General features: G+C 68.7%; 63 protein-coding genes and 1 pseudogene. 36 read left to right on the top strand and 28 right to left on the bottom strand.

Going from position 1 to position 55494, the window contains the following annotated elements; genetic code table 11:
• Nucleotides 1-294: 294 nt before the first annotated feature.
• Both ABZ098_RS43595 and ABZ098_RS43590 read right to left on the bottom strand, forming a co-directional pair.
• A pseudogene (locus ABZ098_RS43595) lies at nt 295-633 on the bottom strand (Tn3 family transposase); the annotation flags it as partial.
• Between the two features lie 3 nt (nt 634-636).
• Nucleotides 637-1437, bottom strand: a complete 801-nt coding sequence (locus ABZ098_RS43590; RefSeq protein WP_356600399.1) for a hypothetical protein — start codon at nt 1435-1437, stop codon at nt 637-639.
• A 439-nt stretch (nt 1438-1876) separates the two neighbouring features.
• Between ABZ098_RS43590 and ABZ098_RS43585 the strand changes: the two genes are divergently transcribed.
• Nucleotides 1877-3343: a HEPN domain-containing protein gene (locus tag ABZ098_RS43585; protein ID WP_356600397.1), complete on the top strand. Its 1467-nt coding sequence runs from the start codon at nt 1877-1879 to the stop codon at nt 3341-3343.
• A 38-nt stretch (nt 3344-3381) separates the two neighbouring features.
• Here ABZ098_RS43585 and ABZ098_RS43580 read toward each other — a convergent pair whose 3' ends face one another.
• The 11 genes from ABZ098_RS43580 to ABZ098_RS43530 all read right to left on the bottom strand — a co-directional run bounded on the left by ABZ098_RS43580 (nt 3382) and on the right by ABZ098_RS43530 (nt 13610).
• Complete coding sequence (locus ABZ098_RS43580; RefSeq protein WP_356600395.1) at nt 3382-3654, bottom strand: hypothetical protein; 273 nt, start codon at nt 3652-3654, stop codon at nt 3382-3384.
• Nucleotides 3654-3893: a hypothetical protein gene (locus tag ABZ098_RS43575; RefSeq protein ID WP_356600394.1), complete on the bottom strand. Its 240-nt coding sequence runs from the start codon at nt 3891-3893 to the stop codon at nt 3654-3656. The genes ABZ098_RS43580 and ABZ098_RS43575 overlap by 1 nt, the downstream gene beginning before the upstream one ends.
• A 116-nt stretch (nt 3894-4009) precedes the next feature.
• Nucleotides 4010-5089 carry a hypothetical protein gene (locus tag ABZ098_RS43570; protein ID WP_356600392.1) on the bottom strand — a complete coding sequence of 360 codons (1080 nt, stop codon included), beginning with the start codon at nt 5087-5089 and terminating at the stop codon, nt 4010-4012.
• A gap of 351 nt (nt 5090-5440) precedes the next feature.
• Nucleotides 5441-6013, bottom strand: a complete 573-nt coding sequence (locus ABZ098_RS43565; RefSeq protein ID WP_356600390.1) for a transcriptional regulator — start codon at nt 6011-6013, stop codon at nt 5441-5443.
• A gap of 100 nt (nt 6014-6113) precedes the next feature.
• Nucleotides 6114-7673: a helix-turn-helix transcriptional regulator gene (locus tag ABZ098_RS43560; protein ID WP_356600388.1), complete on the bottom strand. Its 1560-nt coding sequence runs from the start codon at nt 7671-7673 to the stop codon at nt 6114-6116.
• Nucleotides 7670-8704, bottom strand: a complete 1035-nt coding sequence (locus tag ABZ098_RS43555; RefSeq protein ID WP_356600386.1) for a hypothetical protein — start codon at nt 8702-8704, stop codon at nt 7670-7672. The genes ABZ098_RS43560 and ABZ098_RS43555 overlap by 4 nt, the downstream gene beginning before the upstream one ends.
• A 485-nt stretch (nt 8705-9189) precedes the next feature.
• Nucleotides 9190-9468 (bottom strand): helix-turn-helix domain-containing protein, encoded by a 279-nt coding sequence (locus ABZ098_RS43550; RefSeq protein ID WP_356600384.1) that lies wholly within the window; start codon nt 9466-9468, stop codon nt 9190-9192.
• Between the two features lie 81 nt (nt 9469-9549).
• Nucleotides 9550-10011 carry a DUF296 domain-containing protein gene (locus ABZ098_RS43545; RefSeq protein WP_356600382.1) on the bottom strand — a complete coding sequence of 154 codons (462 nt, stop codon included), beginning with the start codon at nt 10009-10011 and terminating at the stop codon, nt 9550-9552.
• Nucleotides 10012-10038: 27 nt separating this feature from the next.
• Entirely contained in the window at nt 10039-11022 is a 984-nt protein-coding gene (locus ABZ098_RS43540) for an asparaginase (RefSeq protein WP_356600380.1), read from the bottom strand.
• A 41-nt stretch (nt 11023-11063) separates the two neighbouring features.
• On the bottom strand, nt 11064-12770 hold the full coding sequence (locus ABZ098_RS43535; protein WP_356600378.1) for a helix-turn-helix transcriptional regulator: 1707 nt from the start codon (nt 12768-12770) through the stop codon (nt 11064-11066).
• A gap of 501 nt (nt 12771-13271) precedes the next feature.
• Complete coding sequence (locus tag ABZ098_RS43530; protein WP_356600376.1) at nt 13272-13610, bottom strand: GntR family transcriptional regulator; 339 nt, start codon at nt 13608-13610, stop codon at nt 13272-13274.
• Between the two features lie 327 nt (nt 13611-13937).
• On the opposite strand from ABZ098_RS43530, the gene ABZ098_RS43525 reads away from it, so the two are divergent.
• The 28 genes from ABZ098_RS43525 to ABZ098_RS43390 all read left to right on the top strand — a co-directional run bounded on the left by ABZ098_RS43525 (nt 13938) and on the right by ABZ098_RS43390 (nt 37196).
• Nucleotides 13938-14717 carry a hypothetical protein gene (locus ABZ098_RS43525; RefSeq protein WP_356600374.1) on the top strand — a complete coding sequence of 260 codons (780 nt, stop codon included), beginning with the start codon at nt 13938-13940 and terminating at the stop codon, nt 14715-14717.
• Between the two features lie 133 nt (nt 14718-14850).
• Nucleotides 14851-14985, top strand: a complete 135-nt coding sequence (locus tag ABZ098_RS43520) for a hypothetical protein (protein WP_356600372.1) — start codon at nt 14851-14853, stop codon at nt 14983-14985.
• Between the two features lie 180 nt (nt 14986-15165).
• Nucleotides 15166-15597 (top strand): hypothetical protein, encoded by a 432-nt coding sequence (locus ABZ098_RS43515; protein ID WP_356600370.1) that lies wholly within the window; start codon nt 15166-15168, stop codon nt 15595-15597.
• A gap of 309 nt (nt 15598-15906) precedes the next feature.
• Nucleotides 15907-16104: a DUF5999 family protein gene (locus ABZ098_RS43510; protein WP_356600411.1), complete on the top strand. Its 198-nt coding sequence runs from the start codon at nt 15907-15909 to the stop codon at nt 16102-16104.
• Nucleotides 16105-16234: 130 nt separating this feature from the next.
• A complete protein-coding gene (locus ABZ098_RS43505) occupies nt 16235-17110 on the top strand; it encodes a hypothetical protein (RefSeq protein WP_356600368.1) in 876 nt (291 codons plus the stop codon).
• Nucleotides 17111-17124: 14 nt separating this feature from the next.
• Complete coding sequence (locus tag ABZ098_RS43500) at nt 17125-18285, top strand: hypothetical protein (RefSeq protein WP_356600366.1); 1161 nt, start codon at nt 17125-17127, stop codon at nt 18283-18285.
• Between the two features lie 215 nt (nt 18286-18500).
• On the top strand, nt 18501-20141 hold the full coding sequence (locus tag ABZ098_RS43495; RefSeq protein WP_356600364.1) for an FtsK/SpoIIIE domain-containing protein: 1641 nt from the start codon (nt 18501-18503) through the stop codon (nt 20139-20141).
• A gap of 192 nt (nt 20142-20333) precedes the next feature.
• Entirely contained in the window at nt 20334-21326 is a 993-nt protein-coding gene (locus ABZ098_RS43490) for a bifunctional lytic transglycosylase/C40 family peptidase (RefSeq protein ID WP_356600362.1), read from the top strand.
• Nucleotides 21327-21329: 3 nt separating this feature from the next.
• On the top strand, nt 21330-21605 hold the full coding sequence (locus ABZ098_RS43485; protein WP_356600360.1) for a hypothetical protein: 276 nt from the start codon (nt 21330-21332) through the stop codon (nt 21603-21605).
• A gap of 6 nt (nt 21606-21611) precedes the next feature.
• Entirely contained in the window at nt 21612-22904 is a 1293-nt protein-coding gene (locus ABZ098_RS43480; RefSeq protein ID WP_356600358.1) for a hypothetical protein, read from the top strand.
• A gap of 87 nt (nt 22905-22991) precedes the next feature.
• Complete coding sequence (locus tag ABZ098_RS43475) at nt 22992-24065, top strand: hypothetical protein (protein WP_356600356.1); 1074 nt, start codon at nt 22992-22994, stop codon at nt 24063-24065.
• Nucleotides 24062-26239 carry a hypothetical protein gene (locus ABZ098_RS43470; RefSeq protein ID WP_356600354.1) on the top strand — a complete coding sequence of 726 codons (2178 nt, stop codon included), beginning with the start codon at nt 24062-24064 and terminating at the stop codon, nt 26237-26239. The genes ABZ098_RS43475 and ABZ098_RS43470 overlap by 4 nt, the downstream gene beginning before the upstream one ends.
• Before the next feature lie 144 nt (nt 26240-26383).
• On the top strand, nt 26384-26614 hold the full coding sequence (locus ABZ098_RS43465; RefSeq protein ID WP_356600352.1) for a hypothetical protein: 231 nt from the start codon (nt 26384-26386) through the stop codon (nt 26612-26614).
• Nucleotides 26615-26801: 187 nt separating this feature from the next.
• Nucleotides 26802-27233 carry an RRQRL motif-containing zinc-binding protein gene (locus tag ABZ098_RS43460; RefSeq protein WP_356600350.1) on the top strand — a complete coding sequence of 144 codons (432 nt, stop codon included), beginning with the start codon at nt 26802-26804 and terminating at the stop codon, nt 27231-27233.
• Between the two features lie 125 nt (nt 27234-27358).
• The gene (locus ABZ098_RS43455; RefSeq protein WP_356600348.1) at nt 27359-27826 is read left to right on the top strand and encodes a hypothetical protein; all 468 of its coding nucleotides are present in this window, start codon (nt 27359-27361) and stop codon (nt 27824-27826) included.
• On the top strand, nt 27823-28794 hold the full coding sequence (locus tag ABZ098_RS43450; protein WP_356600346.1) for an ATP-binding protein: 972 nt from the start codon (nt 27823-27825) through the stop codon (nt 28792-28794). Before ABZ098_RS43455 ends, ABZ098_RS43450 begins: the two co-directional genes overlap by 4 nt.
• Nucleotides 28795-28833: 39 nt before the next feature.
• Nucleotides 28834-29298 (top strand): Pycsar system effector family protein, encoded by a 465-nt coding sequence (locus tag ABZ098_RS43445; RefSeq protein WP_356600344.1) that lies wholly within the window; start codon nt 28834-28836, stop codon nt 29296-29298.
• A gap of 102 nt (nt 29299-29400) precedes the next feature.
• Nucleotides 29401-29913 carry a hypothetical protein gene (locus ABZ098_RS43440; protein ID WP_356600342.1) on the top strand — a complete coding sequence of 171 codons (513 nt, stop codon included), beginning with the start codon at nt 29401-29403 and terminating at the stop codon, nt 29911-29913.
• Nucleotides 29914-30130: 217 nt separating this feature from the next.
• On the top strand, nt 30131-30799 hold the full coding sequence (locus ABZ098_RS43435) for a GGDEF domain-containing protein (RefSeq protein ID WP_356600340.1): 669 nt from the start codon (nt 30131-30133) through the stop codon (nt 30797-30799).
• Nucleotides 30796-31263 carry a hypothetical protein gene (locus ABZ098_RS43430; protein WP_356600338.1) on the top strand — a complete coding sequence of 156 codons (468 nt, stop codon included), beginning with the start codon at nt 30796-30798 and terminating at the stop codon, nt 31261-31263. The genes ABZ098_RS43435 and ABZ098_RS43430 overlap by 4 nt, the downstream gene beginning before the upstream one ends.
• On the top strand, nt 31260-31781 hold the full coding sequence (locus ABZ098_RS43425; protein ID WP_356600336.1) for a WhiB family transcriptional regulator: 522 nt from the start codon (nt 31260-31262) through the stop codon (nt 31779-31781). Before ABZ098_RS43430 ends, ABZ098_RS43425 begins: the two co-directional genes overlap by 4 nt.
• Nucleotides 31782-31892: 111 nt before the next feature.
• Entirely contained in the window at nt 31893-33020 is a 1128-nt protein-coding gene (dnaN, locus tag ABZ098_RS43420; RefSeq protein ID WP_356600334.1) for a DNA polymerase III subunit beta, read from the top strand.
• Nucleotides 33021-33153: 133 nt separating this feature from the next.
• Nucleotides 33154-34035, top strand: coding sequence for a hypothetical protein (locus ABZ098_RS43415; protein WP_356600332.1), 882 nt, complete (start codon nt 33154-33156; stop codon nt 34033-34035).
• A gap of 15 nt (nt 34036-34050) precedes the next feature.
• A complete protein-coding gene (locus ABZ098_RS43410; protein ID WP_356600330.1) occupies nt 34051-34455 on the top strand; it encodes a hypothetical protein in 405 nt (134 codons plus the stop codon).
• A 114-nt stretch (nt 34456-34569) separates the two neighbouring features.
• The gene (locus ABZ098_RS43405; protein WP_356600328.1) at nt 34570-34938 is read left to right on the top strand and encodes a hypothetical protein; all 369 of its coding nucleotides are present in this window, start codon (nt 34570-34572) and stop codon (nt 34936-34938) included.
• Complete coding sequence (locus ABZ098_RS43400) at nt 34931-35995, top strand: phage Gp37/Gp68 family protein (RefSeq protein WP_356600326.1); 1065 nt, start codon at nt 34931-34933, stop codon at nt 35993-35995. The genes ABZ098_RS43405 and ABZ098_RS43400 overlap by 8 nt, the downstream gene beginning before the upstream one ends.
• A complete protein-coding gene (locus ABZ098_RS43395; RefSeq protein ID WP_356600324.1) occupies nt 35992-36675 on the top strand; it encodes a hypothetical protein in 684 nt (227 codons plus the stop codon). Before ABZ098_RS43400 ends, ABZ098_RS43395 begins: the two co-directional genes overlap by 4 nt.
• On the top strand, nt 36672-37196 hold the full coding sequence (locus ABZ098_RS43390; RefSeq protein ID WP_356600322.1) for a hypothetical protein: 525 nt from the start codon (nt 36672-36674) through the stop codon (nt 37194-37196). Before ABZ098_RS43395 ends, ABZ098_RS43390 begins: the two co-directional genes overlap by 4 nt.
• A gap of 134 nt (nt 37197-37330) precedes the next feature.
• On the opposite strand, the gene ABZ098_RS43385 is transcribed toward ABZ098_RS43390, so the two are convergent.
• Nucleotides 37331-38233, bottom strand: coding sequence for a hypothetical protein (locus ABZ098_RS43385; RefSeq protein ID WP_356600320.1), 903 nt, complete (start codon nt 38231-38233; stop codon nt 37331-37333).
• Nucleotides 38230-39030, bottom strand: a complete 801-nt coding sequence (locus tag ABZ098_RS43380; protein WP_356600318.1) for a ParA family protein — start codon at nt 39028-39030, stop codon at nt 38230-38232. The genes ABZ098_RS43385 and ABZ098_RS43380 overlap by 4 nt, the downstream gene beginning before the upstream one ends.
• 555 nt (nt 39031-39585) lie before the next feature.
• On the opposite strand from ABZ098_RS43380, the gene ABZ098_RS43375 reads away from it, so the two are divergent.
• On the top strand, nt 39586-39888 hold the full coding sequence (locus ABZ098_RS43375; protein WP_356600316.1) for a hypothetical protein: 303 nt from the start codon (nt 39586-39588) through the stop codon (nt 39886-39888).
• A 19-nt stretch (nt 39889-39907) separates the two neighbouring features.
• Here the strand turns inward: ABZ098_RS43375 and ABZ098_RS43370 are convergent, their stop codons facing one another.
• The 5 genes from ABZ098_RS43370 to ABZ098_RS43350 form a co-directional block, all read right to left on the bottom strand.
• Nucleotides 39908-40765 (bottom strand): hypothetical protein, encoded by an 858-nt coding sequence (locus ABZ098_RS43370; RefSeq protein WP_356600314.1) that lies wholly within the window; start codon nt 40763-40765, stop codon nt 39908-39910.
• Between the two features lie 146 nt (nt 40766-40911).
• Nucleotides 40912-41133, bottom strand: a complete 222-nt coding sequence (locus ABZ098_RS43365; RefSeq protein WP_356600312.1) for a DUF6207 family protein — start codon at nt 41131-41133, stop codon at nt 40912-40914.
• 208 nt (nt 41134-41341) lie between these two features.
• The gene (locus ABZ098_RS43360; RefSeq protein ID WP_356600310.1) at nt 41342-42289 is read right to left on the bottom strand and encodes an ATP-dependent DNA ligase; all 948 of its coding nucleotides are present in this window, start codon (nt 42287-42289) and stop codon (nt 41342-41344) included.
• 369 nt (nt 42290-42658) lie between these two features.
• Nucleotides 42659-42874, bottom strand: a complete 216-nt coding sequence (locus tag ABZ098_RS43355; RefSeq protein ID WP_356600308.1) for a hypothetical protein — start codon at nt 42872-42874, stop codon at nt 42659-42661.
• 80 nt (nt 42875-42954) lie between these two features.
• Nucleotides 42955-43332: an STAS domain-containing protein gene (locus tag ABZ098_RS43350; RefSeq protein WP_356600306.1), complete on the bottom strand. Its 378-nt coding sequence runs from the start codon at nt 43330-43332 to the stop codon at nt 42955-42957.
• A gap of 136 nt (nt 43333-43468) precedes the next feature.
• Between ABZ098_RS43350 and ABZ098_RS43345 the strand changes: the two genes are divergently transcribed.
• Entirely contained in the window at nt 43469-43948 is a 480-nt protein-coding gene (locus ABZ098_RS43345) for an ATP-binding protein (RefSeq protein WP_356600304.1), read from the top strand.
• Between the two features lie 20 nt (nt 43949-43968).
• Here the strand turns inward: ABZ098_RS43345 and ABZ098_RS43340 are convergent, their stop codons facing one another.
• Nucleotides 43969-44253 carry an ANTAR domain-containing protein gene (locus ABZ098_RS43340; RefSeq protein WP_356600302.1) on the bottom strand — a complete coding sequence of 95 codons (285 nt, stop codon included), beginning with the start codon at nt 44251-44253 and terminating at the stop codon, nt 43969-43971.
• Nucleotides 44254-44595: 342 nt separating this feature from the next.
• Here ABZ098_RS43340 and ABZ098_RS43335 point away from each other — a divergent pair, with 342 nt between their 5' ends.
• Genes ABZ098_RS43335 through ABZ098_RS43325 form a run of 3 tightly spaced genes read left to right on the top strand, consistent with a single transcriptional unit; the run spans nt 44596 to nt 46126 of the window.
• A complete protein-coding gene (locus tag ABZ098_RS43335) occupies nt 44596-44952 on the top strand; it encodes an STAS domain-containing protein (RefSeq protein WP_356600300.1) in 357 nt (118 codons plus the stop codon).
• Nucleotides 44952-45884: an anti-sigma factor RsbA family regulatory protein gene (locus ABZ098_RS43330; RefSeq protein WP_356600298.1), complete on the top strand. Its 933-nt coding sequence runs from the start codon at nt 44952-44954 to the stop codon at nt 45882-45884. Before ABZ098_RS43335 ends, ABZ098_RS43330 begins: the two co-directional genes overlap by 1 nt.
• A gap of 26 nt (nt 45885-45910) precedes the next feature.
• Entirely contained in the window at nt 45911-46126 is a 216-nt protein-coding gene (locus tag ABZ098_RS43325) for a hypothetical protein (RefSeq protein WP_356600296.1), read from the top strand.
• Between the two features lie 299 nt (nt 46127-46425).
• Here the strand turns inward: ABZ098_RS43325 and ABZ098_RS43320 are convergent, their stop codons facing one another.
• On the bottom strand, nt 46426-46626 hold the full coding sequence (locus ABZ098_RS43320; RefSeq protein ID WP_356600295.1) for a hypothetical protein: 201 nt from the start codon (nt 46624-46626) through the stop codon (nt 46426-46428).
• Nucleotides 46627-46986: 360 nt separating this feature from the next.
• On the opposite strand from ABZ098_RS43320, the gene ABZ098_RS43315 reads away from it, so the two are divergent.
• Nucleotides 46987-47517: a DUF6233 domain-containing protein gene (locus ABZ098_RS43315; RefSeq protein WP_356600409.1), complete on the top strand. Its 531-nt coding sequence runs from the start codon at nt 46987-46989 to the stop codon at nt 47515-47517.
• Nucleotides 47518-47772: 255 nt separating this feature from the next.
• Here the strand turns inward: ABZ098_RS43315 and ABZ098_RS43310 are convergent, their stop codons facing one another.
• The 4 genes from ABZ098_RS43310 to ABZ098_RS43295 all read right to left on the bottom strand — a co-directional run bounded on the left by ABZ098_RS43310 (nt 47773) and on the right by ABZ098_RS43295 (nt 50991).
• Nucleotides 47773-48666, bottom strand: coding sequence for a replication-relaxation family protein (locus ABZ098_RS43310; RefSeq protein ID WP_356600293.1), 894 nt, complete (start codon nt 48664-48666; stop codon nt 47773-47775).
• Between the two features lie 631 nt (nt 48667-49297).
• Nucleotides 49298-49612 carry a hypothetical protein gene (locus tag ABZ098_RS43305; RefSeq protein WP_356600291.1) on the bottom strand — a complete coding sequence of 105 codons (315 nt, stop codon included), beginning with the start codon at nt 49610-49612 and terminating at the stop codon, nt 49298-49300.
• A 486-nt stretch (nt 49613-50098) separates the two neighbouring features.
• The gene (locus ABZ098_RS43300; RefSeq protein WP_356600289.1) at nt 50099-50650 is read right to left on the bottom strand and encodes a sigma-70 family RNA polymerase sigma factor; all 552 of its coding nucleotides are present in this window, start codon (nt 50648-50650) and stop codon (nt 50099-50101) included.
• 35 nt (nt 50651-50685) lie between these two features.
• Nucleotides 50686-50991, bottom strand: coding sequence for a hypothetical protein (locus tag ABZ098_RS43295; RefSeq protein WP_356600287.1), 306 nt, complete (start codon nt 50989-50991; stop codon nt 50686-50688).
• 422 nt (nt 50992-51413) lie between these two features.
• Here ABZ098_RS43295 and ABZ098_RS43290 point away from each other — a divergent pair, with 422 nt between their 5' ends.
• A complete protein-coding gene (locus ABZ098_RS43290; RefSeq protein WP_356600285.1) occupies nt 51414-51653 on the top strand; it encodes a hypothetical protein in 240 nt (79 codons plus the stop codon).
• Nucleotides 51654-51893: 240 nt separating this feature from the next.
• On the opposite strand, the gene ABZ098_RS43285 is transcribed toward ABZ098_RS43290, so the two are convergent.
• Together ABZ098_RS43285 and ABZ098_RS43280 are read right to left on the bottom strand one after the other, a co-directional pair.
• Nucleotides 51894-52433, bottom strand: a complete 540-nt coding sequence (locus tag ABZ098_RS43285; RefSeq protein ID WP_356600407.1) for a hypothetical protein — start codon at nt 52431-52433, stop codon at nt 51894-51896.
• A complete protein-coding gene (locus ABZ098_RS43280; RefSeq protein WP_356600405.1) occupies nt 52433-54943 on the bottom strand; it encodes a Helicase associated domain protein in 2511 nt (836 codons plus the stop codon). Before ABZ098_RS43280 ends, ABZ098_RS43285 begins: the two co-directional genes overlap by 1 nt.
• Nucleotides 54944-55494 lie beyond the last annotated feature (551 nt).

Genomic DNA, 55494 nt, shown 5'->3' with positions numbered 1-55494 from the left:
CCAGTCAGAGCCTCTGGCTTACTGCATGAACCGGCTGTGCGGCGATCTGAGGGGCGAACAAGCATCGCTCACCCAAGGGTCACCTCTGGGGCGTGAACGTCGACTACGGGGGCGTACAGGGGCGTTGGCGAGGATGTAGTCGGGTCTTGCGGAGGCAAGCCGCGTACAGCGCTTCTGGCCTTCGGCAGCTCCGCAGGCTCCAAGAGCTGCCGGGAACCTGTTCGGCTCCGGAGCCAACTGCTAGCTCATCAACGCAACAGGTCGTATGCCAAATGAGTCCCACCTGAGGAGCACGGCGAGCTTGTGGCAGGACTCCTGGACGGTGAGCTGCCGGTTCATCTGTCGGCGGTAGGTGTCGCCAACTGGGACCACGCGCAGCAGGTGGAGGGTCTTGGCAATCCGCCCGTACTCGGCGGACGCGGTGCCGAGCGGGGTGGGGCGCCCCTCGCGGCCGAACATCCGCAGCAGGTCGTAGGCGCGGACCTGCCAGGTCACCAGCGAGCCGGCCACCCGCAGCAGGTCCGGCCAGTGGGTGATCACCTTGGTCAGGTTCACCCGGCTGCGGGCCAGGGCCTCCAGTGGCCCGTAACCGCCAGTGGCGACGCAAGGCATCTCCGCGCGCCAGAATCGCTCAAGTCAAATGGCTTCTCCGTTCTCGGTCTGCGCTTCCAACGTCGCTTTGATAAGTGCCATGTAGATCTCCTGCATCTGCTGCGTGCGTTGCCAGGCGTCCTCAAAGTCGATGAGTTCCTGCTCTGTGAGCCGGTGGACGGCTGTGTCTGGTTGAAGCCTGCTGGTCAGCCGCCGGAGAGCCAAGTGGAGCCGCCGCGCGTGCTCGAAGATCTCCCAGAATCCGGCGTCAGCGTCCATTCCCTGTCCGGCGGAGAAGCCCTTGCGTGCGACCGGAAACTGGTGAGGGCTGACGTGCAGGGCCTGGCTGTGCGCCTTATAGTCCACTGACTCGGCTGTCGTAGCGAAGGGCGGAACTCCAGCAGCATGGAGCCGCTTGCGGACCACGACTGGCATGAACCTGCTCATGCGCGTCTTATCATCGCAGGTGAGCCACTCCTCGATGTGGCCCGGGCTGATGGCGAAGTCCAAGAGTAGGTTTTCGATCTCCATCACATCGCGCATGGCGTCAGCCGCCACCGCCATGTATCCCGAGAGAGTGGCCTCCGCGGCGGTTTCAAAGTCGGCAACACTGCGGGAAATCAGGAACGTGAGCTGAGACAGCTGGGGATTCGTCTTGAACGCCTCGGCGACGCTGTCAAGGTGGCGAAGTAGTTCGTCCAGGCCCTTGAACCGAGCACCTGTCAGCAGGGAAGCCGCGTGCTGTGCTCGCCGCTTCTCCGCCCGGTGCAGAGCCGAGGCAAGACGAGGCCGCTCGCCTGCGAGTCGGGCCAGGGCGGACTCGTATGAGAGATCGTCTGAACTCATGAGGCATCATCTCCATCGCCGCCGGGGCCGTCGAGTGGCTACGCCGGCCTCCACCCTGAGCGCGTACGGGCGGCTCCGGGGCCACGTCCTGGAAGATCTCCCACAGCCCATCCGACACCAGCCGCCATGCCCTGAGTAACGAGCTACCGCCAATCAAGACGACGTCTAAAAGGCAAGCTCAGTGAAGGCCGACGAAGTCGGCACCTCCGAGGATGACCCTGACCACGATGCTGCCAAACGAAGCCCACTGGAGCCAGCGGGTCAGGGGCGGCGGAGGACACGGCGAATGCGAGTGCCGCCAGGACAGTGGTGGCCAGCCCATCGACGGCCAGGCCCTCGATGTGCAGAAACCGCATACACGGGGCGTCACATCCGGCAGCATCAGTGGGGAAGATCGGAAGCTACCTACCTGAACCCAAATCGAAATGAGGGCCGCGCCATGTCCGACAAGCAGAAGCTACCTCTAAACTTGATTTACGAACCCGAGACATATCTGTGCTCATGGCTCGTTCCCAACGAAGCCGGAGACGAGAGAGAAATACCGGGCGATTTGACACTGCGCCCCTTGCACCGTCCGACCGGTCAGATCTACGGCGACGTGCCGCTGCAGCACACTGAACACTCCCCGGGCGTCATTTCAACTTCCTTCCCTCAAGAGATCAATTTTCCTATCCTGCACGGGAGATTGGCCAACGGCGGTTCGGTCATTCTCCTTGACGCGCACATCCAACTCTGGGACAAGGTCGGACTTATTACCGGTGCGGCTGCTCTGTTGGGTAAGCCTGCATTTTTCGGTCTTGCGGACATATCGGGAGCACCCGCCGTAGCAGCACCCCCGGACGTCACCTCGGCGACCTTTCAGATCACCGCCCTAGACGCAGCCCTAGGTGTTGCCCCGATCAAAAACGTCTCCCACCCTAACCATCCGGACGGTGAGCAAGATCGATGGGCAGCAACGGTCAACGCCAACGCCGCAGGCACGTGGTCAACCGAGGACGCTGAACTCACCGTGAGCTACTACCAGCGCATGCGAGCGCTGGACCCATGCGAGTTCAACCTGGCATTCAGCCCAGTAGCTACCGTGAAACTTTCTGATCCCAAGCCGCTTGAGGTCACCCTCAACCAGTACATCGAGCCACTGCGCAAGATCCTCTCAATCGCTACCGGTAAGCCCCAAGAGCTTTCCTACCTTCATGTGGAGCTCGAAGGCCGAGAAAACAAGTACCAGGTATTCGGCACCGGCATCACGCAATCTCCCTTTGCCAGTTCCACCACGGCCATTAAGGCCCACAACAGCGTCATACGAGCGCTTCCTGACGGGCTCTCCCTCTTGGACCTGGTCACGCAATGGTCCCGGTACGCCGCCGAACACCACCCCCTGGTGGAAACATACGGAGCAATGCTTCATGCACGGGACCAACACCCCCGCTCCCGCTACCTCTTGCTCATTCAAGCCATGGAAGGGTTGTATGGATACGAGAACAAGGCAAGCGATGAGCAACGGCAGGCCACACATACTGTCAACTACAAGGTGGCTCTGGCCCAAGCAAAGAATGACCTAGATGCTGAGACTTTTAAATTCGTCAAGAAATATCTGTCGAAGAAGCCGTCCGTGAGCCTCGACACAGCCCTGGATGCCCTGTTGACGGGGCTGCCCGTCAACCTCATGGACCAGCTGAGCGCGACAGATCTCGTCAAGGAAGTACAGGCTGCGGACACCACTGACCTCACCACCGCGGGGGCCCTGCGAGTAGTTCGCAACAACCTCGCTCACGGAAATCGTGGCTACGATCCCTACCGTCTACACGAGGTCGTGCGCCTCTTGGAGTTCATCGTCCGCGGACATGCCCTGCGCATCCTGGGATGCCCCGAGCCCGTGATCAGCCGTGTCTCACCCGCAGAGTGACTGCTCGTTCCCCGTCGTTCAAACCCGGGGCAGAACGGCTATACCTCGATGTAGGCGACGACGACGACCGTGCGCAGGGCGGTGACGAAGTAGAGGATGCGGACGTGCTCGACGTCGTCGGTGTACTGACGTAGCTGGGGGCCGGCGGTGGTGCCGGGGATGAGGATGCCAGCGTCGGGGTCGACAGAGAGGACGACCAGGGCGCGGTCCAAGGCGTGGATGTCCGCCTCGCTGCTGATGTTCTCCAACTGTTTGGCGGCCGCGTCGGAGAAAGCGATGCGGGCGCGTCGCGGGCCGTGCTGGGCAGGCATCAGGCGACGGCCGGCCGCTGGCTGGTGAGGCGGGCGAGGTGGGCCTCGCGCAGGTCCTCCCACGGGGTGCAGTCGTCCACGGCTGGCAGCCCGTTCTCAGCGAGGTCCTCAAGGACGGCGGCGAGCTGGTCGGCGCTCTCGCGTGTGCGGGCCGCGTACGCGCGGATGGCGTCAGCGGCCGCGGGTTCCAACGGTTGCCGGGAGACGGCGGCGGCTTCGGGGGCCGGCTGTTCGCTCATCAAGGCCTCCACGAGTACTCAACTGGGGTGCACCACCACGGTATAACTGCGTCCGGCGATGGGGGACCGTCCGGCGGAAACCCGTCCACAGGTCAGCCCTGCGGGGTCGGGGCCCTCTACGCCGCAGGGAGCTCGTAGGGGGACTGCGGGTCTGCGGAGAGTCCCCCAATGGTCAGTCCGAGCATGAGTGCCCCTTCGATCGCCGCCAGTACGGCTATGAGCTGTTCTCGCTCTTCCGGCGTTCCGCTGTCCGCGTGCTTCAGTTTTTGCAGCTTGGTGCGCGCTGAGACAAGCACGAGGGCGACGACATCGTGAAAGACTGAAAGTTCATATTGGTTGGGCTCGACGGGCATTACAGAGCCTCCCCCGTAGACAAAGCAGAGCGCTTCGGCTCGCTTTGTCGGCGCCCTCTGGCCGTCCTTGATGTACGTGAGGCCTTCTTCTTCGGGAAGGTTTCCGTCGACCCATCGCAGTACCTCCGCAGGCGGGAAAGCCTCGCGCATGACTCTGTCAAGCAGTTCGATAAGGGAGTTCGCGGCCTGTGACACGCCGTCAGCGGAGTACGTGAGGGCGTCGCGCGCGCCTCGGATCTTCCTTACCAGGGGCGAGTTAGCTCTCTCCAGGCGTCTCGTTGAGGCCTCCGTCACGAGGGTGCGGAACTGAGCGGCAAGGGCCTCCGGACCGTCTGGAGCCCAGGCGGCCAGGTCTGAGCTTGTCGCGGCCGTGCCTTCCATCGGAAGCTCCGGCAGTAGCTTCTCGCCAAGAAAGTCATCGAGGCTGACAATGAGCTGTACCGCGTTGAAGGCCAAGGCGTCGGTCCTCTTGGCTACCTTCATCTGCTCTTTCGACATGAGGCTGAGAGCGTCTCCCCATGCGACGGCGAACGGCATAAGGGCGCGGACACCGCGTCGAATTGCCAAGGTAACGACGGCTCCGTCTTCCTTAACCGCGTCGATAAGCTGTCGATACCGTGCAGCACCCAGGAGACGCTCCACGAAACTCTTGTAATTCTCGCTACTGAGCCGGTCTATCCAGTTCTTTACTTCCTCTTCCTTGAACTCTTCGCTGAAGGTTCTGAAGAATTCTTCGAATACCTCAACGTCGAAGCTCGCGAAGCAGTCTTCAAGCTTTTCCTGCCACGGTCGGGGGTCAGTCGAGTCGGTGAGGCTTTTGCAGATGGACACAATGATGTCCAAGGCGAGTACGGCAGACGCGTCGATACGCAGCGCTCCCAGAAGGGAGGGCTCCAAGCCGTGGGTGAACGTGGCGACGCTGGACTGGCCTTTGCTTATGGTTATACGGCCTTGCATTGTGCCTCGCCTCGATTCCCCAAGTACACGCACTCGTGGGTAAAGGTACCGAGGCTGAGGCGTCTCCCCCACACATTTTCCGGGACGCCAACAGGCTCAGTCACTTCTGGTGCCGCAGACGTTAGCGGTAGGCACTGACAACGCCTCCTCCCCCGAGCGGCTTGACCGCACTGGCCTCCCCGCGAGGTGCGTCCGCTCCGCACCTCGCGGTCAGCCGCAATCCGCCAAACGCCAAGGTCAGGCAGCGAACCCGACATTGGTGACGTATTCGTACTGGCCCCACTGAGAGCCAAGGTCGACGACCATGTCGACCCAGGCGTCATCCAGCTCCTGGTCGTCGCCTGCCGCCCACGCGGCAACGATCCGGTCCCAGCGGCGCACGTTGAGCGCGCGGAACTCCACCGGCCGCTGGCGGGGCCGTGAGACCTGGGACTGGTTGAGGGGATGGATCTCCACGCGGGTGCCGCGGCCGTCGCGGTTGAGGCGGGCAGCCAGGTAGCGGGCGACGTTCTCACGGCGCACGGTGCGGTAGGCCCGCTCGATCGCCTCCAGGTTCTTCCTCGAGGGGGTGCGGGTGCCAGCCGTCCAGGCGCGCAGGGTGCGGTCGGTGACGGTCAGTCCGGCCGCGCGGGCAGCTGTGCGGGCGTGAGGGGTTCGGGTGAGGTAGTGCAGGCGGGCCAGCAGGCCTCGCCGGGCGGTGACGGGGGTGGCGATGTAGCCGGCGAGGGCGTCCAGCTGGCGTGCGACGGCTTCGTGGCCCTTGATGCCGCGGGCGCCGTATTTGCCGAACTCGATGTTCCGCTCAGGCATTGTCTCTTCCGGTCCTCGGGTTGTGGATCACCATACGGGGGTTGCGGGGGCCGATCTCCCGCCTCGGTGTAATTGCCGCCGGGACAGTCGACCGGCGCTCTCAGGGGCACTGAGGGGCTTCCTGGACCGGTTCATGGTCGTCGCTGGGGGCGGGGCCGGTGCCGACGGTGTAGACGTCCTTGACCTTCACCTCGGTGACGCCGCGGCCTTCGGAAAACACCGCGCGCCAGTCACCGGTGAGGTGCAGTTCGTCGGTGCCCATCGCGCGGACGACCATCAGGCCCTCGTCGTAGGCCCGGTGCGCTTTCCACCAGAGGTTCACGAAGGCCTGGGAGCGGATGAGGTGCATCCAGTCGGCGCGGTACAGCTCCCGGTTGTAGTTCGACTCCCCCATCGTGGAGACGAACTTGGAGTACATGGCCTTCACGTACTCCAGCGTCACTTCGTCGTCCTCGGTGATCGCCCGGTCGCGGGCGTCCTTGAGAGCGATGCGGAACTTCTCCAGCAGGCTCTCGGTGGCACCGGAGGTCCAGGACTCGTGGATCTCCGGTGGCTCGCACAGGCCGTACTTCGGGCCCGACAGGCGCAGCAGCAGGCGCAGGGTCGGCTCGGTCACCCACAGCGGGCCGGGCTCGTCCCGGTTGCCGAGCGGGTTGGGCAGCACCGCATCGTGCTCCCACACCGGCGGGGTGATCAAGTGGACGCCGGCGCGGCGCCGGTCGTGGTGATCGCCGGTTGAGTGCTCCAGCTGCCCGAGCGGCAGATGCGTCTTGAGCGCGGACAAGTAGGCGCCGTTGATGTCGAGGGCCGTGACCTCGTGTACGCCGGCAGGCAGCTGAGGGCGGGTCCATTTGGGGCGGGCCTCCCAGATCTGGTCGGCGCCGCGGGCGGTCTGCTTGCGCAGGATGTCGGGCAGCCACGGGTGGGCGACGACGTCGTAGCGGCCGCCCTTGCGGGTGTGGTCCAGCAGCGCCATCGCGTCCGGGATCGCCCGCTTGATCAGCGCCGCGGTCGCCGCCTCCACATCGCCGGCGTGTTCGTCGAGCGCGGCCGCGACCGCGGAGCCGATCAGGTCCGGGGTGTCGGAGGCCGCCTGCACCCGGCGGCCGACCGGCACCACCTTGACGCCGGAGGCCGCCCGGCTCTGCCGTGCGGCGGGCGCCGGCTGCCGCGACTCCTTGCGGGGCGCCGACTGCTGTGGCTGCGCGGTCCCGGCTGTGCCGCACTCGGCAGGGTCCAGGTGCTGCGGGAACCCTTCGACCTGGTGCCGGGCCGGCTGCCCGCACAGCACACACGGCTCAGGCTCAGGCAGCACATCGCCGCCGGCGTCATCCGTGGCGACGGCCTCATCCGCTTCCGCCAAGCCGTCGTCTCCCGGGCCGGGGGCGCCGGCGGACACGTCCGCGGCCGCGGAGGCATCCAGCTTGGTGCGCGCTCCCTCGAGGAAGTACGCGTACTTCTCCCGCACCTCACCGCCCGGCTCCCGGCCCGATTCCCAGCCCCCCACCGTGGACGCACCAACGCCCAACACCTGCGCGAGCTGTGCGCGCGAGAGGTGCAGTCCCTCGCGCAACCGACGCCGTTCCTCGACAGGCGGCAGCGGAACCTGCTCCGACGACGCGGACGCCAGCAGAGCGTCAATGGCCTGGAAATCGCTCATCGTGAAGCCCCTGCGCCGACTCGGTCAGGGTGACAGTCCGGGCACTTCTCCCCGCTGCCCATTTCTCCCAGGGTCCGGAACCGCGGGTTGAGGCGGGCCGCCGGAGAGCCGGGGCCGCACTTGGTGCACCACTCAGGCAGGCCGGATCGGCGGGACTTCGTGGCGGTCTGGGTAAGAGGTGCCGTGGACATCTCCGCATGCCGAGCCAGGTCGGACCAACCACGTGCCGCCATCTCCCGGGCCCGGTCGCACAGCCAAGCCTCCGGCAGACCCTGAGCCAGCAGCTCGACGGCCTGACGATCCAGCTTGGCCTTGGTCCCGTTCAGTACAGGTCGCCCCAGGGCTTCCGCGTACGCCGCCACGATCCGGCCTCCCGCTGCTGCGTTCTTGTTTGAACCTTCGCGTTGTAGTGGCAGCCCCGCTTCAGAGGGGTGCGGGTTGTGTTCCTCAGGCGGAGCTTCGATCTCTCTCTCTCCGTCCGGCGAGACGTCCATCCGGTCGTCAGCGTTCGCTGCGACCAGAGAGAGAGAAGAGGGAGAAGGAGAAGGAAGGAGAAGGGGGTCGGATTCCGACCCTGCATCCCCGTCGGATTCCGACGGGGGGGGGCCGGAATCCGACGGGGGGGAGCCGGATTCCGACCGGGGGGAGGGGTCGGAATCCGACGGGGGGGCTGACCTGGGAGTTTTCTTCGGCACGTTGAAGGTCAGCTCTTCCACGAGGGTCGGCCCGTAGTCGGTGCGCGCACGCTTCATGGTCGCCAGAAGGTCCAGGTTCACCCGGTACAGGTCCGCGATCCGAGCCCCGTTCTTCGGGCTGTACCGCTCGCTCGACGCCAGCAGGCCGCGCTGAATCAGCCGCTGCTTGTTCGACTTCGCGGCCGTCATCTTCATGTGCGACTCGTCCGCCAGCTGCTGCATGGACGCGATCACGTACCCCTTGGCGTCCGTGTGGTTGCAGCACGCCAGCAGAAACGCGCCCTCACCCACGGTCAATCCCTCAGCCTGGAAGACCAGGTTCATGTGCTGGATCACCCCGCCACCTCCAGCACCCTGAAGGCAGCGGCGGCTGGGACGGTTTGGACAGCAACGCTGCGGCAAGGCGAGGCAGCGGAGCCGGGCGCATCAGGAGACAGGCAAGAACAGCGGAGTCTCTCCGCGTGCGCTGCCGGATGCGCGAGTGTGCCGGATACACCGGCAAGATCTGTGGTCCGCGGTGTTGGCGGACGGTGGAGCGGGCGGTGCAACTGGGTCATCTCCCCAGGTAGGGGAGCCGCGACCAGCAGGTGTGACCTAGCAAGACCCCGGAGTAGTGGCGTTGCGCTGTCTGGAGCGCATACTCTGGGTATAGGTGACCACGCGGGCCTTTGGCCCACGGGCATCACCCGGCAGACGAGGTCACCTCGCTGCTCACGACTCAGGCTTCTCAGGGCTGGTGAGTCGATTCGCTAGGAAGCGGTCCTGTTGTGGCGACAGGGCCGCTTCGGCGTTTCTACGGGGATCGGGCAGTTTCGTACACGTCAGCATGCCTCCGTCAGCTCGGAGCCTGAGGCGGCCTCAGGGTGCTTCTCGGCCCACCCTTTGAGCAGGCGCAAGTAGGCGGCGCGGTGCTTGGGGCGTGGCATGGAGTGGCCGTTCTCCCAGCGGAGGAAGGCCATCCGGTGCACACCGAAGGCGTCGGCGACCTCTTCCTGCGTCAGGCCAGATGCCTTGCGGAGTCGGGCCCGAACCTCAGGCGGAGGAAGAACATCAGCAGGACGGCTGAGTAGCGCGTCCACCGCCTCGAACAGATCGGTCATCGCTCCCCCTTCCATGTGTGATCCGAAACTGTACATGGATTGCTGCGCCTGGTGGTGCATTTGAGATCGTGCCAGTGGCACTCACTCACCGAAGGTCAGTAGGGGCACGTCGTAGAGGTCGGGGTTCTTGGGTCGTGTCATCACGGGCGACGTAACTTCGACTACGAGCATTTCGACAAGGAACTGCACTTGGGCGCTGAGTAGATGGCTCGTGTGCCCGGTGGCCGATCGGGCCTTCTCCCCCAACGAGGTGTGGATGTGCGGCAAAACCGTGTCCGTCTCAGCGTCGTACGCAAGCGTTCCGCACCCCATCGCTTCCACCCCGGTGAGATGGACCTTGCTCCACACGGGAGCTTCGGGGTTCTCCAGCTTCTCGCAGGCGCCGACAATCTCGGCTTCGGCGAAGCCTGCGATGAACATGGGGATGTAGCCGTGCCGCACGCCGTTCTGACGGCAGAAAGCGGCGAGCGTGGGAAAGAAGTCGTCACCGTGGTCGAAGTTCACGGCGAAGGTCCGGCCGGTTGTCAGTTCGTAGCTGCGCAAGATGGGGTCCCGGGGCTGTTGGGGTAGTTACGAGAGGGTGCTGAAGACCTGGACGATCTCGTCGTTGTCAGCGCCAGTCATCAAGAGCAGCTGAAGCAGAATGCGTGCCTTGACCGGGTCCAGAGTGCTGCCGGAGATCAGCCCGCGGGCGAGTAGGTCCGACTCGGAGCCGGGGAAGCCATAGGTCTGCCGGAGCACAGGACCGGATCCGGTGCGGGTGGCCAGGATGACCGGCATGCGCTTGGCGAGGTCGGTGAGGGCGTCCACGCAGGCCATCGGGACGTGGCCGGCCCCGAATGCGGCGACGACCAGGCCGTCGACGTGGTCACCGAGGGCCTGGAGGAGCGTTCCGTCTTCTCCGATCCCGACCGTGAAGATGGTGGTGCGGACGCCGGGAGCGGCGATGTCCCGGGGAACGATCGTCGGGGCCGCGTTGGGGCGGGCCAGGATCCGTACGCGGTCTTCCGCGACGTAGCCGATCGGCCCGGGGTACGAGGTGAAGGCAGTCGGGCGCGTTGAGTGGGTCTTGCGGACCCAGCGGGCAGCGTGGATCTCCTCCCCGAACACCACCACACAGCCCGTGCCCCGGGCTTCCGTGCTGGCCGCGGTGCGGATCGCGGCCAGCACGTTCGCGGGGCCGTCCGCTCCCGCCATGCTCGCGTTCCGCATGGCGCCCGTGACCACGATCGGCATGTCGCCCGTGGTAACTAGGTCCAGCAGGTACGCGGTCTCCTCGATCGTGTCCGTTCCCTGGGTGACGACCACGCCGTCGACCGCAAGCGTCTCGATTGTCGCGGTGAGCTCGAACAGGTCGGAGAAGGACAGCGAGGCGCCGGGCAGGCGGCGGAAGTCACGTACCTCCACATCGATGCCGGTGTCGGCGAGCCCCGGTACCGCGGCGACGAGGTCGTCGGCCGACAGCGTCGGCGTCGCGCCGCCGACGGTCTGTGCAGTCATCGCGATCGTGCCGCCGAGCGAGATCACTGCGACGCGCCGGACGTTGTCGGCCATGGCCTCTTTCTCCTTCATGAATAGGCAGTTAGTGGTGCGGGTCAGTGATCGGCCGGAAGAGATGCCACGTACGCGCAGGCAGCGTCGATGCCAGCCGCGGAGACCAGCCGACTGCGGGACTGGATTAACCCGGACGATCCGTACCGGGCGAGTTGGCCGCACCGCTGGATCAACCAGGACCACGGCAGATCGAGGTACTGCGCCAGAGCACGCAGCCGTCCGGCAGCCGTCGGCGCTGCGGTGAGCGAGTCCGCGTCGACGTCGCGCGCCGCGATCGTGAACTCGCGGACGACCGAGGACCGAGAGGTCACGTCGACATGCCACATGCCGTCCCCACGGACCCAGTTCGCGATCACCGCCTCTTTGTCGGGCGCGACCACGAACCCCTCAACGGACTCGTACGCGGGATCGGACGTGAACTGCGCGTGGATCCCTAGCGACTCCATCAGCGCTACGGCCAGGAACAGCAGGATCCGCTCGTACCTTGGAGACGAACGGACGACCTCCTCCGGGATGCAGAACGCCCGGGTGCTTGCGCTGCCGAGCGCCTTCGTGGTCTCCCGCAGATACGGGAATTTGTGATCGAAGATCAGCCAGGCGCTGGCCTCCTCACCTCGCTGTTCCCGCGTCCAGAACGCTGGCAGCTCCGGGAGCTCCGGCAGCGCCTTCAGGATGTGGCGCGCGCAGAAGTCCGAGCCCAGCCACATGTGGGCCACCCCGTTCAGTCCGGGCGCGGCCTCCCGGCTGACCGCGGAGGAGGACAGCCGCTCATACGCCTTGAGATCGCTGCGCGTCTCGGAAAGCGCCTGGTCATCAGCCTGGAGTGCGTCGTCGTAGTTGCTGACGGCCCACAGGATGCCGTAGGTGAGATCGTCCAGTTCGTATGCGGCGGGCGCGGCGACCTCGTACACGCCGCCGTTCCGCGCAAGCTTGCCGCGGGCCGCGCGCCCGTCAAGGGCGTAAAACGTAGAAGTGCCCTCGGTACTGACTGCCCCGACCAGAAGGCTCCGGTGCGGCCGGGACAGGAACTCCTCCGCGCGCCGCTGGTCAGGGATGGACACGACCACACGGCTCCCCTCAAGGCGCGCGGGGTGGACCTGGAGGGAGAGCTGGGAACCGAGCATCGAACGGCCTCCCGGCAGCAGGGCCTGCCAATCGACCCCGAAGTCTGGGACAGGCCGGGACAGCCGAAGCCCCGACCAGCTCTCGGAGGCAGTTCTCGCGAACCCGAAGGGATCTTCTGCCGGACTGACCACCGTGGCCGCCGGCGCGGGAAGACCAGCCATCGCTGCCGCGCCGATCCCCACACCGGCGCGCAACAGCGCGCGTCGATCGAGTGCCACGAGCACCACCGTTCCATCGTCGAGTCGTCGGGGGACGAAGATCCCCTCACCGTTCGACGCTGCCGCCTGGGACAGGGCTGTGGCCAGGTCTGCCGATGTATCGGATACATGGAGCACTGGATCGGATACATGTCCGGCCCCGGTGACACCTCGGTCGATCTCCTGCCACAGCTCGATCAGGAACCCGCCAGCACCAACCGCCTGGTCGATGAGCTCAACTTCACTCCGCTCCTTTGGCGGCCGGTCGCCGTTCTCCCATCGCTGCACCTTGGAGTGCGAAACGAACGTCTTGGCGGCGAGATCTCGCATGGACATGCCGCGCGCCTCGCGCAGTTCCCGAATCATGTAACCAAGGCGATGCTGGGGCGACTGATCCGGCGTCAGCACATTCGGCCGCTGCCCCATTCCGGGCCCCCTCCATGTATCCAAGTCCCTGTATCCGCCGGACGGATACAGGCCAACCGTAGAAGCTGCTGAAGATCACGCCTACACCTGTAGTGGCGACTCCACCAGGCGGAGTTCCCAACTGCCACTTCAGGAGGGCGAGATGACTGAGATTCGGCATGCCCACAGCGCGACGCACACTGTCGCTGACGCACATGGTCGCCACGTCGACTTCACGCTCACAGGGGCGACGCCGACACACTGCTCCCCCTGCGCGAGACCGGTCATAGGGGCCCGGTCTCGTGGCCGACCTGGCGCAGTGGTGATACGACTTGCCGCGATCTTGGCGGCTGGCCTGGTCGTATCGGTGCTGTTGGTAGTCATTCGCGACATCGCCATCACAGTGGCCAACACCGGCCTGACTGGGCTGGTCGTGAAGGCCTTGCTGACGTCCTCCAACAGGAGGGATCGGTGAGCGTCGTGCTTGATGCAACCCAGTCCACCCCTCTTTGTGATGCGCAGTCAGCTGCTCTTGCCGTCGCCGGCCTCAAGCCGATCCAGCCGCGCAGCCAATTCCGCAACCTGCTCCTCCAGGCGTTTGATCGCTTGGGAGGTCGGATCGGCGACGGCGTCGATGGCCGACTCGCGGATGAAGGATCCGCGCCCTTGGTGGGAGTAGATGACGCCATCGGCGCGGAGCTCGGTGAGTGCTCGCTGCACCGTACCGGGAGCCACGCCGTAGTGGTCCGCGAGCTCTCGGGTGCTGGGCAGCTTGTCATTCCCCTTCAAACGGCCAAGTCTGACCTGGTCTTTCACGTCCTGCACGATGCGTTGGTAGGGCTGCAAGTCCTCGGCCGTCATGAGCCACATCGTAGAGCTCCCTCATCAATCTAGATAGGTTCACCAGCTTAGTTGACACAGTGTGGTTCCGTGCTGCACTGTGTCAACCAAGCTAAGTAAGTCGGTGAGGTCGTGACCGCCCTTCCAGGCCCACAACGCCTCCCGATCAACTTCATATGTCTGGCTGACCGCTGCTTTCAGGCGCGGCCGGGGTGACGAGTTCGACGCGGTCCCTCGGAGCACAGCCAGATGAGCCACCCGCAGCTATTGCGCTGCCCGCCGGTCAGGACCGAGCTCCGCCCGTCTCCTGGCCGAAGGAGAGCGCAATCGCAACCCCAGGGAGAACCGATGCGTCACAACGGCCGTCCCGCCATCAAGGCGAGCACGATGCGCCCCGAGAACCTCAACCTCCGTGATGGCGAGCCCCGCATGGTGGTCTGCCCCAAGTGCAACACCTGGCGCCGCCTGATCCGATCGATGATCCGCCCGCACCGTGACGGAGTTGACCAGCCGAGGTCCGAAGATCGTCGCTACCGCGACGACATCACCGTGGCCCGGCCATCGAACGGCCGCCGCTGCGATGGCAGCGGGCAGCGCATCGACATCGACCTCACTCCCGAGCAGTGGTCCCAGCGGCTCCTTGCCGCGGAGAGCACGGCCTCTAGCCGACGCACCACTCGCCCGGTCCGTAAGCCGCGCCCGCAGGCCGCGCCTGCGACGGGCCAGATGCCCCCCGCCACCCGCGGCCCGCGCGAGCTGCTTGCCGAGCACCTCCAGGACGACTGTGCCCAGTGCCGTTCCGGACACTGCGTCACCGTGATCGAGCTGCGCCAGCGGATCCGCCGCATCATCCAGACCGAGGTCCCCGCCCTGTACGGGCAGCTGCGTACGGCATTTCAGCAGCACCGCACCACTTGCTCGCCGTGCAAGGCGAACAGGCCGTGCGAGACGGGCCACCGTCTCGCCGCCCGGATCTCAGGGCTCGCCCAAGACCGGATGCGAAGCGCTCACCCGGATCTGTACCGCAGGACCCGCCGCGTGGAGACGGTCCAACTCACCCGCGACGGCTTCGTCGTACGGCCTGCGGCCAACGGCCAGCGCCGACAGGACGTCCAGCCGCAGAACTGACTGCCCACTCTTTCCCATTCCGGCACCCGCAGCCCTGCGCTGCCCGTCGGTGACCGACCCGCTTCACCGCGGTGCCGACGGCCGACGGAGTGCGCAGGACGCACTCCCCACCAATCAGACCAGGAGGACCCGGATGACCGAGTACGAGAAGCAGCAGGCCGAACTGGCGGAGATGCACGAGGCGTACGAGGCAATGGACCAGGCCGAATACGCGGAGTTCATGGACGAGATGGACGCCCGCGACGCCGCACGCGGCACCCAGGCCTGACCCGCAGCCCTGCGCTGCCCGTCGTCTACCGCCCCCGCTTCACCACGGGGCTGGTGGCCGGCGGAGTGCGCAGGACGCACTTCCCGCCGTTTTCCGGCGGGCCACGCATGCGACGAACCCCCAGGGATTGCAGCCCTGGGGGTTCTTGTCGCAGGTCACCCGGTGAAAGGAACGACCTGCATGCCCAGCATCATGACACTTCAGCCCGCCCTGGACACCAAGCCTCAGCTGCCGATCCGTCCCGCCCCGCACGAGCGGGACGGCCGGCAGGCCAGCCCGTCCGGCGGCCGCCCCCACCCCCAGCAGCACGTCGTGCTGCCCGACCCGGCGACGATCCAGGCGCTGCGCCGCGTCGTCGACGACCAGATCGGGCCCCGCGGGGTCGGGGCGATCTACCAGAACAGCGACGGCGCCTTCGAGGTCATCGCCGTCACCCGCGACCCGGCCAGGGCCCGCGGCCTGCTCAACCGGCGCTGCGCGCAGTGGGCGCTGATCGTCAAGGACGTCACCCGCGCCGGGAGCGAGCCCTTCGCGATCGGCTCCGTGTGGACCGACTCGGACTACCTGGTCCGCGAGGCCGACACCGTGCGCCGCACGGAGGCCCTCGCATGAGGCGCCGGCGCCTCGCACGGTTACGCCACCACCTGTGCCGCAACAGCGGCCAATGCAGCTCCTGCGGCGGCTGGTTCGACAACTGGCCCGGTGGCGTCTGCGGAGCCTGCCGGGCCAACGGCCACTGAATGAGCCATCACCCCAGCCCGACATCGCCACCTCTGTCGGCTGCCTGACCCGCCCGGCCCGGCCCCGCCCCCGTCGGCGGCTGGTCCGGGCGTGGTCCAGGGGAGCCGCGCAGCCGCGCATCCCGCTTCTCACCGCCTGGAGGTCTTGATGCACACGTCGACCCGTCGCCAGCCGCGCTCCCTGTGCCGGCACATCCCGGCCTGCCCGACCGCCGACAGCGCGGACGCGGAAGCCGCGGTCGTGGTGGCCGCGCACCCGGAGCAGGGCTGGAGTCTGCTGTGCAACGGCGTTTTGCTCTTCGACGACACCGGTGAACTCCTGCCGGACGGCAGGGCTGTTGCCCCGCACCGTCCCGTCCCCGCGCTCGCCCTGGTGTGAGCGCACCGTCTGTCGGTTGCCTGACCCGCCCGGCCCGGCCTCGCCCGTTGGCGGCCGGTCCGGGCGGTGTCCAGGGGAGCCGCGCAGCCGCGCCGCCCCACCCCGTTCCGTCTGATCACGGAGGACTTCCGTGTCCCAGCTCATTCCGTTACGCGCGCTCCTGGACGATTCCGGGCTGCTGCGCAAGGAGCCGGCCGCCCTGCCGCAGCAGAACGCGAACGTGCCGGCCCAGCCCTGCCAAGGAGAAGCCATGGCCCTCGGTCACACCGTCACCCTCACGGCCACCGAGATGGACACGATCATCACCCGTCTCCAGCCCCACTTCCCGCCCTACCTGCTCAAGATCGAGCCGGGCCCGTACGGCGGGCTCCGGTTCACGTTCGCGCCGTTCACCGGCCGCGAGCCGAAGCCGGTCCAGCCGCAGTCGTTCTGGGACGACCCGCAGTTGACGTACGTGCCGCAGAGCAAGAACCCCACCGAGCACCGGCTGAGGCGCTGCGCCGGGCAGATCCTGGACGACCTGTACGAAGAGGCGGCAGAGCAGTGGAAGGACGCCGCCTACGTCGCCGACCTGAAGGCCGTCGTCGGTGACGCCCCGGACCGATGGCGGGCCTACGAGCGGGAATTGAAGGCCTTGGAGTCGGCCTACGCCTACCTGCGCACCGGCGAGGCCGCCACGGAGTGGCTGGCCGCGCTCTCCCGACTGGTCGACGCGCAGGACCGCACCCGTACCGCGGCCGCCAGGTTCGACGACCGGGCTGTAGAGATCGCCCGCATGCACGAGAAGCACCTGTACGCCGACCTCGGTCACGTCGCCGCGCTCACCCAGGCCGGCTATCCCGAGGCCAAGGACTGGCACATCGCTTCGGCCGACGTCTACGGAAGCGGCTACTACAGCTCCTTTAGCACCGACGTCCCGCTCACGGAGCAGGTGCGGCGGCTGATCGAACAGCAGGACAACCACATCACCAAGGTCGGCCGCCTGATGGGCGCGGCCACCGCCTGAGAAAGGAGTCGAGCATGAAGCACCTCAACCCGTTCAAGTGGCCGCGGCCGTCCCGGCGCGGCGCGGTAATCAGCGTCCTCGGGATCGTCACCCTCGGGGTGGCCATCCTGTCGATGTTCGTCAGCTACACCATCCTGCAGCCCGCGTTCGGCGGCTGGGCTGTGCCGACCGTGGGCGCCCTGGACGCCCTGTGGGTCGTCATGCAGGCCACGGAGATCCTCTCCGGCAACAACCGGGCCCGCGCCCGCCGCGTCCAGTACGCCGGCCTCGCCCTGACCGCCATCAACGCGGCCATCCCCACCGCCGACCTGATCCTCACCTCCCACGGCCAGTTCGACCTGGCCGTCATCCTCACCCCGGTCGCGATCGTCGCGACCAAGGGTGCCTGGTGGGTTGCGTTGCCCTCGCTAGGTCGCAAGGTGTCGGCCGACACCCAGACGCGGATCGACGTCAAGCGCCAGCAGGTCGCCGACCGCCTGGAGGAAATGGAAGCCGAGGCCGCGGACCGGATCGAGCTGCTGGAGTTGGCCACCACGCTGGAGAAGCGGGTCGCCGAAGCCGAGACCAAGTACCGCAAGGCGCAGCTCAAGATCCAGCAGACCATGACCGAGGACCTGCACACGCAGGCCGTGTCCACCGCCACGACGGTCTCGGAGAAGGCGCTGCCCGCCTCGGTCGCGGCGATCCGGTTGCCCGAACTCGACACGTGGACGCCGACCGCGCCCGCACTGCCCGTCACGGCCGACCGTGACACCTCCCGCGCGGATCACCCGGCCCTGCCCGGAGGCCGTGACGTCTCCGGCACGGACGCCCGTGACCGTCACGCAGGTCAGGGCGATTCCGGCAACGACCGGCACGCCGACCGGCACGGCGGGCATGACGCGGACCGTGACGCCGTCACGCTCGCGCAGCTCGCGACCGTCGCGGGCGTGCCGACCCCTCAGCCCGGCGAGCCGCTGACCGATGCCCAGTTGGACGTCGTGCTGCGGCACCTGCGCTACCGCGAGGACCCGCCCCCGTCCTACCGCAAGGCGGGCGAGGCCTACCGCAAGGCCGGCTTCGTCGGCAGTGAGGAGCGGGTGCGGCGCGCCTGGGGCGCGCTGCTGGCGAAGGAGGAAGACGACCCCAGCGAGAACGAGAACGAGAGCGAGGAAGAGGAGGACGCGGACGTCTGAACCGTGCGTCCGGCACCACCAGTGAGGGCCAGTCCGCCTGCGCGGGCTGGCCCTTGCTGCGACTGCCGGAACCCCAAGCACCACCGCAGTCGACCGCGGTGCAGACCCGGCGAGCAGACCCGGCGAGCGGCACGTCCGCAGACCCGGCGAGTAGATCCGGCGCGCACCGCACAGACCCATCACCCCGCATGCCTGCGATCACGAAAGGAGGGGATGTGGGAAGCGGAAAGTCCCAGAAATCCCAGGTCAGCGAGGACATCTACGGGCAGATGGCGGGCGCGATCGGCGGCTTGGCCGTCGTGTTCGGTGTCCTCGCTGCCATCAAGGACAAGCTCGGTCTGTCGTGGCCGGTCACCGTCGTGCTGGTTGTCGGAGTCCTGGTCGGGCTGGGCTATGCGGCCTGGCAGTTGCGTACCCGTTTTAAGCGGTGGCTGGCGAGCGAGTTGAAGCCCGCGACCGCCTTGAAGCAGGAGGCCCCGGCTACCGCGGTGATCGGGGGCGACCAGGCAGCCGCGCAGGCTGCCGTGGCGCACCCCCAGTTGACCGGGGCGCTCATCAAGGCCGGAGCGATCAGCAAGGACGAGATCGTCCGGGCGGATGAGGTCCGTATCGAGCCGCTGCCCGGTATCGGCGTCTTCTACGACTTCCTCGTTCCTGAGGGGAAGACGTACGCGCACGTCGAACGGCGGCTGGGAGAAGTGGCCGGCATGTTCGGCAAGACCCGGCTGCACACCAAGATGGAGCGCAGCCGGGACAACGAGCGCCGGGTTCGCCTGCTGGTGCTCGATGAGCCGCCGTTCACTCACCCGTTCACCCCGCCGGCCCGGCACCAGATCGAGGCCTTCGCCGGGGTGCCCTTCGGCCACGACGTCACTGGCCAACTGACCGGTGCGCGGACCTTCAACAAGGCATCGTTGCTGGTCGCGGGCATGACGCAGACCGGCAAGACCACCCTGATCAACGGTCTGATCACCTGTCTGCTGATCGCCTACGGCGAGTTCGACCTGTACCTGCTCGACGGCAAGTTCTGCGGGCTGACGCAATTCGAGAAAGTCGCCGTCCGGTACGAGGCGTCCGACAACCCGGACGTCTATGAGGACATGGTCGACACACTGAACGCCCGGGCCGACCGACGGTATGAGCGCCTCCAGGAGGCGAAAAGGAATCGGCAGGAAGAACCGCAGTTCAAGCCGGTGTTTTTCATTGTCGATGAAGCGGCGGACTTCTTCGCTCACGACGGGACGAACGCCGGTAAGGACAACGCTGCACGGATCGCTGAAAAGTCACGGTCCCTGGTCTCCAAGTGTCTGGAGTCCGGGATCTCCGTGGTGATGCTCACTCAGCGTCCGGCTCAGAATGCGATTCCGGTCATGGTGAGGGACCAGTTCCTTTACCGGCTGTGCCTCTACGTGGCATCGGAGGGAACCGCGAAGGTCGCCCTCGGTGACACGTACTTCGAAACGATCGCCCCGATCAATCCGGCACTGCTCGATCCCGACATCAAGGGACAAGGCGTGCTGTTCGCACACGGGACATCCACGCTCATCCGGGGATTCAACTTTGCGGATGAATTCATGTGGGAGATCGTCGACGAAGTACACGATCGCCAGCAGAAGGTGATCGAAACCGGACCGTCGTCTCCGCTCAAGCAGGCAATCGAGCTGATGCGGAATGAGGGTGTCGAGTTCATGTACACGGCCGACCTGGCCCCCCTGCTGGGGATCACGGAAACCCGGCCTGGAGAGCGTGGAAAGCAGCTCTCCAAACTGCTCGGGGTCGCCCCCGGGAAGGACGACAAGGGGGTGCGGGGCTACTACCTCGCCGACCTCATTGCCGCCGCCAAGTCCGGGTCCTGAGCCCCTGCATGCACCCGCCGGAGCACCCGCCAGAAGTCCGCCGTGCACCCGCCGACCGGCGGCTTTTACCCGCCGGACCGGCGGGTGCACGGCACGTGTCCGGCGGACTCCTGGCGGACTCCGGGCGGGTGCCGAAATCGATCCTGATCAGCGAAAACGATCAAAGCAGTCTGAAGGGAGGGAGGAAGCCCCTTGCGTGCCTCTGCAGCCGTCACGATCGGTGTAGGCGCCACCGCGGCCGTCGCCGTGGCCGCGTGCCTGCAAGCGGTCGGCGACGATCCCGCGGGATCACTGCTGAGCCTGTCCGTGCCCAGCCAGTACAAAACCCTGATCCAGGCGGCGGGAAACACCTGCCCGGCGGTCACGCCGAACCTGCTCGCCGCGCTTCTCACCCAGGAATCCAATTTCAATCCGAAAGCAAGATCCCAGGTCGGAGCGGAAGGCATCGCACAATTCATGCCGTCCACATGGGAAGCGCACGGAATCGACGGGAACGGCGACGGCAAACGCGACGTCACCGACCCCGCCGACGCGATCCCGTCGGCCGCCAAGTACCTGTGCGCGATCGCCAAAGACGTCAAGGATGTGCCCGGTGACCAGCAGTCCAACATGCTGGCCGCCTACAACGCGGGAAGCGGCGCCGTCCGCAAATACGGCGGCATTCCCCCGTACAAAGAGACACAGAATTACGTCAAATCGATTCAAGCGCTCGCCGACCAGCAATCCGGCGGGACCGTCTCGCCCGCACAGCAGGCCGCCACCGTCATCAACGCCGCATACGCGATGGTCGGCAAGCCCTATTCGTGGGGCGGCGGGAACGCGAACGGACCCAGCACCGGAATCTGCTGCTCACCCGCCGGAAAGTCCGGCGCGAGCATCACCGGGTTCGACTGCTCCGGGCTCACCCTCTACGCCTACGCGAAGGCCGGGATTTCCCTGCCCCGCACGGCAGCCCAGCAGTACGCGGCCTCGGAGCCGGTCAAGCCGGAAGACGCCCGCCCCGGCGATCTCGTCTTCTACGGAAAAGCAGCCGCAGGTATTCACCACGTAGGCATTTATGTCGGCGGCGGATACATGCTCAACGCCCCCCGCCCCGGCACGAAGGTCCGCCTCGATCGCCTCGACGCGCTGACCGACCTGTACGGCCTCGCCCGCCCCACCCCGCAGCATCACAAGGAGATCTGACCCATGAACAAGCACTTCTTCCTCGCCAAGCCCGTCGACATGTCCACCGGCTTCAAGGACTTCTTCGACACGATCGGCCTGACCGGCGCCGGCCTGGTCACCAAGGGCATCGCCGCCGTCATCGCGGTGATCGCGCTGCTCATGCTGATGCACACGCCCAACGACCCCAAGGGCGCCCTGCGCAAGGGGTCGATGGCGGTCGGCACGCTGTTCGTCGCGGTCGTCCTGGCCATCTACGGCGACACCCTCTTCAGCACCGTCACCCAGGCCAAGGGCTGATCCCGCATGGCGGACCACGACAACAACGACAACTGCAGTCTGCTCACCGGCCAGGCCTACGAGATCTGCGAATCGGAGCCCACGGACGACAACCCGTGCAGCCTGGTCGCCAAGCCCATGCGGGCACTGTGCGAAAAGGACCACGGCATCAGTCCTGGCGGAGGCACCGGCGGGGGCAACAGCCTCACCGACGGGGCCGCCGACAACGTCCAGAAGAGCGCAGAGAGCCTCCTGAAGAAGATCAACGGGTTGGTTGCGCCGAAAGACTCGTGGGCGCCGAAGAGCGCGGACAGCGCCCTGTACGAGCCGTTCCTGTGGCTCGGTCAGCACCTGGCCGTCGCCATCTTCGTCTGTGTGGTCGTCGTGTGCGGCCTGACCGCCTGGCAGGGCGCTCCGCGCCTGCGCCAGATGGGCGCCTCGACCGGATGGACCCTGGCGGCCGTCGCCGGCATGGCGACGGTCCCGGGGGCGGTGATGATGCTGAACAGGGCCGTGAGCGCAGCGTTCACGGCCGCGTTCAGCAGCAACGAGTCGACCCTGTTCAAGGTCATCGTGGAAGACATTCAGAACGGGGCGGACACCGACGTGCCGTTGGTGCGGCTGCTGCTGATCTCCGCCCTGGTGGTGGCGCTCATCCCTGCCGGGCTGGTCTTCCTCACCCGCAATATCGGCATCCTCGCGTTCGTGTGCATGGCCCCGCTCGTGCTGGCCTCGCTGGCACGAGGGGGCGACACGACGGCCGTGAAGACGTGGGCGATGCGCCTGCTTGGGCTGATGTTCTGCCCGTTCGCCCTGCTGCTGGTCTCTCCGTTCGTCGCCCTCGCCCACGGCTCGCTCGTGGTCGACACCGTCCTCTTGCTCGCCGCGGACGCCCTGATGCTGCGCATGATCTTCCACGGGATCCCGTACTTCGGGCCTCGGATCGCGCGCGGCGCCCGGACCTTCGTGGAACGGCGCACCGACAACCGGCTGGCCCACGCGGTCGTCCGGGCCGGTGCCCCGGACATCTACGAGCGGGAGAACGCCCGTCGCCCGCGCCGCATCATCGACACCCCAGGCCGGGCCGCGCACCAGGACCGCGGGGTCCTGCTCGCCGCGTACGGCGTGAAGCAGCAGCGGCGGCCGGGACGGCTGACCACCCAGTCCGCCGTCAGTGAGGCGAACCGGGACGCCGACCGCCGCAGCCGGGTGCGCGCTGCCTACGGCCTCCCCAGCCAGCAGCGAAACCGGGCGGCCAACGGCCAGACTCCAGCCACTCCCCCGCCGTCGGCGCCCCGTCGGCGGCGGCCCACCCCGTAACGAGTCCAGCCGGGCCCGGCCCCTCCCCGCATCGCTGGGGAGGGGCCGGGCCCGGCGCGTCCCCTCAGACTTCCGGAGGTTGTTCCGATGTACTCCCTGACACCCGGCTACCGCATCCCTGCTCTCCAGCGCGGACTGAGCCCGGCGGAGACTCTGCTGACCCGGGTGAACGCCGGTGTCGGGAGCGCCATCCTCGCGTCCGCGATGATCTCGCCGCCCCCGGTGTGGACGTTCGGCGCGGTCGGCGCCGCCGCGGCCGCGCTCAACCTCGCGCCCGGCCCGCGCTCGATGGCCCGGTGGGCGACCGTCGGCTACCGGCACCTGCGCGAGCGCACCGTGCCCGCCTCCATGACCAATCAGCCCGGCGCCACGGCGACCTGGGCCCTTTACCCGGGCCACGGCACCATGCAGGACGACCAGCGCCGCACCGCTTTTCACGAGGCGTTTTCCAAGGCACTGACGTTCGCGGGCGGGCAGGCCCGCCAGGCGGGCGTCCAGGTGCACGTCACCCACCACGCCGCGGTCGGCGAGTTCACCGACCACACCCAGACCCTCTCCGTCCACGTCCCCAAAGGGCTGGTCGGCCAGCCCGACCGGATCCTGGCCACGCTGGAGGGCGAGTTCGCCCGCCTCGGCTCCCTCACCCCCTTCGCCCCCGAGCCGCTGTGCGCCGTGGTCGACCGCGGCTCCGGCTGGGTCGGCCTGGAGGACGGCCGCTACGCGGCCACCGCCCGGGTCACCGGCTGGCCGGAAGAGACCGGCGGCGACCTGATGGGCAAGCTCCTGCTCGACGACCAGACGGAGCGTTCCTTCGCCGTGCTGTACCGGCCGCTGCCGGTGGCAGCGTCGCGGCGCTCTGCGAAGTGGCAGCAGGCCGCGAGTGAGGCGTTCACGGCCGACAAGGTCAAGCAGGACGCCCACGCCATCGCCAGCGGCACCCGGCACGGCGCCCTCGTGCAGGGCGCCACCCTCGTCGACCTCGACGGCTACCTCACCGTGTGGGGAGACAGCCCCGAAGCCGTCACCGACGCCCGCTGGCACGCCTCCCTCGCCGCCGACCGGCACCGCATCCGTCTCGACTGGTTGCCCGGCCAGCAGCACCGCGCCCACGTGATGACCACCCCGCACGGAGCATCCACCCGGAAAGGGGCGATCCTGTGATCCGCCTGCCCTCCAACCACGCCGCGATCACCGCACCCCTCATCGCCTCCAACACCGCGTTTCCCGGCATCCCGATCGGCCGCTCCCTGCTGGACGGCCGCGCCTTCCACCTCTCCCCTGTCCTGGCCGACGCCGCGATCCTGCCGTCCACGAACTCGCTCGCGCTGGGAGGCCTCGGCTCCGGCAAGTCCACGACGGCCAAGACCCGGGCTCGCCGCGAGATCCTCGACAACGGCCACCAGTACGTCGTCGTCGACTCCTTCGGCGAGGACGCGAGCGGCGAGTGGGCGCCGCTGACCCGCTCGCTTGAGGGCCGGGTCATCGAGGCCGGCTCCTTCACCCTCAACCCGTGCAGCGAGCTGTTCCCGCGCGAGGTCCGCGAGCAGTTGGTGCGCTCGCTGATCGCCGCTGTGGAGCCGGGCGCCCTGACCCACCAGGCCGCCCACGCCCTTCAGCACGCCCTCGCCCACCCGAAGGCGACGTCGCTGAACGGTCTGGTGGACGCGCTGGTGGCGCCGGAGGACGGCCGCTGGCCGGCCGCCAAGCTGGCCGATTGGGGCGAGGGCGCGGCGATCGCCCTGTCCCGCTACACGGAAGGCTCCCTGACCGGCCTGTTCGACGGCCAGGACGCCAGCCTGCCGGAAACCGACCTGCCGATCCTGTCCTTCGACTTCAGCAAGCTGGACCGCAACTCCCCGGCGATCCCGTCGCTGATGGCTGCGATCTCCTGCTGGGTTGAGCACGTGTGGCTGCGCCAGTCCACCGCCGTGCACCGCCACCTGGTCCTCGAAGAGGCCTGGCAGATCCTGCTGTCCCCGGCCACCGCCGAACTGATCCAGCGGCTGCTGAAGAACAGCCGCAAGGCCGGACTGTCGCTAGACGTCGTGATGCACACCCTGTCCGACCTCGGGCAGGGCAAGGCGCAGGACCTGGCCAAGCTGTGCGAGATCGCCCACGTCGGACGCCTCGGACCGGAGGAAGCCGCAATCGTCGGCGCCCTGCTGGGACTCCCCCAGTCGCTCATCGACATCATCCCCACCCTGGACCCGGGCCAGGCGGTGTGGAAGATCGGACCCGACTACGTCGACGTCGTCCAGACGATCCTCACCGAAGACGAGATCGCACTGACCGACACGTCGTCGCGGCGCCGGCGAGCACAGCAGGCCGCCACCGAGGAACTGGTAGAGCAGGACCTGGCCGTCGAACAGGCCGCCGTCATCGCCCCGGCGGAGCCGGTCACGGCATCGAGCCGCGAAGAGACCGACGTCGTCGACCCGATCGAGGACCTGCACGCCCCGTTCACCACCGCCGACGACACCTGGGACTGGGAAAGCCTGCCCCCGAACGTCATCGGCGACCTCAGCCGGCACGAGCGTGTCCTCCAGGCCGCGCTCGAAGGCCGGTTCAACGAGGCCTCCCAGCTCGCCGCACTCCACGAGCGGGAGGACATCACCGCCCACGGCCTCAACTCCCCCCAGGCGCTGGCCTGGTTGGAGACCCGGGCACAGGTGGCCGATCTCAGTGGAGAGCCCGGACAAGCCGTGCAACTGCGCGCTACGGTCGCCCGCATGGGCACTGACGACGCTGCATGGTTCGAGAAGACCGGAGACAGCACATCCCCGCAATGGCACCGCGGCCCCCAGCCGCACACGCCCGAACCCCAGGCCGCCCCGCAGTCGCAACCGCGCCGGCGGACCTGGCCCTACGTCGCCGCGATCGCGGCCCTGGGCATCACGATCGCGGGCGTCTACCAGTACGCGGCCGACGACCAGACGCAGCAGGAACGCCAGGCGAAGGCCGCCGCCTACAAGGGGCGCTCCGGGGCGACCGTCAAGCTCGACGGCATCAGCACCGATCTCATTGCCCAGTGGAGCAGCGATCGGGAGCGTGTCGTCATCGAGCTGCGCTCGTACTTCGACCGCAACGCGAAGTACCTGCGCATCGACGCCTCCGGCAAGACCGCGCAGACAACGCGGGGCAACGACCGTTGGTATCCCAAGACGCCTGAGCTCGCGCTGCCGGTCACCGACCCGCTCGCGGACATCACCGTCAACATCGCGGTCGGCGGCAAGACGTGGAAGGAGGGCGCCCGGGCGCAGTCCCGGACGATCCGCCTGTCCCCGACAGGCGTCGCTTACGACGCTGAGACCGGAGAGCGCCTTCCTTCCGACTAGATCCCCCACCTGCCGCTGCGGGCCCGCACTCCTTCACGGGGTGCGGGCCCGCAGCACGTGGGAGCCCCGCCCTGGCGCCTATTGCGCCGATATCCGGGTGTTCTGCCTGGCCGCCCCGTCCCCAACACCGAAGGAGTTCTCGTCTTGGCGAAAGGCCCCAGAGTCATAGGCGTGCTCACCGAACCCCAGGCCACTACCTGGTGGCGAGCCAACCGGCACAAGGTCTTGCTCCTTCTTGGCCTGCTGGCCGGCTACTACATCGGCACGCACCTTGGCGACGCCCCTGCCCAGCAACCGGACAGCCCGCGCCCGGGACACACCGCACCCGCCACCACCGGCCCGCACAGCACGCACACGCCCCTCGGCACCACCTGACCGCCGAACTCACTGCGCCCCGCCAACCCCTTGTGGTCGGCGGGGCGCAGTGCTTCCACCGACGCTGGAGGAGATCACTCGTGCTCATCCCCCGCCCGCGCCGCCGGATCGGCAGGCCCCGCCCGCACCGGCCCGGCCTGCGCTACCCGCACCGGCCCCGACGGCTGCCCAGCGCCTGGAGGCGATGATGGGCGCCCCGCAGCACGAGGACGTCGACACGGTCGATGTCGACCTGTACGACCCAGGCGACGGCTCGATCCCGGTCTTCCGGTGGAGGCAGGCCGGGCAAGCCCTGGCGACCCGCCGTCAGTTACGGGAGATGGGGCTGCGCCCTGGTGGCCAGAGTCCTGTCGCCCGGATCGAGTGCCGCGGCGGCCGGCGCTTCGCCTGGCTGTACCGGATCGACCTGGCGAAGCCGAAGCTTCCGATGACGCTCGCGAAGGAGCTCGCGCTCGACAAGGCGATGGCCGCCCGGCAGACCTGCCCCAAATGCGGCCGGCGCTACCACCACGTGCTCCCGCTGAAGACCCTCGGCAGTTGCCTGGAGTGCCACGACGGCACCCCGGCCGACCCTGCCAGCTACGTCACTTCGGCGCCAGCGCACCGGCTGGCCGCCTGACCTTCCACAGCGCCCCGCGTACTGGCGGCTGCCTGACCCGCCCAGCCCGGTGCCGCCTGTCGGCGGACTGGTCCGGGCGCGGTCCAGGGGAGCCGGACAGCCCGGCCCGCAACCTGGAGGACCCCATGCACCTGAGCGACATGCGCGACGACGAGGACTCCATGCCTGTGAGCGCCATGCGTGACAAAGCCGCAGGTCTCCTGCTCGCCGTCCGCACCGAACGAGGCGAGCGGCGCCAGCACATGCTCGAAGAGGCGCAACTGTGGATCGACCTCGCGCACACCTTCCAGCCCGCCCCGCCCACGGAGACGGTGCCCGACGGCACCATGATCCGCATCCGTACCCGCGGCGGCGCCCTCACCGTCGTCCAGGAGCGCACCGCCTGGGGAGACACCGCCCTGTATCCGTGGCAGTGCCTGGGCTGCGGTCACGGCCGCGATGCCCGCTACGGCGACGGTGCACCGTTCCGGGATGTCGCCCACGAGCAGGCCACCCGGCACGCCCGCCGCTGTTGGGCCGAACCCGCCCCCGTAACCGCCCCCCCGACCACCGTTGTGGCCGGTCCCGTTGACATGCAGGGAGAATCCGCGTGAAGCCGTTCCGCCTGAACAATGCGCTGCCCGTCGACACGACGATCCCCCACGAGGCGCTGGTCTGCCTGATCGGTGCGGCCGGGGCGGGAAAATCAACGTGGGCCAGCACCTGGCCCGGCACTCAGGTCCTCGAACTCGACCATTTCCGCGCCCTGGTCAGCGACGATGCGGGCTCGCAGGAAGCCACCGACGACGCCGTCTTTGCACTTCAGGCCGTCCTGGAGGCCCGGCTCGCCCGCCGGAAGGTGACGGTCGTCGACGCGACCAACAGCGAGCAGGCGGTGCGCGCCAACCTGATCGCGACCGCGCGCCGTCACGGCGTGCCCACGGTCGCGCTGGTCATCCCCACGCCGGTGTCCGCGTGCGTGGAACGCCAGGCAGGCCGGGCTGCCAGCCGCAGCGTGCCGGAGCCGGCCGTGCGTGCCCAGCACGCTGCCATCGTGGACGCGTTCCCCGGCCTGCCCGGCGAGGGCTTCGACCACGTCGTCGTTGCGGAGAACATCCACCGCCTCCAGCCGCTGCTGCAGCGGCTCAGCGACGCCCGGCGCGGGGATCTCGGCTGGGACGGCGGCCAGGGCTTGGGCGACCTGCTCCTGGTGCGCCGGGTGTTCGGCCCCGAGATCCTGCCGATGTGGTGCTGGCGCGACGGCTCGCAGCTCGCCGGCGGCGACCGCGTTGCGGAGATCCGGCTCGGGGCCGACCGCATCGTTCTCGCCCTGCGCACCGACATCGACGGGGCGGGCGACGTCGGCTTCGAGGTCCTGGTGGGCTGCGCCGTCGACGACGACTGCGAGGGCCAGGCATGGGCGCCGGCCTACAACGTGAGCGATCTCCTGCGGGCCCTGACCGGCGAGCTCATGAACGACCCGGACGTGTACTGCACCGTCCACGGCCCGCACGCCGACGACGCCCCCGAGGACGTCCCCGACGGCCTGGAAGCGCAGTACGCGGACGCCGTCCACGCATGAACCAGCCGCCGCACGCCGTCGATGACAAGGAGTACCGCCATGACCATCGTCTCGTCCTCCGCCATCAGCGAGGACACCAACCTGGACGCTGCCTGCATGACGGTGGCGACCGAGGTTGCCCGCACCGACGGCAAGGCCTCCCTGCTGCTGGCGTTCAACGGCGCGGTCCTCGCCGGACTCGCCACGGTCGCCGACAGCGGCCTGCCGTCCGTCACGAAGGCCGTCGGGGCGGCCGCCGTCCTCGCGCTGGCCGCAGCCGCCGTCCTGCTGCTGTTAGTGGTGCGCCCCCGCACGCGCGGTACGGACCGGGCGTCCTTCCCGTACTGGGCTGGTCTGGATGAGGACGCCATCCGCGCGAGCATGCGGGGCGATACCCGGCCCGCCCGCATCCGTGTCCTGTCCGTCATCGCGATGCGCAAGTACGGCCAGTTGCGGCTCGCGGTCGACCTGAGCCTGGCCGCCCTCGCGCTCCTGGTCGTGGCTGCTGCGAGCGTCCTGGTCTGACGGTCCTGCGTCCCTTCCCGCCCTGGGTGGCCACGGCCAGAAGGGGTGGGAGCGGGTGCAGGACCGGACAGCCCGGCCCGGCACACCGGAAGGGAGTACGACATGCACGACACCCTCACCGCGGTGACCCGCCCGTACGCGGCCGACTCACCGCTGGCCCACCTGCTCGACATGGCGCAGGCCGCTGGCCAGCCGACCGAGGACGAACAGCGCGAGGACGCCGTCACGGCCGCCGCGCAGCACCTGTACAACGCCTACCCGGCCACGCTCGGCTCGGTGCTGGACGTCATGGACTGGACCGGCCACCCCGCCCTGCACTCCCTCGGCTTCTCCTTCGAGCCGGCCGCGACGGCCTGGCTGGATGGCGGCCTGTGGCTGCACCACACCCTGCGCATCAGCGAGGACGACGGCGCGGTCGACGTGCTCACCCTGATCGTGCCGTGCACCTGCGGCGACGGCTACACCGACATCGTCCTCGACAGCGAGGACTTGCTCATCGAGATCCTCGCCGAACTGCGGCCCACCCACGGCCGGTCCGTGCACGACGACCGCCACGGCGACTGCCGCACCGTCCACCGCGCCGCCCCGCTCGGCAGGCGACTGACGGCCTTGTGAGCCTGGAGGCGCCTGCAGCATCGGCAAGTTGGGCGCACGGCCGCCCCCAGGCTGCCGGCATCACGCGGACGCCGGCGGCCTTCAGCATGCCGCAACCGCCTCGGCCGACCGGCACCGACCCTCATCCGAACAGCAAAGAGGCGCACCCCTTACGCCTGGACAGCTCGGGGTGCGCCTCTTCCCATATCCGCCCTCGCGGGCGGGAGGAGATCCCATCATGCCTGTACTCGCTGCGTTACGGCAGCCGTCCCGCACACTCGTCACTGCCGCGGCCGCCGTGCCGCTGACCGGCTGGACCGTCCACGCGCTCGCGCTGCACCGGCGCCTGGCCGCCGCCCGCCGCGACCCGCTGACCGGACTGCACGGCCGCGACGGCTACACCACCCGCGCCACCGAGCTGACCGCCCGCCACCCCCAGGCCGCCATGGTCCTGCTCTGCGACATCGACCACTTCAAGCAGATCAACGACACGCACGGGCACGCCGCCGGCGACCGCGTGCTCGCCACGACCGCCACCCGGCTTACCGCCTGGACGGGCAGCCGGGGTGTGGTCGGACGGCTCGGGGGAGACGAGTTCGCGGCCGCCGTGCGGATCGGCGCCGCACGCCGCCGCCTGCGCCTGGACCAGCTCGCCGCAGCCCTCGCCCGGCCCGTCGACATCGACGGGCGCCTGGTCGACGTCACCGTCTCGATCGGCGCCGCCACCCCCGACGCGATCGGCACCACCGACCTGGACGTGCTGCAGCGGGCCGCCGACGCCGCCATGTACGCGGGCAAGCACGGTGGCCGCGCGGTCCTCGCCGACCGCTCCCACGCCGACGTGCCGTCCGTCAACGGCCGCCGCGCCGGCCGCCCCGGCACCGCCATCCCGGGAGCGGCCGTATGACCGCCACCCTGTATGCGCCCGACTGGATCCGCGGCATCACCATCAAGCAGCCCTGGACCGTGTGCATCGTCCACGGCGGCAAGCGCATCGAGAGCCGCCCGAAGGCGTGGCCGCCGGGCTGGTACCTGTTGCATGCCGGTGCCGAGTCCGGCATGGACCGGCACGCGCTGCGCGACCCGGTCGTGGCCCGCACCCTCCGCGACCACCCGCTGCAGTTCAGCGCGGTCCTGGCGGTCGCCCGCATCACCGGCTCCCACAGCTCCCACACCGACACCGGCGGCCCCTGCTCGCCGTGGGCGCAGCCCGGCTGCTTCCACATGCAGCTTGACGCCGTCCACGCCCTGCCGCTGCCCGTGCCCTGCCGCGGCGCCCTCGGACCCTGGCGCGTCCCGCTGCCGGTGTTCGAGCAGGTCCTGACTCAACTCCCCCACCTGGCCGCGACGTTCCCGGAGGTCACGCCATGAAGCGCACCGACACCACCGCCACGCCTCAGACGGCGGTCCGCTTCGACTTCCCGCACAGCCCCACCCCGACCCGCTGTCAGCAGGAGCCCGAGACGTTCGACTTCACCAACGGCGACCGGGCCGCCGACCGCGCGGTGACGGACAGGCGGCTGGCCAAGGCCCGTAAGGCCTGCTCCGGATGCCCCATCGCCGCCGACTGCCTGAAGTGGGCGCTGGTGAACAAGGACCTCACGCGGCACGGGGTCTGGGCTGCGACCACGCCCGGCCAGCGCAACGACCTGCGCAAGCGCCTGGCCGACCGGCTCGGTCCGGACTGGATCAGCGTCCTCGCCGAACAGGAGCAGGCCCGCCGCGAGCGCGCGGCGGCCGCCTGCCACCGCCCGCTGACCGTGGCCCAGGCCCGCATCGTGCGCTTGGACCGCGAGGTCAACGGGCCCATGCCGACCGGCCGCCTGCTCACCCCCCAGGTTCAGCAGCGCAACCTGGCCCGGCTTGTGCACGGCCTCACGGCCGCATAGCCGCCGCGCCCTGCGCCGGGCCCGCGGGTGCCTCGCGCCCGGCCCGGCGCGGGCTGCAGGCGGCCACCGCTCGTACCGGCTCTGACCCGCATCCTTCGGAGGAATCTGCCCGTGAAACTCGTCATCGATACCGAGAAACTTGCCGACGCCGCCCAGTGGGCGATGCGCGCCGTCCCGAACGTGCCCTCCCGCCCGTTCCTGGCCGGCCTGCGCATCGAGGCCGCCGCCGACAACACGCTCACCCTGAGCGGGTTCGACTACTACCGCTCCGCCCGCGCCAGTGAGGACTGCGAGGTGTCCGAGCCCGGCACGCTCCTGGTGCCCGGACGCGTCCTCACCGACATCGTCAGGTCGTTCCCCAAGACCAAGCAGACCCTCCTGGCCCTCGACGGCAACGACCTCGCCCTGTCCTGCGGCACCGCCCACATCACGCTGCCCACCCTGCCGCTGGACGACTACCCGACCCTGCCCGAGCTGCCCGCCGCCAGCGGCACCGTCGACGGAGCCACCCTCGCGGCGGCCGGGGCCCGGGTCGCCGCGGCCGCCAGCACCGACGACACCCTGATGGTGCTGACCAGCGTGCAGTTCACCCTCAGCGACACCGAGATGACCCTGTCCTCAACCGACCGGTACCGCTTCCACGTCGCGGACCTGCCCTGGACGCCGAACAAGACCGTCAAGGGCCGGGGCAAGACCAAGGCCCTCACCGCGGGCAGCGCGCTCGTTCCGGCCGACGTCGTCGCGGATGCCGCCCGCATCCTCGCCGACGCCGACTCGGCCGAGATCACCATCACCGAGGCGCAGTTCGCGCTGAGCGTCCCCGGCCGGTGGGCCACCGGCGGCATCATCGAAGGCGCCCTGCCCAAGTACGGCTTCCCCACCGAGTTCGAGTCCGTCGTCACGACCGGAACCGAGGCCCTGACCGACGCCCTCAAACACATCACGCCGCTGCTCGACAAGACCGATCCGATCGTCCTCGACATCGCCGACGGGCAGATCACCGTCCGCGCCGGCACCGACGACAAGGGTCGCGGCCGCGACCAGGTCGACGCCCAGCTCGACGGCGAACCGCTGACCATCGCCTTCAACCCCGGCCTGCTGGCCAAGACCCTCCAGCAGATCGACGGGCCCGCCGTGCAGATGAACTTCAACGGCCGCGACAAGCCCGCCCTGATGCACGCCCCAGAACAGGCCGGCATCTTCCGGGGCCTGCTCATGCCGATCCGCCTCAACGGCTGAACCAGCCAGCCCAGCACCCGAGGCCCTCACGCCTGTGGGGCGGCCGTCGACGCCGCTCCGGCCGCCCCGCAGCACCACCACGCCGTACACCGCGGCACCCCGATCTGTCCCGCCTATCGGAGAGCGACCACCCATGACCGGATTCACCCACGCCCTGCCCGACCAGACCTTCACGCTGGCCGGCACCGCCAAGGAAGGCTTCGACACGCTCTATGGCGTCCCGGCCGCCGCCCTCGGTGAGGACGACCGGCTGATGGCGTTAGGGCACCTCACCGACCGCGCCGTCCTCGCCGTCACCACCGCCTACCACCGGCGCGTGTGGGGCTACCGCATCCTGCCCAACCGGGAAGCCGCCGGCCTGACCCGCTCCGGCACCCAGCGCATCCACATCACCGTGACCAAGGGCGGCCAGGACGACGACTACGCCTGGCAGTTCGAGGACGCCGACCCCGGTGACCCCGCAGCCCAGGCCGTCACCCTCATCACCGTCGAATGGCTGGACCACGAGGACATCACCACCCGGTCCACGTGCCCGGCCTGTGCCCGGTCCAGTTGGTCGACCAGCCTCACCGCCGACCCCGGCCGCGCCGGATGGGGCCGCTACCACCGCTGCCTGTACTGCGGCCACAGGTGGCCCACCGCACCGGACCCGCGTCCCAGCCTGACCAAACACCGCCGCTGGAACCCGGCCAGGCCCGACGGCTGCTTCGCCTGCGCCTGCCTGCCCAGCTACCCCTGCACGGACGGCTGCGCGATCGGACACGATCCTGTGGTCGGCCAGCGGATGTGCACCACCTGCCGCAGCCAGCACACCGACGACGTGTGGAAGCAGTTGGCCGCCGTCGCCTACGGCACCGCCACCACCTTCGACGACCTGGACGACCAGCGCGACCGCTGGCTCTACAGCGAGGCCCTGCGCGGCATCCCGCCCATGCAGGCCGCCCGCACCTGGCAGCAGCGCCTCACCCTCGCCGCCCACCGAGCCGCCCCGCGACCGAAGCCGACCACGGCCTGACTGGGGGCGGCATCCGTGACCACCGCGCCCCGGCACCCCGTGCCCGACCACATCCCCGAGCATCTGCGCGAGGCCTTCGCCACCGCCAAGGGCCGTCAGGTGCCCGCCCACTGCCCCTACCAGAGCGGCGACGCCGTCCAACTGCACGGCTACCCCGGCCACCCGGACCCCGGACACCGGCGGACCGGCTTCCGCGGCTGGGTCGTCGGCTGCGTCGGCGCCACGATCCTCACCGGCATCACCACCACCGGCGAGGAGTGGTGGCAGGAGTGGGGCGACCTGAACCCGGACGGCCTGCCCGTCAACATGTGGGACCACTGCACCTGCTGCCGTGACGAACGCCGCGACCTCCTGCGGGCCTTCCACGCAAAGCAGCACGCACGCGGGCAGCAGCTCGACTTCCTCGAATCCACCCCGTGACCGTGCCGGTCGCCGCGTACTCGCCGCCGACCAGCAACGAACCTGCTCAACATCCAGCCCCGGGGGCGGCCGATCCAGCGCCGCCCGGCACCATCCGTCCACGAAGGGACACCGATGCAGCAGCCCACCCACACCCCGGGCCCGCGCGTGACGATCGTCGCCCTGTGCGGATCCACCACGTACTGGGGCCAGCTCGCCGAAGCCAACCTCTACGAGACCGCGGCCGGCCGGATCGTCCTCGCGCCCGGCTGCAACCTCAAGCAGCCCCACTCGCTGTGGGCCGACCCCGTCCAGGCCGACCGGCTCAAGCAGATGCTGGACACCCTGCACCGGCAGAAGATCGACCTCGCCGACGAAGTCCTCATCGTCAACCCCGGCGGCTACATCGGCGACAGCACCCGCCGCGAGATCGCCTACGCCCGCAGCCTCGGCAAACCGCTGCGCTACACCCACCCCGTCCAGGACGGAGACGACCGTGGCTGACACCACGCCCATCGAATGGACCCGCTCCGAGGACGGAACCCCCGGCGCCACCTGGAACCCCGTCACCGGCTGCACCAAGATCAGCGAAGGCTGTGATCACTGCTACGCCGAAACCTTCGCCGAACGGTGGCGCGGCACCAGCGGCCACCACTTCGAGAACGGCTTCGACCTCACCCTGCGCCCCGACCGGCTGCGGCTGCCGCTGACCTGGACCAAGCCGCGCCGCGTCTTCCTCAACAGTATGTCCGACCTGTTCCACCAGGACATCCCCGACACGTACATCGCCAAGGTGTTCGCCGTCATGGCGATCGCCGGCCAGCACACCTTCCAGATCCTCACCAAGCGGCACGCCCGCATGCGGGCCCTGCTGTCCAGCCCGTCCTTCTGGCACCAGGTCGCCCACGAGGGGCGCGAGCACTTCACCGGCTGCCAACAGGACTGGCTCGCCGCCGGCGCGATGCTCGGAGGCCGACCGCTGCCCAACGTGTGGCTGGGGGTCTCGGTTGAGAACCAGCGGTGGGCGGACATCCGGATACCGGCGCTGCTGGAGACCCCGGCCGCGGTGCATTTCCTGTCCTGCGAGCCGCTGCTCGGTCCGGTCGACCTAAAGCAGGCCGTGCGAACCATGGGCAGCGAGCGCGGCCACGGCCTCACCGCCTCCTACGTCCACGCCGGCGGCTGCTGCCGCACGCTCCACGGCATCGACTGGGTCATCGTCGGCGGCGAGTCCGGACCCAAGGCACGCGCCATGCACCCCGACTGGGCTCGCTCACTGCGCGACCAGTGCGCCGCTGCCGAAGTGCCGTACTTCTTCAAGCAGTGGGGCGAGTTCGCCCCCGAAACGCACGGGCACAACAGCGGAGCCACCGTCCTCATCGACGGCCAGGGCCGCACCTGGAACGAGACCGATGCACCCGCCATGCCGAACGTGGTCCGCATGCGCCGCGTCGGCAAGAAGCACGCCGGCCGCCTCCTGGACGACCGTCTCCACAACGCGTTCCCGGCATCCGGCACCCCCCACACCACCATCGAACTGGAAGGCAGGACTCTCCGGTGAAGCGCCGTCTCTTCCATCGCTGCGGCCACGCTCCCGGCGCCATCTCCCCCGAGGACCAGGCCATCGTGGACCAGTTTCGCGAGCTGCTCGCCGCCATGCGCGACCCACAGCCCTGGACGCCGGGCTGCCACCAGGACATCGCCGTACGGGTTGGCCCGTTCCTTGAGCGAGCCCAGCCTCGCCCCGGCGACGATCACGGCCCCGACCTGATCGCCGTCGCTCTGCGCCACCCAGACACCCCACACGCGACGGCCTACCGCCACGGCCGCCAGCTCGGCTATACCAACAGGGGCTGGCTGCGCTGCGAGACGTCCAAGATCCTAGGCATCTGGCAGCCCGCCTACACAATGCTCACCCACGCCGCCGCGGGCCTACCCCTCCCTGACGACGTCGGCATGGACCCCGCCCACTACGGCGTCCACGTCGAAGCCCGACGCAGCGACAACACCGGCTACACCCTGCTCCGCCTCGGGCCCTACACCCAGACCTGGCTCGCCTCCCGCGACGCCGACCGTCTCAACGCCGAGCTGGAAGGCCGCGCGGCGACCGTCATCCCCGGCTTCACCGTCACCGCCAAGGACGCCGTGTTCCACGTCAGCGACCACGCAAGCTACGCCGACCCGGACGACATTGACATCGTCGCGCTCCTGGCTGACGCCATCTTGGAGGTGAGCGCGTGACCACCACGACCCTGTACGAGATCGAGACCAGCGAGGCTGACGACGGCACGACGGTCCCCGCCGAAGGCCTCTGGACCCCCAGCAGTGAGGACGCGGCCGGGTTCATCACCTACAACGGGCTGTACGTCGCCGGCATCGGAGCCCCGAACGACGACAGTCTCTACCCGGAACGGTTCGTCGTCCTCGGACATCAGCGGTGGGCCGACACCATCGAGGCCGCCGCCGCGTACATGGACCGCGTCCACAACTGGCGGACCCTGCACCTCTACCCGGGCGACGACCCCTCCGTACTTATCCCCCGCATCCCGCGCGCCGTCCATACGCATGCCGTCTTCTTACGGCACCCGCACCCGGACCACCCGTGCGCCTGCGAGTGGGAAAACACCTGGCGCCTCGTCTGGGCACCGCCCACCGAGCACGGCGCCATCCCGATCACTGCAATGCGCCACCCAGCCGCCCCGCCAACCACCACCAGCATCCCCAACCCTGACCAAGGAGCGCCCGCCACCTGGGCGCCCTGACGCACCACGACTGAGCACGAAGAAGGCCCGTACCCTCCCCGCGAGCGCGCAGGGGGTACGGGCCTTTTTGTGTTTCCGGCCCTCGATGAGGAAGGCGCTCGGGTCAGAAACTTCTGACCTTGCCCCCCAGAGTCTTACGCGGAAGCGTGTTCCTGGGCTGAGGCGAAGGCGCGCTGTGCAGCGGCCAGTCGCTTCGCTACGCGACCCAGCTCCTTCTCCAGCGCCGCCAAGCTGACTCGCGCAGCCTCCGGGTCAGCCTCCAGTGCCGCCTGCACCGCGGCGGGCGCCAAGGGGGCGTACACGCGCTCCTTCAGTGAAGCGACCGCCCGCTCCAGAGCTGTGATCTCCGAAGGTGCCGACGGTACAGCGGGAGGGTCAGAAATTTCTGACCTCGACTCCTGCGCCGGAATAGAGGGCGCAGTCAGCTCCTTGGCGATCGAGGCGAGCACGGCGGCGGTCGGACGCCGCTTGCCCTGCTCTGCAGCCTTGGCCAATCCTTCGGACATGACGACCTGGGCTGTCTCCAGGCCCTGATTGCTGATGACCTCCGCCATGACCTTGCGGGCCGACGCCCGCGTCAGGTGCTGAGCGAGATCGGGACCCAACTCGCTGATAGCGCGGATACGTTCCGCATCCTGCAGCAGTTCGAAAACGTACTTCGGCTCGACGTCGAGCACATCCGCCGCCCATACCGAGAAGTTGCTGTGGCCGGCCACCACGTGGAGCTCCCGCTCCCGTGCAACCTCGAGGAGCACCGCCTTGTTCAGGACCGTGAAGTCCTCGGCACGTGCGCCCGCGAGGTCGATCTCGTGCAGCCGGTCCGTGATGAAGGCAAGCTGCTCCTCAGGGGTGCCGGTGATGTCGTCGGCGCTCAGAACCCGGCCGTGGGCGAAGATACTGGTCTCCGGAGCGGACGTGCCAGTCGACGCGGCTTGCGCAGCCACCTTCTGCAGCTCCGCGGGAACCGCCGGGTCGACAGACGAGTCGGCGGCCTTCTTGAGGCGGCTGCTCCCCGCCGCAATGAGCTTGTTGCTCACGCTTCCACTCCTGATGCCGTGAGGATTCGGTCGTAAACGTCGGTGAGCGCCTGAGCCTCACGGCCGGACGCATCGGTGATGGGCACGCAGGCGAACCGTGTCTGCTGCCGCACTGCGTGTCGGGGGATCGTCAGATCACGGCGGTAGAGATCGCCATACGTATCCGCCAGGTAATCCCCTATGACGTCCTTCAGGTTGCTGGCGCCGCCCGGCACTATCGACGGAATGATGCCGACCACCCGAAGATCGGGGTTCATCCCCAAGTCTTTGACGAGCTTGATCGTGCTCAGTGCCTCTTTGGCACCGACCCGGCCGTCCTCGTCCAGCGTCGCCGGGATGACCACGTCGGTGGCGGCCACGAGCGCCGATGTCACCAGCTTCCCGCCGGCGCGAGGCGGCAAATCGAGAATGGCGACCGTGCCCTCCTTGACCACACCCTTCAACCCCAGGCGCAGCCGGAACTCCAGGCCGACAGCCACGTTGTCGGTCTCCCGGTTGGCCAACGCCCGCTCCGCGGCGATGACCTGAACCCCCGACCATGCCTCCGAGGCGGGAGCAAACGCGTCCGCGGCCAGACCGGTCTCACCCTGCGGATCCAGCGCCAGCAAGTCATTCATGGAGAACGCCGGCGCTTCGTCTGCCGAGATACCGAGCTCCGCTGTGAAGGTCCCCCGCGGATCCAGATCGCCTGCGATGACGTCCAGCTTCCGTTTCCGTGCGGCCGCGACCAAGCCTGCGGACAGGGCAGACTTGCCCACGCCGCCCTTCTCGCTGTACACCGCCAGCACTCTGCTCATGTCGGAACCTTCGCCATCAGTCGATACGCCGAACTCACGCAGCGAAGCGTATCGACAAGGAGCGGTTCGGCCGGAGGTGACGGGCAGGTATGCCCCACAGGCCGACTGCGGCTGACGCCTGGTCCCCGCAGCCGGAGCCCGTGCGAGCGAAGTGGACGTAGTCAACCCCCGCCACCGCCATGCGGACTTGAGGAGAGAATCCCGGTGGCTGCCCCGCAGAACCCACAACGCTCGCACAGCCCGCCGGGTGCTCGACCACTGGCCGGGTGCAAGTGCACGGCATTCACCTGACCCGGACGCAGTCCGCTTTCTGGAGCCAGGGCCCCGTAACGCCTATACCCACAAGCTTCTAGAGTTTCGTTTGTGACGAAACTAGGAGAGCAGAGTGAGCGGGCTCAGAGCTCCACACGCGAGCGGCTCGTGGAACGTACCTGCGCATGGTGCGGTGAGCCGGTCGTGTACGGCGGCCGTGGCCGGCCACCGCGCTACTGCGGCCCTGTGCATCGCCGTCGGGCCTGGGAGCTGCGCAGTGCCCAGGACCGCGCAGAGCGTCCCGTGAGCGAGGGCGGGCAGAGCCTCGAGCCGGTGCGCGAGGTCGTGGAACGCACGCAGACCGTGGTGCGCACCATCGCGCTCCGGGATCAAGACCAGGTTCCACTGGCGCCGCGTGCGGCTCAACGACTGAACGGGGAGCCTTACACCCTGCCCGAGGACGCCGTGGAATGGATCGAGGCCCTTGCGGCCCTACGGAAGGCCGCGACCAGCCCGAAGATCTACCCCTTCCGCGAGCACGTTGCCCGGGCCTGTGAAAGGGCCGCGCAGGCGCTACGTGCCGAAGGCTTGGGGTCAGGTCTGTGATGCCGTCCCGGCGTTGCGATCAGGAAGAGCGAGTCACCGCACCAGAGACAAACAGTTGGACCAGGGTGGCTGCGATATGGGTTGCGGCTCTGGCCGCATCCAGGGTCTCGGGCACGGTAGCTGTCTGAGCCCCATGACGGGAGGTCTGGCCTTCCCACAGAGCGCGCATCATCTCTTCCACGGGAAGAACGGGGTCCTTGCCGGGAGCTGTGACCAGAGCGGTGCCAAACTTGTGGCGCGCCGTACGAAGTTCTCCGAGCATCGAGCCCAGGGTGGCCTTGTTGTTGCGGGGCTCGACCACAGAGTGGGCTGCGGACTCGACTGCCTTGATGGCTTCGCTATACGCGCGCACCGGGTCAGGCTGGCGCCCGTACGCGTTCTGCCAGGCTGCGGAGAGGTGGTCGGCGGCAGAACCGGTTGTAGCCGTGGTGCCGGCATCGGCAACGGTCTGCCGGATGGCGTTCCGCACTGCGGGGGTTACGCGCTCCTCCAGCCCATCGAGCGAGTCGCTGATGCGGTAAGCCGAGCCACCTTCATTGAGGATCGAGTCGAGCCTCGACAGGTGTTTTGGAGCAGTGATCCGGCGTTCCACTCGGTACGCGAGCAGTGCGTCCACGACGTCAAGGAGATCTGCGTCCGTGGCGTTGGTCAGGGCCTGGTCGTAACCGTGCGTTGGGTCGAGGCGCAACCGCAGACAGATCGTCCGCTCCACCTCGTCGTAGTCGTCTCCCCTGTACGGAATCGACTCGAGCTCTCCCTGAACCCATTCCTGCAGAGGAGCGACAAGGTGCCTGGGTACGCCGTCATACGGTCCGTCGTCAATCGGCTCGGCGAGTCCTATACGGGCGGAGAATCGGGGACGCGCGGTGCTCGGCATGGTGATGGATCGTACCTATCGCCAACAGGAGCGTGGCACTGGTTTTTCATTCAGCAGACACCGAGCCTCATCAAGGCCCGCCGCGACTGATCCCCGGAGAGGGGCTGACCTGTGCCGAGTGCGTTCGGCACGGACCGGCACGGACTCTATCGACTGGGCCTACGCGCGGGTTGCTGGCGTAGGTCCAGGAACATGCGCAGCCGGACGCCGGGCTCGCCGGGTTCGCGGACGGTGCGGTCGGCTGGCGCGATCGCGCAGTGCTTGGCGAGCAGGTCCTGGACGGCGAAGGCGGTCGCGTCGTCGGCGGCCGCGACCTCGACGACGGCCAAGCCCGGCTGTTCGACGTGCGCTTCATGGATTGGCCTCATGTCCGGCATGACGTGTGGGAGCTGGTGAAGGTTCTGGCGACGAGGCGGTCTTCACCCGTCTGTGTTGGGGAGCCGGTCCCGACCAGCTACCGAGGAACTGTGCGGCGACCCCGACCACGGTGGTGGACACCCCGACCGCAGACCCGACCAAGGCAGGTCAGTGTTGGTGGCGCGTGCCGGGACGGGGCGGTGCAGCCCGAAGGCCGTGCTACGGCGGTGTGAAGGTGGGGACGTCTGCGGGGGTGAGGTCGGGGCGGGCGCGGTGCCAGCGTGCGGGGTGGCGCCAGCGGCCTGAGGCGTCGCGGGCGACATCGACGCCGACTTCCACCACCAGTTCGGGTTCCACCAGCGTGACGTTCAGCGTCTCCTGGCTGCCCCACCCGGCGGAGAACGACCAGCCCGTCCATGGATGCCCGTGCCGTGGCGTAGCGAGCTGGTCGGCGACCGTAGCGCTGGCCGCCCGGGCGAGGGTGGTGGTGCGTCCGACGTACTGCAGGCGCCTGTGGTCGTCGTATCTGCCGAGCAGCAGCCCGCGGGGAGCGGTCAGGGAGCCAGTGACCGCGCCGACGATCGCCTCGGTGGTCTCGTGCACCTTGTATTTCTGCCAGCCCCTTGAGGGCCGGTAGGGATCGCCCAGCCGCTTGAAGAGCACCCCCTCGATCCCGACCGAGGTCCACGTCAGCCACTCGCGCACGGTGTCCGGGTCGGTGGTCGACGGACACAATACCCACGGCGCCGCCAGTCGGCGGGCGGCGAACACGGACTCCAGGGCGGCTCTGCGCCGCCAGTAGGGCCATCCGGTCGTGTCCGCCCCGGACAGCCGCAGGACATCGAATGCGACGAAGTGGGCCGGCCACTCCTGTGCCGCCCGGGCCGCCCCGGCTCCGCGCCGGGCAAGCCTGTTCTGCAGCCGCTCGAACGCGAGGCGGCCCGCGGCATCCCATACGACTAGCTCGCCGTCGAAGGCGCTCAAGTCCGGCAGTTGCACGGCCCCGGCCACGATCTCCGGAAACGATGCCGACATCTCAGTGCCCCGCCTCGAGCGCAGCACCACCTGGCCCGCGTCGACGGACAACAGAGCCCTGAACCCGTCCCACTTCGGCTCCCCCGCCCAGCCCGGCTGCAGCTCGGGCTCGGCCACGGGAGTGCTCAGCATTGGCTCCGGCAGCGTCCACGTCACCCCGGATCCCTTCCACAGAGCACTCCGATGCTGTCGTGTCTGGAGTCGCCAGCGGTGCCGCCGGATCCGCCGAAGCACGCCTCGGTGAACAGCATTCGCTCATCGTGCTCGGACATCAGCCCGCCCTCCGCATACCCCTGGCCCATCGAGAAGCACCTCTGCGCGTCCTGGTTGCCATCGGCGGGACGTGCTGTGCCGATCACCCCGGCGACTTCGTGGGATCGCGATCCCGCGGTGGCTGTGGCACTTCCCGTGGAGGCCGTTTCGAGGTGAAGGAGGGGGTCACTCTGGCAACTTGTTCATGATCAATGTCAGTGCGCTCGGCTTGGGTGAGGCGTTCGCTGGTCACGGTTCCCAGACGGTCGGGCCTCCGCCGATCCACTCGACCAGAGCCGAGGCGGCGATCTCATCCTCTTCTCCCACGTCGAGCCCGGCGCGATGGAGGAACACGATCATGTCCCACAGGCCGTAGGCGCGGCCGACGTCGTAGTTGTGGATCTGCACCAATCGGCCGCCCTGGCTGTCGGGTGGGCCGACGGTCACCGGTCGCATGGGTGCCATGGTGAACATTTTTGCGCCGTGATGGTGCCGGGGATCGTGGCTGACGGGTTGTAGCCGTGATGCGGTCACCGTTCTACGGCTCAGGGGCTGAGCGCTTCGCGAAGGGTGGCATGGCAGTCGATGAGGGCGTCGAGGCCGACGATCTGGATGGTGCGTATGACGGAACTGGTGGGTGCGGCCAGGCGTATCCAGCCACCGGCGTCGGTGGCGCTCTGGTGGGCGGCGATGAGGAGGTTGATGCCGGTGGAGTCCATGAAGGTGACTTGGCGCATGTCGATTACGAGGCGTGGCGGCGGCGTGGCGGGGACGTCCAGTGCCTCGCGCAGCGTTTCGCATGTGTCGTAGTCGATCTCACCGGCGACAGTGAGGATGCGGATGCCCTCGCTGGAGGTGTCCACGATCGACAGCTGGTCTGGCTGCGGAGCTTGTTCGGTGTCCGGCATCTCGTCCCCAGTCATGCCGGTGATCCTGGCACACCAGCACTTTCACCTGCAGTGCCGCCCCTGGACAGGGTGGGTAATGCCTTGATGTCGAAGGCGTAAAGAGCGTGCTGGGGGTACGCGTGGGGTGTGAACGGGGGAGAGAGGGACCGCGATGCCATCAGTTCCCGTGAGTGAGAACGGCCCGGCGCCGGGGGAGCAGGCCATACAGACCACGGTGGCTCTGGAAGGCGACGGTAGGTGCATCGCCCGCGCCCGCCATCTCGCCGCCGGCTTCCTCACCCGTGTGCAGGCCGAGCACGGCCTGCCAGTCTCGCAGCGTGCCATGGACCTCACCCAGCTGGTGGTCAGCGAACTGGTCACCAACGCCCTCAAGTACGCGCCGGGACCAGTCCTGCTGGACCTGCGGATCGCCAGGGACGCCGTCGAAGTGATGGTGTGGGACAGCGATCCCGTACTGCCGGTGGCGAGGGCCGCCGACGTAGGACGCGTAGGCCAGCACGGCCTGGAGATCGTGATGGCCGTCGCCCAGGGCTTCGAAGCCCAGCGCGAGCCGGTCGGCAAGCGCATCACCGCCCGCATCGCCCTCCTGGACGACCCAGGCGGCGCCATCGCCGGACGGCGGCCCCTGTAGAAGCGCGGGCCCGCCCCCGGTCAGACAGGCCGTGAGGCGGCCTGGCGGGCCAGCGCCGCGTGCAGTTCTCCGAGAAGGACATCCGGCAGCGCCGCGCCCTGACCGTGGTTGAGGACCTGTTCAGCGACCTGGGTGAGTTTGATGTTGGTGTGCTGGGAGACCTCCCGCAGCACCGTGAAGCCATCGCCCGGCGGTATCTGTCCCAGGACGGTCAGGACACCGATGGCCTGATCGACGACGGCGTGCGAGGCGAGGGCCTGCCGCAGCTGCCGGTTCTCCGCCCGCAACCGTTCCCGCTCTTCCATCAGCTCATCCGCCGACACCGATGCGGACTGAGGACGGGGAGGGACGGACGAGGCCAAGGCAATCACCAGGAAAGACAGCGGACAGGGGCACGCTCACACGCCTGCCCGGGTTTCCTGTCAGCATCCATCCGATTCCAACGCGTCACTAGGCGGCCAGTCCCTCTGGTCGTAGCGTTCGGAGGCCAGCCGCGGGAACTTGCTTCCCCCGGCTCACTGGGACGGGGCGCCACCTGCTGACAGAACCGGGTTCTGCCGCCTGGATACACTGCCCAGTCGGGAGGATCTTTTCCTCTGCCCGTGCCGGGACGGTTGGCAGGCGGCTTGATGTGAAGGAGTCCGAGCGTGGATGTCCCACATGCGGTGGGCGGGACCGCCCCGGTAGAGCCCGGGAGGGCCGCGTTGGAGGTGAGCCCGTTGCCCGGTGGTCGTTCTGGGATACGTGCCCGCGGTGAGATCAGCGTCCTCACCCGCCCGTCCTGGGAGCAGGCCCTGTCCGAACTGGCCCGGCGGCACGCGGGCGTTTCGTACGTGGAGCTGTCGGATGTGGCGTTCGTCGACGTGGCCGGGGTGACCGCGCTGGCCATCACCGCCATGAACCTGCCCGACGGGAGGGTTGTGGTCGAGAATCCCCCGCCGCAGCTGCCGCGGGTGTTGGAGATGTTCTGGCCGGGCCTGGACCGGATCGAGGTGGCTTCGTGATGAGCACGGTGACCACCCGCGAGGCGTTCGTGCACCCCGCCCTCTTCTACCGCACCGAGCAGGAGTACACGCAGCAGACGGTGGCCTTCCTGCGCGAGGGCCTGACCAACGGCGAGCCGATGGCCGTGGCGGTGCCCGGCCCCAACCTGGAGCTGATCAAGACAGGTCTGGGCGAAGATGCCGAGGGCATCCTGTTCCTGGACATGACCGACGCTGGCCGCAACCCGGGGCGGATCATCCCCAAGGTGCTGCGCGGATTCGCCGACGCCCACCCCCAGGGGCGTGTGCGGATCATCGGCGAGCCGATCTGGGCAGGACGCAGCGCGGTGGAGTACCCGGCGTGCGCGCAGCACGAGGCGCTGATCAACGCGGCGTTCGAGGGCCGGGCGGTGACGATCCTGTGCCCCTACGACGAGGCGCGACTTGATGCCCAGGTCGTCGCCGATGCGAAGGTCACCCACCCGACCCTCATCAACGGGGATGGACAAGCGTCGGCCAGCGCCACCTACGACTGGCAGGCGGTCGTCGACCGGTACAACCAGCCGCTGACGCCCGCACCGGACGCCGCGGTCTTCCCCTACGGCGGAGAGGACCTTCCAGCGGCCCGCCAGTTCGCTCTCACCCAGGCGACGCAGCTGGGCCTGACAGGGGAACGGCTGATGGATGTCGAGCTGGCGGTCGCCGAGCTGACCACCAACAGCGTGGTCCACGGCGGCGGCCGCGGGACCCTCGCGGTCTGGGTCGAGCAGGGGCAACTGGTGTGCGAAGTCCGCGATGCGGGTCGGCTGACCGATCCACTGGCAGGTCGCCGCCCGCCCAAGCACGGCCAACTCGGAGGCCGGGGCCTGATGCTCGTCCACTACGTGGCCGACCTGGTCCGGCTGCACACCGGCGACGACGGCACGACCGTGCGCTTCTACCTCAGCTTGTGACAACGCGCGGACGGCCACCTGCCCGGGTGGCCGCCCGCCCCGTTCGTGACACGAACCTTGCATGTCTGCCAGCCCCGGTCCTGACCTCCGAGGGCACCGAGCTGCGGGAACGGCTGCCGAAGGTCCTGGCCAAGGAACCCCTGTTCGCCGCCCTGACGCAGGACGAGCAGGACACACTGGAGGATCCGCTCAAGCGGGCCCTCCCCTGCGCTGAAATCCTTCAGGCCTGGCGGCGTCGCTGAGTTGAGGCCGCCCCCTCCACCGCGGACGAGCCTCGACACGGACAACGGACACGTCGCCCAGCCCGCCCTGAGCTGCGGCGACGGGGTCAGCGGGGGCTCCGGCGGCATCCAGGTCACGCGCTATCCCTTCCACCGCGACCCTGCGACCGGAACCCGCACAGCGGAAGGCGAAGCCGGATGCCCTGTGACGCCGTTCCTGCCAGCACCTCACTGCTCGCCGGCGAGGGACATGCGGCCGTGATCGGCATGCGCTCGCGATAGCGATGGGACGGGTGCCCGGCGGCGCTCTGCCGCCCCTTCTACGGGCGGGTGCTGACGTGGCGAACGTTGGGCCCCCAATTGGCCTTCACCGACTCCATGCACCACTGGCACAGCGGGCTGCCGCCGGTGCCGTAACGATGGGTCTTGCGCTGGCAGCCGGTGCAGGGGCCGGCCTTGTCGCCGGGGCAGATCAGCGCGGACGGGTCGGGCTCCGTGATCGGGGGCGGGGCTGTGGTCATCGGGTGCGCCTTCTGTTCCGGGCGACGGACATCCGTCACCTGCATCGCAGGATACGACCCGGTTAGCACGAAGGTTCGAGCGATGCTCCGGGGTGCCGTGTCGCCCGCAGAGCGTGGTCGCGCCCCCGACCACAGCCCCGACCACGGCCCGGGGCGAGCCCGGATTGCCCCGTCCATGGCTGGTCACAGGCTTGCCCCGGCGTGTCGGGGGCTTGCCCGGTTGAGAGGGCAAGCCCTCGGTCACAGGCTTGCCCAGGACGCCGGTGGCCGCGCGTTCCGCACGTGAGGACGGCCGCATACGGTGGTGCGGTGACCCCGCCCTCCAACTCCGGCTCCAACTCCGTCTCGACGCCGGCCGCGGTGCCGGTCCGTCTCGTGCTGCCCGCCGACCCCCTGCTCGGTACCCCCGGCCAGGAAGTCGTCGCGCGGCTGTGGAAGCGGCAGCAGACCTCCACGGGCTGGCTCTACCAGGTCGGGCTGCCCGCCTACCGCAACAGCGAGGACGGCGGTGTCGAGGTGACGGAGTACCGGGTGTGGGTGCGCGCCCCCGAGCATGTGCGGCCGGTCGACGGTGTCGACTACGACCAGGTCGACACCGAACGCCTGGAGAGGACACCGCAGTCGACGGCGCGCGAGGTCCTCGGAGCGCGCCGCCCGTCGGGATGGGTGCTGCAGAAACTGCGCGGCGAGCGTGGCCCGGCCCGCTCCGTCCTGCACACACCGGACTGCGAGGAAGCCCCGGCCGGCGCGCCCGTCCTGGACCTGGACCAGGCCCTGGACGCGGCGGAACACCCCGGCACCCGGCTGTGCGTGCTGTGCGGCTGCGCTCAGGAACTGTCGCCCGTCCTCCAAGGCTTCGACCACCTCGGCTCCGACGGCTCCGACGGCTGATCAGAGTTGCTTCCTTGGTGGGCCCCACCGTTGCCTGGACAGGTGCACCCACCGTTGCACCGAAAGCTGCACCGAGGGTTGCCCCCCACCTATTCCAGCGGGCCGCGTTTCACCAGGTCACCCGGCCGGGCAAGCCCTTCCCGTACACCGACACCTCTTCCTGCGCGACAGCCGCAGGAAGAGGACCCCCTCCCAACGGGCGGTGGGCAGCAGCGGCTTCCGCGTACTTGCGCGCGCCCGGGCCACCGCCGCGGGTTACGTGTCCCGGCTCAGGTCCCAGGGGATTCTGCTGCCGGGGTCCTGGACGGGGCGCCACACGGGCGCTGAAGGGCCGTCCTGAAGCAGGTCGGTCAACGGGGCCACGAGGACGGGGGCCTCGCGCAGGAAGGCGTACAGGGCCAGCTCTCGGGTGGCCGCGCGCAGGGCGCTGATCCGGTTCTCGATGCCGACGGGGCCGGTACCGTCCAGGACGAACAGCAGCCGCGGGAACAGCGGGTAGCGCTGCCGCCACCCCTCCACCCGCGGCTCCTGCATGGTGGGCCGGCGCCCCGGAAGCGTGGGGATGTAGCTGTGGAGGCGGGCGTACGAGGCGAGTTTGGCGGCGAGGCGTTCGGGGCCCATGGTGGCCCGGTCGACTTCCACGAACGCCCGCAGCATCGACCCGTCGCTGGAAGGGCCGTGCCGGTAGTACAGGAGCGCGTCGGGGATGACCGCGTGCCCGTTGCCGATCGAGTGGTGGACCTCGGTCATCCAGTCCAGCGGCCGGCACACATCGCCGCGGCGGCGGGCGTCTTGCAGGAAGGCAAGCCCCGTCTCCGTCACGGTGAGCCCGTGCCCGACGGCCAGCCGCACCGCGGTCGGATCGGACGCCGTCCTGGAGGGCCGCCGCTCACGCAACTCGGGCCACTCGCACGCGACCTTGACCCCGTACGCGGTGGGGAACCACACCCGCCTGCGCCCGGCCTGCGGCAGCGTGATCCGCTCGATGAGTCCTTCCTCCCGCAGCCGGGCCAGCCGCCGCCGCGTCTGCTCAATCCGCACCCCCGGCGCGATCACCCAGTGCATCTGCTCCGTCGTCGCCATCCGGTACTGCACCAGCACCGCCAACGCCAACCGATCCCCACCACCCGCGTCCACTCCGATCACCACGAACCCCGCTCCCCTTCCGGTACGGCGCCGGCCTGCCCGCGCCGCGCATACCGGAAAGGTCAGCGGCCACCCCCGACCAGAAGGCCGACCACGAGGGCCCGACCACGGTCACGAAGTGACAACACCTCCGCCGACCAGGCCCACATCCCCTCCGACAACCCGACCGACAAGCCTCCGCCCCCACCCGCACGCCCGCCCACAAACCCGCAGGCCAAGAAGCTGGTTGGGCCGTGGTCGCCAGGCCGACATCCCCCTCTGCACACCCCCACACCCCCTAGACGAGAAGAACAGGAGAAAGGGAAGGGCGGGGACGGGGCGGCGCGCCTCGGGGGATCGGGGCGCCGTCCTCGCTGCTTGCGCGTCGGCGGGGCCTCCGCGCCTGGCGCCGGGCAAGCCGGCGCCACAAGGAGGACGCCCAGGACTGGGCCTGACGAGCTGACACCCAGGTCTCGCAGCCAGGCATTGCCAACACTCCGGGCGGCCTTCTGACCGTCCACCGGGCGTGCGGCCTGCGCAGGGCCCGGACGACCGCTGCTGGTCGCTGCGGGCCCCGCTGGGCTCCACAGGAGAGCCCAACTGTGGAAGGGTGAAGGGCGCCCCCGGCATCACGCCAGGGCGTCCTTGGCCCTTCCTACTGGCCGATCAGAGCCTGCGCTCTCGGGCGGCTACCACGACGCGGGTCGCGGGTAAGGCTGGTCAGCAGGTCGATGGTGAACTTGAGCAGCCCAGCCAGCGGACTGGCCTCGTGTGAGGGCTTGGCTTCACCGGATTCCCCGGCCTGCTGGGGCGGCCGGGGCGGCTGGACCTGCTCGTCCGTGGGCTGCTGGTCCTCCGTCTGCTGGGCAGGAGGGGGGTCGGTGACGGCCATGGGCTGCGCCGAGTAGCGGCTCGCCGCCCGGGAGCAGGCGAAGCCCGGGTGGGACCGACTGGAGAGGGGCTGGGTCAACTCCGAGCAGATGACACACCTCTTCGAAGAACGAAATGTCCTCCACCAGCGGGGCTCCGCTGGGGAGGGGGCGGCGGCTGGCGGACGCGGTCAAAAGCCGCTGGGCGTCACCGTGCCCATGCCGAGCGGCTTCGGCGACGAAGAACCACGCATTGTCTGTCCACTCCTTACCGGAACGGAGCGCGACCACAGCGAGCCGGAACAACGCGCCTGGATGGCCGGCGGCGGCCGCCGATCCCAGCAAGTCGGCGGCTGCGGACAGCTCATTACGCTCCAGAGCCCTGGAGCCGAGCCGGTACAACGAGTTCGCTCCCTGGCGCGCCTCGACATCCAGCTCGTACAGGTCGCTCAAGGGGCCGAAGTCTCCGTCGGGACGATCCCAGACGTCAGGGGGCCCGACGAGCTTGTCCATGAGTGTCAGCAGCTCGGCCGGTACCGCCGGTGTCGGGCGGCCGCCGCTGCCCTCAGTGAAGCGGCGCACAACCCTCACCTGTCCTTCTTCGCACGTCGTGTCTTCTTGTGCCCATCCCGAATGAATTGGCTCAGCTCGCTGCGCAACTCGCTGACCGCTGCGTACCGGTCCCGGTGGATCCGGTCCGCGGCTATGCCCAGAGCCGCGGAGATCTGCGCGTCGTCCAGCCCCTGGCTCTGCAGATGCACGACCGTGCGGCGCCTGCTGAGCGGCATAGCTTCGATCGCGGGCCGGACCAGCTCCGTCAATGGATCCACGTCCTCATTCCGCGAGTCGGACGCCGCGATAAGTACGGTGTCATCCACCGAATCGGTCCGCTTCTGGGCGCGCAGCGTGTCGAGTGCCAGATTCCATGAGGTCGTGCGCAGGTAGGCCCCGATTTTCACGCCGGGCCCCAGCTGTGCGGCAGCAACCTTCCGTGCCACCCTCATGAACGCCTCCTGGGCGACGTCCTCGCAGGCCTGCTCCGAGAGCTTGCCGTTCCACATGCTGCGCAAGAACTGCGTCTCCTGCGCCATGAACGTCTCGTAGTAGTCCACCAGCCTCTGGCCCAGGTCCACCTTCACCGCAGGCTCGGAAGACTCCGCGGCAGCTTCCCCCGCTACCACAGGCGGAATCCCCTCGCGGGCAGCGAAGACGAACCCGCGCCGCCGGCTCCGCCGTCTTCGAGAACGACCAGCGTGACCGACATACGGGCGGTGGTTTTGACGCTGACCTTTACGCGGACCACACGAGTGTCGGGCAGGAAGGCCTTCCCGTGGTGGGGCTTACGGGGGCAGCCTTCGCGCTCCGCCGTCCCGGTACCGCGTTGTGACCGGTCCCAGTACACCTGCACCATGACGGCCGCTGCCTGCGCGGTGGCCGTTGCAGCCGAAACAAATCCGGCCCAGTCCAAGGACGACGTCATGTGAGTTGGTCTCCGTCGGGTGTCAGTGGCGCGTAGGTGGCGCCTTTCACCTACTCGACGATCGACCCCACGTCATTCTCCCCCCGAGAACGGAAACCTCCGAAACTGCCCGCACAGAGATCGGATTTGATCAACGTGTACCGACCGGGTGCGGCCACCTGCTTGTTGCGGTATCAGGCTTCCAGTCCGTTGCAGCCACATACGGGTTCGGGCATTGGGGGTGTCTTCCATGACCGCACGGTAGAGGCGCCATGGCTGCGGACACCGCAGTCGTGGCGTGGTGCTCCCCCGGATGGACGCCGCCGCGGCCGTACGGTCGGTGCAGTCACAGGTCACCAGTGCACGCGGAGCAAACAGCGTGACCTGGGTGAGGATGCCGCACGTCCTCCACGCTACCCGCTCGTTGACCAGCCATGAAGACGATGTACGACACGGCCCCCCGGCCGGCACCGAAGGCGCAGGGTGCCATCCCGACAACAGTCCGCTTCGACCCAGCCGAGGCACGGGAGATCGACCAATGGATCGTGGATCTGTGGGAACAGACCGGCATCCGCTGGGACAAGGCCGAGGTGATGCGGGAGCTGCTTCGCATGGCACGCACGCCCGACAGCATCCTGTGCGACGCTCTGGTCGCCCGCGCCAAAAGGGTCAGGAAGCTTTGAGTGTTACCGCGAAGTGGGCGACTCAGCCGTGCTCTGACGGGCAGCCAAAGCACCCTCCAGGCTGGGCCGTTGCCGTACCAGTTCTGCCCACTCCTCGTCTGTCGTGTCGGCCCGGATCAGTGCGGCCTCGTACATCGCGAACTCGCTGAACTCCATGACCGTCCAACGACGGGGTGCAGAAACAGGCACTTGCCAGCCCGTCAGCGGTCCGAGTCCGCGATCGCGGACTCGGACCGCCTTTCAACGCGGCGCGAAGGCGTCGACCGCCAGAGTGCCGTTGTCGTTCAGACGGACCTGGTCGGCGAGTTGGGCGAGAAGCTGCTCCGGTGTGAGGCCGGTGCGGGCGACGATGGCCCGTAGCCGGCGGCTTACATCGGCGGGCAGCCACACGTACGCCTGCAGCTCGTCACGCGCGTCGCGCTGCTCCTTCTGCCACGCGACCTGACGGGCGAGAGCACCATCGCGCACGGCCTCGCGCTCTCGCGCCCACTCGCTGCCCAATACGTCCTGCTCCGGGGCGTAGACCGGCCAGCTCTCCTGCTCCATCAGCGCGGCGACGCGCCGCCACTCCGTGTGCCGGGCCGCCCACACCGCCGCGAGCCGCTCCGGGTCCTCCCTCAGCCCGTCCAGCTCAGACACGGGCGCGGGCGCGCGCAGTTGCTCCCGCGTCTCCTGCTCACGCCGTGCGGCTTCCGCGACCTTCGCCGCGACCTGCCCCCGGTCCAGTCCCTCGCCCTGGCGCCGCACCGTGGCCCGAGCCACATCCTCAGCCGCCCACATCACGCCTCACCCTCCATGGCCCACTCCACACCGAGTTCGGCCAGCTCGCTGCACCGCTCCGCACTCATCTTGCCGATCCGGCGCCGCGCATTGTCCAGAAAAGCGCCGATCTTGTGCGGCACCCCGTCCACGACCTCCACGGCCTTGCGCGGCACCCGTACATGCCCCTCGCGGGCGTGGAACTGGCGCACCGCCGCCATGTTGGCCACCCACCGCTCATCCTGCGACCGCCGCACCGGCATCACCGGCACACCCTCGCTCTCGGGATCGACCCCGAGCGACTCCAGCAGGTACTGCTGCGCGGGCACGAGCCGGTCCCACCCGGCCACCTGCCCGGCAACCCACACGGCGAGGTCTTCGCCCTGGACGACGACGTCTCCCGGCCTATCGGGCAGCACGCCCCCGGCCTTCACGTGTGCGAGCAGGAGCCGGTAGCAGCGCTGCCAGGCGATCTCCCACCCCTCCGGGGCCCACCCGGGATCGATCTCGTTCAACGCCTCCATACGGCTCTCAGACAGCTCCCCGGCATACGAGACGCCCTCTTCCCCGTTCGCACGGCGTACGGCGTTCTCACGCGTCCTCTTGGCCGCCGTTCGCTGGTTTTTCAGCCAGGCCCCCAGAGCGAACCCGTCCCCACCCCACACGACGGAGGCACTGGGCAGGAGGTGACCGTGCACCCGGGCGTAGTCGCGGGCGACGGCGAGGCCGGCCTCCCACGCGGACGCGTGCACCGACCACACCATGCCCAGGTTCTCCAGCTCGGTGACGCGCTTGGCCTCCAGCGTCCCGGCCGCGTAGTACCGGCGCTGGTCCGCCAGCCACACCCCCAGCGGATGTTTCCCCAGAGCTCCCCAGTCCTCAGGCGTCTCGTACGTGAACGGCACCCGCAGCTCGCTGCTGCCGGTCTCCCGCAGCCACCGGGTGGCCGCCTCTATGCCACGCCGCCAGTACGCGCCCTCGGGATCGATGACCCGCAGCCGCACGAACTGGGTCAGCGCGGCCGGATCGCGTTCCTCGCTGAACCGCAGCACCCCCGCCGCCGCAGCCCCCACCGGCGGCACCAGATCCTGCTCCTGGCCGTCATCGTCCAGGACGTCGACACCGTCCTCGCCGCCGTGGTCGTCGGGCGGCCGACGGCTGTTGCGCAGACGGGGATCAGCGAGGGCTTCGATGGTGTCCGCGTCGTGTGCCCGCAGGGCTCCCAAGATCTTTGACAACACGTCATACGCGTTGGATGTCAGCAGTTCATTGGGGTCTTCGTCCGGTCCGAGGAATACCGGAACGATCAGCGTGGCCAGTTTTCCCTGCCCGGGATGCAGCCGAAGTGCCCGGCCGACCATCTGCACGATATCGACCATCGAGCCGCGCGCATCCGTGAAAAGAACTGCGTCACACTCTGCAGTATCGACACCTTCACCCAAAACGCGAACCGACGAAAGCACCCGCAATTCCGCTCGCACATCCCGGCCCTCATATCCGGGGCCTCCGAGGAAATCAGAGGCAAACTCATCGAGCACCTGGCGGCGATGCGCGGGGGCGTGCTCACCGTAGAGCCAGTCCGCCCACACCTGATCAGCAGGCGGGTACATGTCCGGGTCGTCCTCAGCGAGCCGGCCCGCCGTGACCGGAACCGCGGCCGCCATCGCTTCGGCCTCGCCCACCCGGCTGTGGAACGACAACACCCGACGAAACCGCTCCGTCACGGCCGCACGCATCAGCCCGGCCTGCACCGCAGCCAACCGCGCCCCACGCACCGCATCCGAGCCGGAGTCCTCACTCGTCATCGCGGCATACAACTCCGGGTCACGGATATCCAGACACAGCACCTGATACGGCGCAACAATCCCCCGACCCACCGCCGCCGACAACGTCAGCTTGTACGCCACCGGCCCGAACACCGGCGACCCGTCCTCCATCGACGCCACCAACCGCGGCCGCTCACCCTCCGCCTCCCGCACCCGCGGCGTCGCCGTCATGTACAACCGCCGCTCCGCAGGCAACTGCGCCTGGTCGTGCACGGCAGCCCAGGGCTTCATGCCGTCGCCACTGGTTCTGTGGGCCTCATCAACGACCATCAGGCTCCAAACCCCCAGGCCCGCCGCGTGAGCTCGCTGGAGGATCCGCAGGCCCACCGACGCGTAGGTCGCGAAGACCGTCACGGTCTCCAACCCCTCCACCCACGACACCAGCTCGTCCGGGTCGGTCGTGCACGGCAGACCCTGGCTCTCCTCCGCCCGCAACGAACAGACCCCGATCATCGCCCCCGACCGGCCCGCCCGACGCCAGGCGCCGGCCATCTGCGTCAGCAGATCCAACGTCGGCACCACCACCAACACCCGACGCGCGGAAAGGCGACGCGCGGACTCCGCGCCAATGAGGCTTTTCCCGGAGCCGGTTGCAGCGATAACCTGCGTCCGCAGGCCCTCGGGCGGCATATGGCCACCCGGCGGCGTACCGAGAATGCGGACGACATTATCGACAGCCTCAGCCTGATGCGGCCTCAATTCCATGCCAGTCACAAGGCCCCACATTCTCCAGTGTATTCAGGAAATCCAGTCTCAGCCTAGATTTCATCCGGTTTCCAAAATGACGCCCCTTCACGCTGACCTTCCCAGCGAAGAGGTACTCTGCCATCATCCCAGATTCAAGCCGCTAACGAGAGTGACGCACAAGACTTTTTCGGAAGTGACCGAAAGTGGTCAGGGGTGGCCGGACCTTGATGGGGTCGGAGTTGACGGGACATCAAACTCGCGTCAGGCGGAAGCCGCTGACGCACCGCCACGACCCCTCCCTGCCGCCGCTGCTTTCCTGACGCGCCCGGAGGATGCGCCAGGTCCCGTACTGGCCTGCGGAGCAGGCCGGTACGGGGCAGGGCCCGGCCGGAGGCCGGGCCCCCGGATCACGGAGTGATCCGGTAGGCGGGAACGGAGTTCCCGCCGTTATTCCGGCGAAGCCGGAATCCGCCGCGTAGCGGCGGCGCGTCGTGTCTGCGGAGCAGACCGCGCGGTTAGGAAGAGCACACGTATGAACTACAGTGAGACCATGACTTATTTTGTATGGG

Source organism: Streptomyces sp. NPDC006335 (genome assembly GCF_040612795.1).
In the GTDB taxonomy this organism is placed as follows: Bacteria; Actinomycetota; Actinomycetes; order Streptomycetales; family Streptomycetaceae; genus Streptomyces.
The sequence above is the reverse complement of the archived record's forward strand: the minus strand, read 5'-3'. Positions and strand labels throughout refer to the sequence as shown.

Coding starts and splice junctions, on each gene's coding strand:
- ABZ098_RS43590 (WP_356600399.1), bottom strand. CDS start 1,437: ATGAGTTCAGACGATCTCTCATACGAGTCCGCCCTGGCCCGACTCGCA.
- ABZ098_RS43585 (WP_356600397.1), top strand. CDS start 1,877: ATGTCCGACAAGCAGAAGCTACCTCTAAACTTGATTTACGAACCCGAG.
- ABZ098_RS43580 (WP_356600395.1), bottom strand. CDS start 3,654: ATGCCTGCCCAGCACGGCCCGCGACGCGCCCGCATCGCTTTCTCCGAC.
- ABZ098_RS43575 (WP_356600394.1), bottom strand. CDS start 3,893: ATGAGCGAACAGCCGGCCCCCGAAGCCGCCGCCGTCTCCCGGCAACCG.
- ABZ098_RS43565 (WP_356600390.1), bottom strand. CDS start 6,013: ATGCCTGAGCGGAACATCGAGTTCGGCAAATACGGCGCCCGCGGCATC.
- ABZ098_RS43560 (WP_356600388.1), bottom strand. CDS start 7,673: ATGAGCGATTTCCAGGCCATTGACGCTCTGCTGGCGTCCGCGTCGTCG.
- ABZ098_RS43550 (WP_356600384.1), bottom strand. CDS start 9,468: ATGACCGATCTGTTCGAGGCGGTGGACGCGCTACTCAGCCGTCCTGCT.
- ABZ098_RS43540 (WP_356600380.1), bottom strand. CDS start 11,022: ATGGCCGACAACGTCCGGCGCGTCGCAGTGATCTCGCTCGGCGGCACG.
- ABZ098_RS43535 (WP_356600378.1), bottom strand. CDS start 12,770: ATGGGGCAGCGGCCGAATGTGCTGACGCCGGATCAGTCGCCCCAGCAT.
- ABZ098_RS43530 (WP_356600376.1), bottom strand. CDS start 13,610: ATGACGGCCGAGGACTTGCAGCCCTACCAACGCATCGTGCAGGACGTG.
- ABZ098_RS43525 (WP_356600374.1), top strand. CDS start 13,938: ATGCGTCACAACGGCCGTCCCGCCATCAAGGCGAGCACGATGCGCCCC.
- ABZ098_RS43520 (WP_356600372.1), top strand. CDS start 14,851: ATGACCGAGTACGAGAAGCAGCAGGCCGAACTGGCGGAGATGCACGAG.
- ABZ098_RS43515 (WP_356600370.1), top strand. CDS start 15,166: ATGCCCAGCATCATGACACTTCAGCCCGCCCTGGACACCAAGCCTCAG.
- ABZ098_RS43500 (WP_356600366.1), top strand. CDS start 17,125: ATGAAGCACCTCAACCCGTTCAAGTGGCCGCGGCCGTCCCGGCGCGGC.
- ABZ098_RS43485 (WP_356600360.1), top strand. CDS start 21,330: ATGAACAAGCACTTCTTCCTCGCCAAGCCCGTCGACATGTCCACCGGC.
- ABZ098_RS43480 (WP_356600358.1), top strand. CDS start 21,612: ATGGCGGACCACGACAACAACGACAACTGCAGTCTGCTCACCGGCCAG.
- ABZ098_RS43475 (WP_356600356.1), top strand. CDS start 22,992: ATGTACTCCCTGACACCCGGCTACCGCATCCCTGCTCTCCAGCGCGGA.
- ABZ098_RS43460 (WP_356600350.1), top strand. CDS start 26,802: ATGGGCGCCCCGCAGCACGAGGACGTCGACACGGTCGATGTCGACCTG.
- ABZ098_RS43455 (WP_356600348.1), top strand. CDS start 27,359: ATGCACCTGAGCGACATGCGCGACGACGAGGACTCCATGCCTGTGAGC.
- ABZ098_RS43445 (WP_356600344.1), top strand. CDS start 28,834: ATGACCATCGTCTCGTCCTCCGCCATCAGCGAGGACACCAACCTGGAC.
- ABZ098_RS43440 (WP_356600342.1), top strand. CDS start 29,401: ATGCACGACACCCTCACCGCGGTGACCCGCCCGTACGCGGCCGACTCA.
- ABZ098_RS43435 (WP_356600340.1), top strand. CDS start 30,131: ATGCCTGTACTCGCTGCGTTACGGCAGCCGTCCCGCACACTCGTCACT.
- ABZ098_RS43430 (WP_356600338.1), top strand. CDS start 30,796: ATGACCGCCACCCTGTATGCGCCCGACTGGATCCGCGGCATCACCATC.
- ABZ098_RS43425 (WP_356600336.1), top strand. CDS start 31,260: ATGAAGCGCACCGACACCACCGCCACGCCTCAGACGGCGGTCCGCTTC.
- ABZ098_RS43415 (WP_356600332.1), top strand. CDS start 33,154: ATGACCGGATTCACCCACGCCCTGCCCGACCAGACCTTCACGCTGGCC.
- ABZ098_RS43405 (WP_356600328.1), top strand. CDS start 34,570: ATGCAGCAGCCCACCCACACCCCGGGCCCGCGCGTGACGATCGTCGCC.
- ABZ098_RS43380 (WP_356600318.1), bottom strand. CDS start 39,030: ATGAGCAGAGTGCTGGCGGTGTACAGCGAGAAGGGCGGCGTGGGCAAG.
- ABZ098_RS43370 (WP_356600314.1), bottom strand. CDS start 40,765: ATGCCGAGCACCGCGCGTCCCCGATTCTCCGCCCGTATAGGACTCGCC.
- ABZ098_RS43365 (WP_356600312.1), bottom strand. CDS start 41,133: ATGAGGCCAATCCATGAAGCGCACGTCGAACAGCCGGGCTTGGCCGTC.
- ABZ098_RS43360 (WP_356600310.1), bottom strand. CDS start 42,289: ATGCTGAGCACTCCCGTGGCCGAGCCCGAGCTGCAGCCGGGCTGGGCG.
- ABZ098_RS43355 (WP_356600308.1), bottom strand. CDS start 42,874: ATGGCACCCATGCGACCGGTGACCGTCGGCCCACCCGACAGCCAGGGC.
- ABZ098_RS43350 (WP_356600306.1), bottom strand. CDS start 43,332: ATGACTGGGGACGAGATGCCGGACACCGAACAAGCTCCGCAGCCAGAC.
- ABZ098_RS43345 (WP_356600304.1), top strand. CDS start 43,469: ATGCCATCAGTTCCCGTGAGTGAGAACGGCCCGGCGCCGGGGGAGCAG.
- ABZ098_RS43340 (WP_356600302.1), bottom strand. CDS start 44,253: ATGGAAGAGCGGGAACGGTTGCGGGCGGAGAACCGGCAGCTGCGGCAG.
- ABZ098_RS43330 (WP_356600298.1), top strand. CDS start 44,952: ATGAGCACGGTGACCACCCGCGAGGCGTTCGTGCACCCCGCCCTCTTC.
- ABZ098_RS43320 (WP_356600295.1), bottom strand. CDS start 46,626: ATGACCACAGCCCCGCCCCCGATCACGGAGCCCGACCCGTCCGCGCTG.
- ABZ098_RS43295 (WP_356600287.1), bottom strand. CDS start 50,991: ATGACGTCGTCCTTGGACTGGGCCGGATTTGTTTCGGCTGCAACGGCC.
- ABZ098_RS43290 (WP_356600285.1), top strand. CDS start 51,414: ATGTACGACACGGCCCCCCGGCCGGCACCGAAGGCGCAGGGTGCCATC.
- ABZ098_RS43285 (WP_356600407.1), bottom strand. CDS start 52,433: ATGTGGGCGGCTGAGGATGTGGCTCGGGCCACGGTGCGGCGCCAGGGC.
- ABZ098_RS43280 (WP_356600405.1), bottom strand. CDS start 54,943: ATGGAATTGAGGCCGCATCAGGCTGAGGCTGTCGATAATGTCGTCCGC.